Raw genomic sequence first — 54,617 nt, 5'->3', positions numbered from 1 at the left:
TATCACCACGCCGCCGCGCGGATCGGCGTGCCGCCCGAGCGGCTCGCCCTCGTCGCAGCACATGGCTGGGACGTGCAGGGCGCGCGCAGCGCCGGGTTGATCACCGGTTATGTCGCACGCAAAAGCAAGCCGCGCAGCGCGGTCATGGCCGAGGCGGATGTCGAAGCGGCGTCGCTGCCCGAGGTCGTGGAGGGGCTTCTGAACGCCTGAGGCTCAGAGGTTTCGCAGAATCTCGCGGAGTCCGTCCTCGGTGACAAGGCGCGCGGCGGCCTTCGCCGAGACCCAGCGCCTGTCGCGGCGCTTCACCTCGGGATAGATATCAAGCACCTTCTTGGCCTTCACCTCGAACACCCGCGTGATGCAGATGTCCTCATCCCCGTGCTTGGACTGCTTGACCGCGACGAAGGTGCCGATGGGCTTGCGCTTGACCTTGCCCTCGCGGACACCGGCCTCTTCCCAAGCCTCGACCAGTGCGGCTTCGCTGTCGTGCTTGCCCTCCATGGGCCAGCCCTTGGGCAGGATCCAGCGCCCTTCGGAGGAGGTCACGAGAAGCACTTCGCGGCCCTTTTCGCCCTTGCGATGGCACAGGGCGGCGAGTTGGCGGTGGATCGGGGTGGTGTAGTTGCCGGACATGTCGTCCGGTAGGTCCTTAGGGCTCATCTGAGGCTGCCTCGATAATCGTACCGTTCTTGTTCTTGTGATCATTAACATAACATCACGAACAGGTAATGCAATCTGACCAATCCATATCCTACGGCCTAGGGCAAATTGTGGCGCGATAGCCGCGACGTCGGAATCAGGTCCCGCGCGGCTTGGCGCGCAGGGTCGGCGCCGCCTCGGTCGGGTCTTCGGGCCAAGGGTGGCGCGGATAGCGGCCGCGCATATCACGGCGCACATCCGCATAGGAGCTGGCCCAGAAGCCGGGCAGGTCGTCGGTGACCTGCACCGGCCGCCCGGCGGGCGAAAGGAGTGTCATCTTGAGAGGCGTGCCGCCGACGGTCGGGTGCCGCGTGACGCCGAACACCTCCTGCAGCCTGAGCGAAACCGCGGGCTGCGCGTTGTCATAATCGATCGGAACCTGCCGCCCCAGCGGCGTAGTGAAGCCCGGCGGCGCCTCGCGGTCGAGCGTCTGGGTCTGGTTCCAGTCGAGCATCGCGCGCCACGGCCCGAGCAGGTCGAAACCCTTCCAGTCGCCCGCGCTCCTCACGCCGCCGAAGAACGGCAGCAGCCAGTCCTCCAGCGTCTCCATGAGGGTGTCGTCCGACAGGTCCGGCAGATCTGCGCCGCCCGCGCGCACCAGCAGGACCCGGGTGCGAAACCGCTCGGCGGCGGGCGAGGGGCGCAGGCCGAGCTGGCGCACGCCGATCAGCATGGCGCGGGCAACCTGATCCTCGGGGGCGTCGCGCCAGATCCGGTCCGACAGGGCGATGGCGCCGAGACGCTCCTGCAATCGCGCCACGACACGGTTCTCGCGCTTGGACCAGTCGCAGAGCGTCACCTCGGCGATGCGGTCGGGAAAGATCTCGCGCAGCTCCGCCTCCTCGATCCGCGCCGCCATGCGGAGCCGCGCCTCGGGTACGTCGTCGGAGAGATCCGTCGCCACGATCAGCCGGGCGCCCGCAAGCGGATCGGTCGCTGCCATCACCGCGCCGCGCCCGCCCGACAGCAGCCAGCGCGGATCGTCGCCCGGCCGGCGCAGCCCGATCCGGTCGGGATAGGCGAGTGCGGCCATCGCGCCGGGCGACATTTCGGGACCCGTGGCGCGGCCCCGCGACAGGCGCCTCGCCTCGTCGCGGATACGGGCGAGCGTGCCCATGTCCGGGCCACCGTGTAGGTCGCGCCGTCCGGCGATGGCGGCGAGGCGGACGGAGAGGTCGGCCCCCGCGCCGCGCATCGGGTCGCGCTCGCCCATGAGAGCGGCGAGAGGGGCCGCCTGCGCGCCCGCCAGTTCCAGCATGTGGCCCAGCCGGGGATGCAGCGGCAGCCCGGCAAGGCGGCGTCCATGCGCGGTGATCGATCCCGCGGCGTCGAGGGCGCCCAGATCGCGCAGGAGCGCCTGCGCCTCGGTGAGGGCGGGCCCGGGCGGCGGGGTCAGGAAGGGCAGGGCCTCCGAGCCCCATTGCGCCAGTTCGAGCGCCAGCGGCGCGAGGTCGGCGCTGGCGATCTCGGGCAGGGGAAAGGCTGCGAGCGCGCCCTCCTCGCCACGGGTCCAGAGGCGATAGGCGACGCCGGGGGCGACCCGGCCGGCGCGGCCTGCGCGCTGATCGGCCTCGGCCCGCGTCGCCTTTTCCGTTACCAACCGCGACATGCCCGATCCGGGGTCGAAACGGGCCCGGCGGGCGCGGCCCGCATCGACGACGACGCGGATGTCGGGGATCGTCAGCGAAGTCTCGGCGATGGAGGTCGCCAGCACCACCCGTCTGCCCCTCCCCGGCTCTAGCGCCGCGGCCTGTTGGGCGGGCGGCAGCGCACCATAAAGCGGCAGCACCTCGCAACCCGAGAGGCGCGACGTCAACAGCCCCTGCACCCGCCGGATCTCGCCCTCGCCGGGCAGGAACACCAAGATCGAACCTTCAGCCTCGGCGGCGGCCCGGACCACGAGGTCGGCGGTCTCCGTCTCGAGCCGTGCGCGCGGCCCGAGCGGACGGTCGAGCCAGCGCGTCTCGACCGGAAAGCTGCGGCCTTCGGAGACGACGACTGGCGCGCCCATCAGATCGGCCACGGGCTGCGCGTCGAGCGTGGCCGACATCGCCACGAGCACCAGATCCTCGCGCAGCGCGGCCCGGATTTCGAGGCACAGAGCGAGGCCGAAATCGGCGTTGAGAGAGCGTTCGTGGAATTCGTCGAAGATCACCGCGCCGATGCCCGAAAGCTCGGGGTCCGATTGCACCATCCGCGTCAGGATGCCTTCGGTCACGACCTCGATCCGGGTGCCCTTGGAAACCTTGGCCTCGCCACGGATGCGAAATCCGACCGTCTCGCCGACCCGTTCGCCCAGCGTCGCGGCCATCCGCATGGCTGCCGCACGGGCGGCGAGGCGGCGCGGCTCGAGCATGATGATGCGCCCCGTGATCCGTGGCAGCATCGCCAACGGCACCCGCGTCGTCTTGCCCGCGCCGGGCGGGGCCATCAGCACCGCCTGTCCTTCGCGCTCGATCGCGGCGAGCAGGTCGGGCAGGGCATCGTCGATCGGCAGTCGGGTCATGGCGCGCCTCGGATCGGCCGGGTCTGGGACGCTGCCCCCGCCGCCCGTCGGCGGCTCCCCCGGAGTATTTCAGGTGCAAAGTCGCATGCGAAAAGGCCCGGCGCCTCGCGAGAGGGCCGGGCCTTTCTGATCGCGATCCGAAAGGATCAGGCGTTGGCGGCAGCGGCCTTCGCGAGCTCTTTCTTGACCTTCAGAGCGGCGTCCGACAGGTCCTCGGCCTTTGCTTTGGTCAGGAAGGCGTCGAGCCCGCCACGGTGATCGACCGAGCGCAGCGCATGCGAGGAGATGCGGAACTTGAAGCTGCGGCCCAGCGTGTCCGACAGCATCGTCACATCTTGCAGGTTGGGCAGGAACCGGCGACGGGTCCTGTTCTTGGCGTGGCTGACATTGTTGCCAGTCATCGGGCCTTTTCCGGTCAGTTCGCAACGGCGCGACATGGTCTCATCCTTCGTGTCTCGGGGCCTGGCAGAAATCCGCGCCCGGGGGCAGGGATACGGCGTCGGCAACGGGGCCGGGCCATGAATTCGGTCAGGGGGCCTTACGGGGATTCCATGGCCCCGTCAAGCGCTCCGCAGCGCCCGCGCGAGCGGATCGAGCACCGTGCGTGCTGCCGCCGAGGGGGCCGCGCGCCCCGCCTCGACCTCGGCACGCATCTCCCCGAGCCGGGCCGCGAGAGCGGCGTCCGAGGCCAAGAGAGCCTCGACGCCCGTGCGCAGCTCGTCCTCGAACCACTGGCCAGCCTGCGCCGACCGCATCCGCGCTGTCACGCCGCTGTCGCGCCGCCATGCAGCCAGTCGCTCCACCTCGGCCCAGGCCTCACCCAGCCCGGCGCCGGTGAGGGCCGAGATCGTCCGTGCCGCCGGAATGCCCTCGGGGTCGGTGTCGCGCCCGCGCATCAGCCGCAGCGCGCCCGCGTAATCGGCCCGCGTGCGCATCGCCTGCGCCGCGAGATCGCCATCGGCCTTGTTGACCAGCACCAGATCCGCGATCTCCATGATGCCGCGCTTCACGCCCTGTAGTTCGTCGCCGCCGGCGGGGGCGAGCAGCAGGAGGAACACGTCCGTCATGCGGGAGACCAGCGTTTCGGACTGGCCCACACCGACCGTCTCGACGATCACCACATCGAAGCCCGCCGCTTCGCAGAGCAGCATCGCCTCGCGGGTGCGCCTCGCCACGCCACCCAGCTGCGTGGCGGCGGGGGAGGGGCGGATGAAAGCGCAACTCTCGCGGCTCAGCTGCTCCATCCGGGTCTTGTCGCCCAAGATCGAGCCGCCCGAGCGCGCCGAGGACGGATCGACCGCCAGCACCGCCACGCGTTTCCCGGCGTCGACCAGCCGCAGGCCCAATGCCTCGATCACGCTCGACTTGCCGACGCCCGGCGTACCGGACAGCCCGACGCGCAACGCCGCGCGCGATGGGTCCGCCAGACGGTCGAGCAGCGCCTCGGCGGCGGCGCGGTGATCGGTGCGGGTGCTCTCCACAAGCGTGATCGCCCGCGCCAGCGCCCGCCGATCGCCAGCGACCAGACGCGCGGCCAGATCCTCGATCTCGATGCTCATGCCCCGTTGTCGCGGGACGGCCGCGCTCTGTCCAGCCTCAGCGGCAGATTGCCTCGGCCTGCTCGGCAAAGGCCTTGTAGCGGCGCCAGAACGCCGCGGTGCCGTCGCCCTGCCGGGTATCCTGCGCCTTTTGCGGGTCCTTGAAGAACTTCGCCGCCCGCCGTTGCTCGCTCCCCGAGAGGGTCGCGTCGGCCGCACCTTGCACGCAAGAGCACAGCGAGGCATTGGCCGCCGGCCTGCCGCTTGCCTCGCAGGCGCGGCTGATCGCCCCGGAGGGCCGCCCGCTGCCGCAAGCCGCCAGCGCCGAAAGCGCGATGATGGAAATGATGATGCGCATGCCCGTTTCCCCGTCCGACCGGCCCGGGTTGACCCGGATCGCGGTGCTGCTCTGCCGGGGCACAAGATGACGCAAGCCGGAGCGCTGTGCAATTCGACCGCGCGGCACTGCATCGGGGTTTGCCTCACGATGGCGTGAGCGGATGCGCGCGGCTCGCCCGCGCGGCCCCATTGACCGAAACACCGAACCCCTGCATATGCGGGCCATGACCGAGCTTTCGCACATCCGCAACTTCTCCATCGTGGCGCATATCGACCACGGTAAATCGACGCTTGCCGACCGGCTGATCCAGTCGACCGGGACGGTGCAGGACCGCGAGATGAAGGCCCAGCTGCTCGACAGCATGGACATCGAGCGCGAGCGCGGCATCACCATCAAGGCGCAGACCGTCCGCATCGACTACAAGGCGCTCAATGGCGAGACCTATGTTCTCAACCTGATCGACACGCCCGGTCACGTCGATTTCGCCTATGAAGTCTCCCGCTCGATGCGCGCGGTCGAGGGCTCGCTTCTCGTGGTCGATTCGACCCAAGGGGTCGAGGCGCAGACGCTCGCCAACGTTTACCACGCGCTCGACGCGGATCACGAGATCGTCCCGGTCCTGAACAAGATCGACCTGCCGGCCTCGGAGCCCGACCGGATCAAGGAACAGATCGAGGACGTGATCGGCATCGACGCCTCCGAGGCGATGCTGGTCTCTGCCAAGACCGGCGAGGGCATCCGCGAGACGCTCGAAGCCATCGTCCACCGCCTGCCCGCGCCCAAGGGCGACCGCGACGCGCCGCTCAAGGCGATGCTGGTCGATTCGTGGTACGACCTCTACCTGGGCGTCGTGGTCCTCGTGCGGATCATGGACGGCGTGCTCAAGAAGAACGACCGCATCACCTTCATGCAGAACGGCACCATCCATCAGGTCGACCGGATCGGCGTGTTCAAGCCGGGCATGCTGCCGGTCGAGGAGTTGGGGCCGGGCGAGATCGGCTTTCTCACCGCCTCGATCAAGCAGGTGCGTGACACCAAGGTCGGTGATACCATCACCCATGAGAAGAAGGGCGCGACGACGCCGCTGCCAGGCTTTGCGCCTTCGGTGCCGGTGGTGTTCTGCGGGCTGTTCCCCGTCGATTCGGCCGAGTTCGAGGATCTGCGCAACGCCATCGAGAAGCTGGCGCTGAACGACGCCTCCTTCTCCTACGAGATGGAGACCTCGGCAGCCCTCGGCTTCGGCTTCCGCTGCGGTTTCCTCGGGCTCTTGCACCTCGAAGTCATCCGCGACCGGATCGACCGGGAATACGACATCGACCTGATCACCACCGCGCCTTCGGTGGTCTATCACGTCCACATGCGCGACGGCACGATGCAGGAGCTGCACAACCCCGCCGACATGCCTGACCTCACCCATGTCGATCATATCGAGGAGCCGCGGATCAAGGCGACGATCATGGTCCCCGACGACTACCTCGGTGACGTGCTCAAGCTGTGTCAGGACCGGCGCGGCATCCAGCAGGAGCTGACCTATGCGGGCTCGCGCCCCCTCGTGGTCTATGACCTGCCGCTCAACGAGGTGGTGTTCGACTTCTACGACCGGCTGAAATCGGTGACCAAGGGCTATGCCAGCTTCGACTACCAGATCACCGGCTACCGGCAGGACAACCTCGTGAAGATGTCGATCCTCGTCAACGACGAGCCGGTCGACGCGCTGTCGATGATGGTGCATCGCGACCGGGCCGAGATGCGGGGCCGGGCGATGGTGGAAAAGCTCAAGGAGCTGATCCCCCGCCACATGTTCAAGATCCCGATCCAGGCCGCGATCGGCGGCAAGGTCATCGCCCGCGAGACGCTTTCGGCGATGCGCAAGGACGTGACGGCCAAGTGCTATGGCGGCGACGCGACCCGCAAGCGCAAGCTTCTGGACAAGCAGAAGGCGGGCAAGAAGAAGATGCGCCAGTTCGGCAAGGTGGACATTCCGCAGGAAGCGTTCATCTCTGCGTTGAAGATGGATAGCTGATCGACAGATTCTAAGAATCTGTCGAGATTTCTGCTTGGCAGTAGCCGTTATTTGTGGCCGAAATACTTAAATGCTGACTAAGAGTATGGTGACCCGCTAATCCTTCGGTCGCTAACTTTTATTGTGCGATGGCCGCTATTTCCTGCAACTTCGTCAAGTAAATCAATTAGGTCGCCTTGAGTTCTTTCGAGCGACAGAAATTGCGATGAGGAAAATGCGTCTATAATTTGAGGTGGCTTCCCGAGAAAAAAGATCTTATCCCTTGAGCGTATTTGGGTAATTTCGTTGATCCTATCGACCATCCATTTGGCAGCCGTGAGTGATGCTAAATTTTGATTAGTGCGCATGATCGAAGGTGTGCATACATATACACATAGATTGGGTGTGAGAGGGATTAATGCGCGACCACGTATTTGGCTTGATGCAAGGCTATATGTAAGCCAATCTAGGCTCCCATCTCCAAAAACGAACTTTTTTATAGGGGAATGGATCAAAACAAAGTACTGATTGGGTGAAGGCGATTTCTCGCAGATTTCCTTCGCTATTCTATAGTTGTTTAGCATGTTTCCTTTGCCGGTCTCTTCATCAGCCGGTAGGCCAAACTTACTACCATATTTTTCGTACCGAGCGCGATTTGCTGGGCTACGAATTAGCAGGGAGTAAACCAGGAGGAGTAGTTGTCTACGGGTGCTTTCATCTAGGTGATAGTACTTGCAGACATCGCGCAGGTCCCTATTATTTTTGAGGAAGAGATGTAATAGCGCCAAAAACTCTCTCGGCGTCTGCCCGAGTGGTTTAAAATTCCTAATCCTATAAATTACTTTGTGAACTTCGTTGTCAATGTCGAAGTAGTCTTCGAAGTTTGTTTCCCATACGCTACCTCTGAAAAGCGTATGTCCATGTATTTTAAAGCCAATCCTTCTATTTTCTGCTCGTTTTTTTAGAATTTTACCACTTGGTTCGATCCAAGAAACGTTGCCTTCTCGGTCAGCCCAGTAGGTTTGTAGGGCAACGGGCCACCAATGGTGATTCTTGGATCTCTTTTTTGACGGCATTTGCTATCTCTATGCTCAGGTCGACCTTAGGATCGCACTTGCCTGCCTACCAAATCCAATGGTTGATCGTCTATAAGTTGTTAATGAGAGGGTCTTCACCCCCGCCCACTCGTCTCCTGCAACGCATCGATCCGCTCGCTGGCCTTAGCTTTGGTCAGCCCGTCGTCGAACTCTTCCCCGGCCTCCTCGCACAGCGTCTTGAGATAGCTCGCCTGCGCGCCGGTCATCGGCTCGTCGCCGGTCACCCAATCCTCCGGGTCCTTCTCGGCATTGCCCTGAGGCTGGCTCTTGGGACTGTCGGTCATGGCACGATCTCCTGTTCTGGAGTTCGTATAATGTTCCACGCACCAATGCGTTCCCCGCGCCGATGATCACACCGGCGCGAGGCGCCTCTCAGCCTTCGAGAAAGCCCCTGACTGCCGCCTCGACCTCGCGCGGCTTTTCCGCGTGCAGCCAATGCCCGGCGCCATCGATCTGCTCGAAGCTCGGGTCGGCGAACAGCGCCCGGATCGCGTCGTGGTGGTCTTCCGTCACGTAGGACGAGTTCGTCCCCGACATGAACAAGGCGGGGCCAATGAACCGCCCCTCGACCTTCGGGAAACCGAGGATCGTCTCCATGTCGCGCTCCAGCACGTCGAGGTTCAGCTTCCAGCGCTTTTCCGACAGATCGAGCGATTGCAGGAAGAACGCCGCCGTCGCGGCCTCCAGATCGCCCATCATCTCGGCGGCGTCGGACCGGCTGGCGATGGCCTCCAGATCGAGCTGCTTCATCTTGCGGATGTTGTCGATCTGGTCGTGGCCGTATTCGACAGGGGCGATATCGGCCACGACGAGGCGGCGGACGAGGTCGGGGCGGGTGAGGGCGAGGACCATGGACGCCTTGCCGCCCATGGAGTGACCCAGCACGTCCGAGGCCCCGTGATGCTCCAGCACCTCGGCCAGATCCTCGGCCATGCCGAAGTAATCATGGCTCTCGGTCCAGTGGCTGTCGCCGTGGTTGCGCATGTCGACCGAGATCACCTGCCGGTCGGTGCCGAGGCGGCGCGCGATGACGCCCCAGTTGCGGGCCGAGCCGAACAGGCCGTGGACGATCAGGAGGGGCGGGCGGTCGGAGGGCTCTCCGGTGAGGATGGTATTGAGCATGAGAGAGGTTGTAGCGCATGCGCCCGATGACGCCAGCCCCCACACCGCCCATTGAGTGCCGGGGCCGGGGGCGCTAACAAAAGGGATGGACCGTACCACGATAACCGGCTGGACGCGCGAGATTTCCCGGCTTCTGTCTGACAGGGCAGGGGTCGAGGGGCGCAGCCTTGGCGACCGGCTCGACCGCGCCGCCCCGGCGCTGCCGCCGGAGATCCTGTCACGCGCGCGCTTTCTCGCCGCCGCCGAGGCCGTGGCGCGGATGCCCGGACGGGCCGAGGCGATCGACATGGAGCGGGTCGAGACGGCCTATGTCACCGTGCAGAGCTGGCTCATGGCCGAGGAGCCGAACGAGCTGCGCCACGCGCTGCGCCGGGCCTTGTGGATCAGGCGAGCGCGCTCGGCCGCCACGATCCTCATCGCCGCGCTGATCGCGGGCGTGCTGTGGCGCGAGGTCCTGTGACCCCGCGCCCGCGTCTTCAGAGGTTCGGGTAGAGCGGGAACCGCTCGCACAGCGCCTCGACTTCACCGCGCACCTTGGCCTCGACATCCGCATTGCCCTCGGCGCCGTTCGCCGCCAGCCCGTCGACCACCTCGACGATCCAGTCGGCGATCTGCCGGAACTCGTCCTCGCCAAAGCCGCGGGTGGTGCCCGCGGGCGAGCCCAAGCGGATGCCCGAGGTCACGGCGGGCTTTTCGGGGTCGAAGGGGATGCCGTTCTTGTTGCAGGTGATGTTGGCGCGGCCCAGCGCGTCCTCGGTCGCGTTGCCTTTCACGTTCTTGGGCCGCAGATCGACGAGCATCAGGTGACTGTCGGTGCCGCCCGTCACGATGTCGAGCCCGCCCTTCATCAGCTGATCGGCGAGCGCCTGGGCGTTCTTGACCACCTGCTCCTGGTAGGTCTTGAACTCGGGGCGCAGCGCCTCGCAGAAGGCCACGGCCTTGCCGGCGATGACATGCATGAGCGGGCCGCCCTGAATGCCCGGGAAGATCGCCGAGTTGACCTTCTTGGCGATGGCCTCGTCATTGGTGAGGATCATGCCGCCGCGCGGACCGCGCAGTGTCTTGTGCGTGGTGGTGGTGGCGACATGCGCATGCGGGAAGGGCGAGGGGTAGAGCCCCGCCGCGACGAGACCCGCGAAGTGGGCCATGTCGACAAGCAGCCACGCCCCGACGCTGTCGGCGATCTCGCGCATGCGGGCGAAATCGATGATCCGCGGAATGGCCGAGCCGCCTGCGATCAGCATCTTGGGCTGATGCTCGGTGGCGAGCGACTGGATCTGGTCGTAGTCGATCTGCTGGTCCTGCTGGCGCACGCCGTACTGGATCGCGTTGAACCACTTGCCCGACTGGTTCGGCTTGGCGCCGTGGGTCAGGTGCCCGCCCGCGTCGAGGCTCATCCCGAGGATGGTGTCGCCCGGCTGCAAGAGCGCCTGAAACACGCCTTGGTTCGCCTGGGAGCCGGAGTTGGGCTGCACATTGGCGAATTCGCAGTCGAACAGCTGCTTGGCACGGTCGATGGCAAGGTTCTCGGCCACGTCGGCAAACTCGCAACCGCCATAGTAGCGACGGCCCGGGTAACCTTCGGCGTATTTGTTGGTGAGCACCGAGCCCTGCGCCTCAAGCACGGCGGCCGAGACGATGTTCTCGCTCGCGATCAGCTCGATCTCGTGGCACTGACGGCCAAGCTCATCGGTGATCGCGCGGGCGATCTCGGGGTCGCGGGTGGCGAGCGTTTCGGTGAAAAAGCCGTCGTCGCGGGTGGAAGCGGTCATCTCGGACACCTCGTGAGGGGTTGCGTCGCGGCACTCTTAACCCAGCGACAAGGAGGCCAAAAGCCCCGAAACCGTCGCAGCGGGGGCCGTTCGCGGCGCGGCGGCGCGCGGCTTGCCTTTCGGGGGCGGCTGTCGGACAACCAATCGGCAGCATCGGGGGGAGACAGGGACTTGGGCATCGACCGCATCGCCTTTCTGGCCAGCGAGACCGCTGTGGCGCAGGAGACCCGCGAACGTCTCGCCGCGCGCTACGGGGACAGCCCGCTCGACGAGGCCGACATCGTCGTGGCGCTCGGCGGCGACGGCTTCATGCTGCAGACGCTGCACGCGACCGAAGGGCTCGATCTGCCGGTCTACGGGATGAACCGCGGCACTGTCGGTTTCCTGATGAACGCGTTCTCAGAAGACGACCTGCCCGAGCGGCTCGCCGCCGCCGAGGAGGCGATCATCAACCCTCTCGCCATGACCGCCGAGACCGCCTCGGGCGAAGTGCATCGGGGCCTCGGGATCAACGAGGTGAGCCTTTTGCGTGCAGGGCCGCAGGCTGCGAAGCTCAAGGTGATCGTCGACGGGCGGGTGCGACTCGAGGAGCTGGTCTGCGACGGCGCGATGCTGGCCACGCCGGCTGGATCGACGGCCTACAACTACTCCGCCTACGGGCCGATCCTGCCGATCGGGGCCGACGTGCTGGCGCTCACCGCGATCGCGCCGTTCCGGCCCCGGCGCTGGCGCGGGGCGCTGCTGCCCACCGCCGCCACGGTCCGCTTCGAGGTGCTGGAGGCCGAGAAGCGCCCGGTGATGGCCGATGCCGACAGCCGCCTCGTGCGCGACGTGATCGCGGTCGAGATACGCTCCGAGCCACGGGTGCGGCACCGGATCCTGTTCGATCCGGGCCACGGGCTCGAAGAACGCCTGATCCGCGAGCAATTCGCCTGAACCGGTCTCAGCCCGCCGCGGCTTTCGAGGCGCCATAGCCCAGCGGCGCCATCGCGGCGCGCAACTCGTCGAGGATCGCCGGATCGTCGATCGTGGCGGGCATGGCGAACTCCTCGCCATCGGCGATCTTGGCCATGGTGGCGCGCAGGATCTTGCCCGAACGCGTCTTGGGCAGCCGCTCGACCACCACCGCCAGCTTGAAAGCCGCCACCGGGCCGACGCGTTCGCGCACGAGGTCCACCGCCTCACGCAGGATCTCCTCGGCCGGGCGGGCGCAGTTGCGGTTGAGGCACAAAAAGCCCATTGGCAGTTGACCCTTGAGCGGATCGGCCACGCCGATCACCGCGCATTCGGCCACGTCGGGATGATCGGCCAGCACTTCCTCCATGCCCCCGGTCGAAAGACGATGCCCCGCCACGTTGATCACGTCGTCGGTTCGCGCGAGGATCGACACGTAGCCATCCTCGTCGACCAGCCCCGCATCGCCGGTGGCGTAATAGCCGGGATAGGTCGAGAGGTAGCTGCGCCGATAGCGCGCCTCGTCGCCCCAGATGCCCGACAGCGTGCCGGGCGGCAGCGGCAGCCGGATCGCCACGGCCCCCAACTCGCCGCGCGGCTTGTCCCGGCCGCCCTCGTCGAGGATATGCACGTCGTAGCCCGGCATCGGCACGGTCGAGGAGCCGTCCTTGACCGGCAGAGCCTCGATCCCCACCGGATTGCCGGTGATGGTGTAGCCGGTTTCGGTCTGCCACCAGTGGTCATAGACCGGAACCCCCGCCACTTCGCGGGCCCAGGCCACCGTGTCGGGGTCGGCCCTTTCGCCCGCGAGGTAGATCGCGCGCAGGCCCGAGAGGTCGTGCGCCCTGGCCATCCGGCCTTCGGGATCCTCGCGCTTGATCGCGCGCAGCGCGGTGGGGGCGGTAAAGAAGGTGCGCACCTTGTTGCGCGCGATGACCCGCCAGAAGGCCCCCGCATCCGGCGTGCCCACGGGTTTGCCCTCATAGACGATGGTGGTGTTGCCATGCAGCAGGGGCGCGTAGCAGATATAGCTGTGGCCCACGACCCAGCCGACGTCGGAGGCGGCCCAGAACACCTCGCCGGGGGCGGTGTCGTAGATGTTCTTCATGGTCCAGTGCAGCGCTACGAGGTGCCCGCCGGTGGGGCGCACCACGCCCTTGGGCTTACCGGTCGTGCCGGAGGTGTAGAGGATGTAGGCCGGGTGGTCCGCCTCGACCGGCACGCAGTCGGCGGGCTCGGCCTCCTCCTGAAAATCGTGCCATTCGATGTCGCGGCCATGCTCGATCTCGGCCATGGCCTGCGGACGTTGCAGGATCACGCAGAACTCGGGCGCGTGTTCGGCTTCGCGCAGTGCCTGATCGAGCAGCGGCTTGTAGGGGACGACGCGGTGCGGCTCGATCCCGCAGGAGGCGGCAAGGATCGCCTTGGGGCGGCAATCGTCGATCCGTACCGCCAGCTCGCGCGCGGCGAACCCGCCGAAGACGACGCAATGGATCGCCCCGATCCGCGCGCAGGCTAGCATTGCCTCGAGCGCCTCGGGGATCATCGGCATATAGATGACGACGCGGTCGCCCTTTCCCACACCGCTCGCCTTGAGCGCGCCCGCAAGCCGCGCGACGCGGCCCAGAAGATCGCCATAGGTGATCTCGGTACGGCTTTCCGTCACCGGGCTGTCATGGATGATGGCGATGTCATGCGCGCGCCCCTCGGCTACGTGCCGGTCCACTGCGTTGTGACAGCCATTGACCAACCCGTCGGAATACCACGCGTACAGGGGGGCGTTCTCGTCCGAAAGCGCCCGGCTCGGCGGGCGGTGCCACTCGATGGCCTGGGCCGCCTGCAACCAGAACCCCTCCGGGTCGGCGCGCCAGCTCTCGTAGACTTCCGCGTATGTCATGTCCGTCCTCCCTCGAGGCGGAATCCTACGCCCGCCCAAGGGGTTCGGGCAAGCGTCACGAGCGTCGCGCCCGCCTGGATCGGATGCGGCGGGCCGGAGAAGTCGCGTATTCGGAGAGTGAGTTGCGGGGGAGGGCGCGCCTCCCCTCGCAGGTTCAGCCGTAATGGGCGACGGGTGTGCCCGCGATGGCCGACATGTTGAGAAGGCCGCGCGCCGTGATCGAAGGCGTCACGATATGCGCGCGGTTGCCCAAGCCCATCAGCAGCGGTCCGACCTCGAGGCCCGCGCCCTTCATCTTGAGGATGTTTCGCACGCCCGACGCCGCGTCGGTGTTGGCAAAGACAAGGCAGTTGGCTGCGCCGTCGAGCCGCGCGCCGGGAAAGATCCTCTCGCGCAGGGCCGGGTCGAGGGCCGCGTCGACATGCATCTCGCCCTCATAGGCGAAGTCGCGGCTCTCGGCGTCGAGGATCTCGAGCGCGGCGCGCATCCGGCGGCCCGAGGAGATGTCGAGATTGCCGAACTGCGAATGCGAACACAGCGCGATCTGCGGCACGATGCCAAAGCGGCGGATATGGCGCGCGCAGCCAAGGACCGTCTCGGCGATCTGCTCGGGCGTGGGCTCGGCATGAACCTGCGTGTCGGCCACGAAGAGCGGCCCATCCTCGAGGATCATCAGCGACAGCGCGCCCACGGGACGCAGGTCGGGCGTGCCCAGCACCTGCGTGACGTAGTTGAGATGCCACAGATATTGACCGAAGGTGCCGCAGATCAGGCTGTCAGCCTCACCGCGCTGTACCATCACCGCGCCGATGGCGGTGGTGTTGGTGCGCATCACGGCGCGCGCGATGTCGGGACTGACGCCGCGACGGGCCATGATCTCGTGATAGCTGCCCCAGTAGTCGCGATAGCGCGGGTCGTTCTCGGGGTTCACGATCTCGAAGTCGATGCCGGGGCGGATGGTAAGGCCCGCGCGCTCGCAGCGCGTCTCGATCACGTCCGGGCGGCCGATCAGGATCGGCGTGTCGGTGGTCTCCTCGATGATCGCATGCGCGGCGCGCAGCACCCGCTCGTCCTCGCCCTCGGCAAAGACGATGCGCCGCTCGGCGGAGCGCGCCGCGTCGAAGACAGGCCGCATCAGGAGCGCCGATTTGAACACCGAACTGTCGAGCCGGGCCTTGTAGGCCGCCATGTCGTCGATCGGTCGCGCCGCGACGCCGGTCTCCATGGCGGCGCGGGCCACGGCCGAGGCGACGACGCCCATCAGCCGTGGATCGAAGGGCTTTGGGATCAGGTAGTCGGGCCCGAATGTCAGCTGCTCGCCGCTATAGGCGGCGGCGGCCTCGGCGGAGGTCGTCGCACGCGCCAGCGCCGCGATGCCCTCGATGCAGGCGATCTTCATCTCGTCGTTGATCGTCGTGGCGCCGACGTCGAGCGCGCCGCGGAAGATGAACGGGAAACACAGCACGTTGTTGACCTGGTTCGGAAAGTCCGACCGGCCGGTGGCGATGATGGCGCCCGGTTTCACCTCGCGGGCGAGGTTGGGCATGATTTCGGGCGTCGGGTTGGCAAGCGCGAAGATGATCGGGCGCTCCGCCATCTTCCCGACCATCTCGGGCTTGAGCACGCCGGGGCCCGACAGGCCGAGGAACAGGTCGGCGCCGTCGATCACATCTCCAAGGCCCCGCGCACCGCCGGGCTGCGCATAGGCGGCCTTCTGCGGCGTCATGTCCTCGGTCCGGCCCTCATGGACGAGGCCCGCGAGGTCGCACAGGAACACGTTCTCTCGGCGGACGCCGAGCTTGAGCAGCATGTCGAGACAGGCGATGCCGGCAGCACCCCCGCCGGTCGAGACGACCTTGATCTCATCAAAGCTCTTGCCTGCCACGCGCAGCGCGTTGGTGGCGGCGGCCCCCACGACGATCGCGGTGCCGTGCTGGTCGTCGTGAAAGACGGGGATGTTCATCCGCTCGCGGCAGATCTTCTCGACGATGAAGCAGTCGGGGGCCTTGATGTCCTCGAGATTGATCGCGCCGAAGGTCGGCTCCAGCGCGCAGACGATCTCAGCGAGCTTTTCTGGATCGCTCTGGTCGAGTTCGATGTCGAAGCAATCGATATCGGCGAATTTCTTGAAGAGCACCGCCTTGCCTTCCATCACCGGCTTGGAGGCCAGCGCGCCGATATTGCCCAGCCCCAGCACGGCGGTGCCGTTGGTGACGACGGCGACGAGATTGCCGCGAGAGGTGTAGTCGCGCGCCGTGTCGGGGTTTGATTTGATTTCCAGACAGGCTTCGGCGACGCCGGGGGAGTAGGCGCGGGACAGATCCCGTCCATTCGCCAGCGGTTTCGTGGCGCGGATCTCGAGCTTTCCGGGCTTGGGCAGCCGGTGATAATCGAGCGCGGCCTGCCGCAGGCTGTCAGAGCCCCCGCGGGCGGTGTCGTCGGTGCTGTCGGCCATCGCGTCGTCTCTCCCCTGATCGGAATGGTTCAGCATTAAACCTTTCCGAAGGGGACGCGAAAGTCCTATCGCTTGTCGATTTGCTCCTGAAGCACGCTTATCCGCTCATCGGCCTGCCGCTCGGTCAGGGAGGCATCGAATTCCTCGCCGGTTTTGTCGCACAGGTCGCGCAGCAGCACCGCCTGCTTGGGGTTCATCGGCGCGTCGGGATCGTCCGGCGTGCGCGCCTCGGTTTCGGGCAGAACGGCCTTGGTGGGTTCGATCATCCTGTCTCCCTCCATATGGGCTACCAAGGGCAAACCCCTGCGCGAGGGGAGGGGTTCCGCGAGGGCGGACTTGCATCATGTGGGGCCGCGCGACACAGTTTCCGGCAAACCCCGATGGAGGCCCACCCATGTCGCTGGTCGATGACGCGCGCGCCGTGCGCGAGAACGCCTACGCCCCCTATTCCAATTTCAAGGTCGGCGCCGCGATCCGTGCGACCTCGGGCGCCGTCCATCTCGGTGTCAATGTCGAGAATGTCGCCTATCCGGAGGGGACCTGCGCCGAGGCGGGCGCCATCGCCGCGATGATCGCCGCTGGCGACAATGATATCGCCGAAGTGGCGGTGATCGCCGACAGCCCGGTGCCGGTCTCGCCTTGCGGCGGCTGCCGTCAGAAGCTCGCCGAGTTCGGCCGCGGCGACGTGAAGGTCACGCTGGCCACCACCGACGGCACCACCAGCGAGACGACGCTGGGCGCGCTGCTGCCCGGCGCCTTCGACCAGCACCAGATGGAACGCGCCTGATGGAGGCTCGCCGCCTCATCGCCGCGTTGCGCCGGGGCGACACGCTGCCGCCCGAGGCCATCGCCGGTTTCGCGCGCGGGCTCGCCGACGGCACCGTCTCCGACGCGCAGGCCGGGGCCTTCGCCATGGCCGTCTGCCTCAAGGGTCTGGGCGAGGCGGGGCGCGTCGCGCTGACCACCGGCATGCGCGACAGCGGCGACCGGCTGCGCTGGAACCTGCCGGGGCCGGTGCTCGACAAGCATTCCACCGGCGGCGTCGGCGATCCCGTGTCGCTGCTGCTGGCGCCCGCGCTCGCGGCGTGCGGCGTCTATGTCCCGATGATCTCTGGGCGGGGTCTGGGCCATACCGGCGGCACGCTCGACAAGCTCGAAGCGGTGCCGGGGCTGTCGACGCAGGTGGACGAGGAGAAGTTGCGCCAGATCACCCGCGACGTGGGCTGCGCCATCGTCGGCACGACGGGCCGCATCGCCCCCGCCGACAAGAGGCTCTATGCGATCCGCGACGTGACCGGCACGGTGGACAGCGTCGATCTGATCACCGCCTCGATCCTGTCCAAGAAGCTCGCCGCCGGGCTCGAGGGGCTCGTGCTCGACGTCAAGGTCGGCTCGGGTGCCTTCATGAAGTCCGAAGGCGAAGCCCGCGCGCTAGCCGAGGCGCTGGTGGCGACGGCGAACGGCGCGGGCTGCCCGACGGCGGCCTTCCTGACCGACATGGACGAGCCACTGGCCCCCGCTTTGGGCAATGCGACCGAGATGACGGTGATCTTGCGGGTGCTCTCCGGCGACCGGCTCGCGGCACCGCGCCTGCACGATCTCACCGTGGCGCTGGGCGGGCGGCTCATGGCGCTGGCCGGCGGGGCCGAGGGGGAAGGCGAAGAGATGATTGCCCATGCCATCGCTTCGGGCCGGGCGCTGGAGACGTTCTCGGCGATGATCCACGCGTTGGGCGGGCCGGGCGACATGGCCGGAAACTGGCGCGCCCATCTGCCGAAAGCCCCCTTGATCCGCGACGTGACCGCCCCCGAGGCCGGGCACCTGGCGGCAATCGACGGCGAGGCGCTGGGCCATGCCGTCGTGGGGCTTGGCGGTGGACGAAGGGTCGAGACCGACCGGATCGACCCGGCGGTGGGGCTGTCCGACATGGCCCGGCTGGGCACAAAGCTCGGCTCTGGCGACCTGCTCGCGCGCATTCACGCGGCGAGCGAAGAAGCCGCCGACCGCGCCGAGGCGGCGCTGCGCGAGGCCATCGTGATCGGCGATGCGCCTCGGATCAATGACCTCGTCCGAGGGAGGGTGGACCCATGACGCGCGTTTTTCTTCTGGTGATGGACAGCGCCGGCATCGGCGGCGCGCCGGATGCCGCCGACTTCTTCAACGGCGACACGCCGGATACCGGCTCCAACACCATCGGCCATATCGCCGAGGCCTGCGCCGCGGATCGGGCCGAAGAGGGCCGCACCGGACCGCTGAAGCTGCCGACGCTCGATGCGATGGGGCTGGGGCGCGCCATTTCGTTGGCCTCGGGCCTCGACGCGCCGGGCCTCGGGGCGGAGCCCTCGGGCGCCTGGGGTGCCGCGACCGAGGTGTCGAACGGCAAGGACACGCCCTCTGGCCATTGGGAACTGGCGGGCGTGCCGGTGCCGTGGGACTGGCACTATTTCCCCAAGGAGGTCCCGGCCTTTCCGACCGAGGTGACGCGCCTCCTGATGCAGGCGGCGGGCACCGACGGGATCCTTGGCAACCGCCATGCCAGCGGCACCGTCGTCATCGACGAGGAAGGCCCCGAGCATATGCAGACCGGCTGGCCGATCTGCTACACATCCGTTGACAGCGTGCTGCAGATCGCCGCGCATGAAGAGCGCTTCGGCCTCGATCGGCTTTTAAAGATGTGCCGCGCCGTTGCGCCGATGCTGCACGACATGAAGGTCGGCCGCGTCATCGCCCGACCTTTCGTCGGCGACGAGGCGACCGGTTTCACCCGCACGCCGCATCGCCGCGATTTCGCCATCGCGGCGCCGGGTCTCACGCTGCTCGACCGCGCGCAGGCGGCGGGCCGCGACGTGCATGCGGTGGGCAAGATCGGCGACATCTTCTCGATGCGAGGCATCACGGATCTGCGCAAGGGGCCGGATGACAAGCTGATGGAGCACCTGTCGGATCTGGTGGACGAGGCCGCCGACGGCGCGCTCGTCTTCGCCAACTTTGTGGAGTTCGACACCAATTTCGGCCACCGCCGCGACGTGTCGGGCTATGCGCGCCATCTCGAATGGTTCGATGCCGAACTTGGCCGCATCCTGCCGCGCCTGCGCGAGGGAGACCTCGTGATCGTCACCGCCGATCACGGCAACGATCCGACCTTTATCGGCACCGACCACACGCGCGAGCGGGTGCCGGTGCTGTGCCACGGCCTTGGCGCGCGCGAGCTTGTCCTGATGGGCTTTGTCGATGTGGGCAAGCTGGCGGCCCAGCATCTCGGCATTCCCGCACCCGACCCGGAGGCGACCCCATGAGCTACCGTTCCCTGCCCAAGGTCGAGTTGCACCTGCATCTCGAAGGCGCGGCACCGCCCGCCTTCGTCAAGGGGCTGGCCCGCGAGAAGCATATCGATATCGACCGTATCTTCGACGAATGCGGCGGCTATGTGCGCGGTGACTTCGACTGGTTCCTCAAGGCCTATGACGCGGCCTGCACCGTGCTGCAAAGCCCGGAGGATTTCCGCCGCCTGACGCTCGCCGTGCTCGAACAGAGTGCTGCGCAAGGTGTGGTCTATACCGAGTTCTTCCTGTCGCCCGATTTCTGCGGCGGCGGCGATCTTGCGGCATGGCGTGATTACCTCGACGCCATGGTCGCGGCCTCGGACGAGGCCGAGCGCGATCTTGGCATCGCCTCGCGAGGCATCGTCACCTGCCTGCGCCATCTGGGCCCCGAGGCCGCCAAGCCGATCGCGCATTGCGCCGTCGAAACCAAGGGCCGTTTCATCACCGGCTTTGGCCTTGCCGGGGCCGAGATGATGCACCGGCCCGGCGACTTCACATGGGCTTACGACGCCGCGCGCGAGGCGGGGCTGCAACTCACCGCTCATGCGGGCGAATGGGGCGGGCCGGACATGGTGCGCGAGACCGTCGATCTTTTGGGCTGCGAACGCATCGGCCATGGCATCAACGCCGTGTCGGACCATGCGCTGTGCGACCATCTGATCGAGCGGGGCGTCACGCTCGAGGTCTGCCCGGTGTCGAACCTCGTTCTGGGCGCGGTGAAGGATTGGAAATCACACCCGATCGAGGAGTTGCGCCATCGCGGGCTTCGCGTCACCGTCTCGACCGACGACCCGCCCTGGTTCGGCACCACGATGACCCATGAATACGAGATGCTGGAGCGGCATTTCGGCTGGGAGGAGGAGCGGCTGCGCCTCTCCAACCGCATTGCCGCCGAGGCGGCCTTCTGCGACGAGGACACCCGCGCGCAGGTCCTGAAGAAACTGGAGGCGGCATGAGCCATACCGACCAACATCTGACCGTCGTCACGCATCCGCTGGTGCAGCACAAGCTGACCCTGATGCGCCGAACCGACACCTCCACCGCGAGCTTCCGGCAGCTTCTGCGCGAGATCAGCCTGCTGCTGGCCTACGAGGTCACGCGCGATCTGCCGATGACCACGACGCGCATCGACACGCCGATGCAGCCGATGGACGCGCCCGCGATCGAGGGCAAGAAGCTGGCGCTGGTGTCGATTCTGCGCGCGGGCAACGGGCTTCTCGACGGCATTCTCGAATTGATCCCTTCGGCGCGCGTCGGCTTCGTCGGTCTTTACCGCGATCCCGAAACGCTGCAGCCGGTGGAATACTACTTCAAGGTGCCGAGCCATCTCGACGAGCGGCTGACCATCGCGGTCGATCCAATGCTGGCCACCGGCAACTCCTCGGTCGCGGCGATCGACATGCTCAAGAAGGCCGGGGCCAAGGACATCATCTTCCTGTGCCTGCTCGCGGCACCCGAAGGCGTGGCGCGGATGAAGGAGGCGCATCCCGACGTGCCCATCGTCACCGCCGCGCTCGACGAGCGGCTCAACGATCACGGCTATATCGTGCCCGGATTGGGGGATGCAGGTGACAGGATGTTCGGCACCAAGTAGCGGCATGCTTTACACAAAAGCGGCCCTGTAGCATTCTGCCGAAAACTCCGGGGGCAGGGGCCAGCATGATCAGGACATTCCTCGCCGTCTCGGCGGCGGCACTCGCCGTCGCGGGACAGGCTGTGGCGCAGGACAGCATCCCGGCGGAGTTCCCGCCCGAAAGCTACAGCGCCAACCAGTATGTCGACAGCGAGGGCTGCGCCTTCATCCGCGCGGGCATCGGCGGCATGACCAACTGGATACCGCGCATGAACCGCGACCGCGAACCCCTGTGCGGCTTTCAGCCCAGCCGCACCGCCGCCGCGGATCTGCCCGTGATCCCCGATCCGGTGCCCGAGGGCCGTGCCGCCGCAGCCACGCCTGCGCCCGCCGCGAAACCCGCGGCCACCCCCACACGCGCCGCCCCGGCGCCCACCGCGCCAGCCCGCGCCGCGCCGGTCTCGGCACGAGTGCGTGCACCGGAACCCGATGTTGCGCGCACGGCACCGCCGGCGCTGACCCGCGCGGCCTTCTGTGACGGGCGCAGCGGTCCGCAGCCGGGCTACGTCAGCAACATGACGGGCGAGACCATCGTATGCGGCGCACCCCGCCGGACCGACCCCGCCGCGCCGTTGCGCGGGGCCTACACGCTGGCCGCCGTTTGCGCCGACATGGCCGCCACGGGGCGGCGTTACGTGCTGCAAGGCAGCGGGGAGCCGGTGAGTTGCGACCCGCAGCGCGCCACGGCGCAGGTGCCCGGCGCGCGCCTCGCCGCGACCCGCCTGCCGGTGGCCCCCTCCGGTCCCGCCACCGGGGCTGCGCCCGGTGCTCCGGTCGCCGCCGGACGGGGGCCGGTCATCGCCTCGGCCGCCGGGCGCTGCGATCTCGGGCCGGACTCGGGCTATGCGCTGATCGGCGTGGGGGACCGTCTGCGCCGTTGCGGTCCGCAGGCGCAGTCGCCCTCGGGCCTAGGCAACGCCGCCCGGATCGAACCGCAGGGCGCGATCGGAGCCATGGCCTTCCTCGCTCCGCGGAACGAGGCGCTGCGACGCGCGGCGGCAGCCGTGCCGCTGCCTGATCCCATTGCGCCGCCGCCGGGCTATGTCAGCACGTGGGATGACGGGCGGCTCAACCGCAGCCGCGGCGTTCGCATTGTCGAGCGCGCAGGCGCGGGGCAGGTCCGCGCGCCGGTCCTCGCGGCTCCCGTCACGGTCCCGACGGCGCTGGTGGGCCGTGTGTCGAGCAGCTCCGCCCCCGCGTCCAAGCCTGTCGCGACGACCACGGGGCGCTTCGTGCAGGTCGGAAGCTATGCCGAGGCCGCCAATGCCGACCGCGCCGCGGCGCGGCTGCGGGCGATGGGTCTGCAGGTCGCGCGCGGCCAGAGCGGTGGCCTGCAGATCGTCGCGACCGGCCCCTTTGCCGAAGGCGCGCCGCTGGCCCGGGCGCTGGGTGCGGTGCGGGCGGCAGGCTACCGCGACGCCTTCGCGCGCAATTGAGACAGGGATAGTTCCGCGCGCAGCCAAGGCCGCGAAGCCTTTCGGTGAAAATTGGTTGAGGGTTCTGAAGCCTTCGATCGGGGGGTCAGCCCCGGCAGATGCCCTGCAGGCTGACCCAGTCGCCATCCGACACCACCGGTCCCGCGCTCGCCGCGGGTTCGGCGGCGACCAGAACCGCCGACACCGCGCCGTCGGGATCGGTGGCGCGCGCCCAAGGCCCGATCGGCACGCCAGCGGCCGCGAACTCCTCGAGGAGCAGCGAATCATCGGCGCGCGGCGCGGGGGTCTCAACGAGATGGACCGCCTGCGCTTGCAGCGTTTCGGTCGGGATGTCGCCGGTGGTCAGCAGCTTGAGCACGGTGCCGAACCCCGCCTCGCGCAGCAGGTCGTCGAGCGGATCATGCTCCTCGCGGCTTGCGACCGTGGCCAGGACATGCCCTGCGATCTCCGCCGGCTCCTCGGCATCCTCGACCAGTTCCTGCGGTAGCACGATGATGCCGCCCGGTAGGTAGAGCGGACCGGCGAGCCCCTCGGGAACCACCACGATCTGTCCACCGCCCTGACCCAGAAGCCGGTCGCGCATCCGCCCCAGTGCCTCGCTGCCCAGAGGGTCGCGGCAGGTCGGGCCGGTGATCTTCTGCACCATGCCCAGAAGCGTCGCACCCAGTTCGGATCGCTTGCCCGGCGGCACCACGCTCAGGGTCTGCTGCATCAACGCGCCGGGTAGCCAGAACACGGCCAGCCCCAGCCCGAGCACGACGCTGCCGGCGATCACGCCCTGCCGAAGGCGGCCCGGCCGCGGCTCGCGCGCGGCGACGGCGCGACGCACTTTTTCCAGCGCGCCGATCATCGTGTCGTCCTCGATCTCGAGCGTCTCGCTCGCCTCGGCGTCAGGCGCATAGATCGCAGGGCGTTCGGAGGGGTTCATCCGGTGCAGCGCGGGCAGGGACCAATGCGTCACCGGCAGGCCGGTCTCGTCCGAGAGCACCAAGGTTGCCTCGCCGAAGGAAATCGTCACCGGACGCGGCTCCGCCCCCGGTTCAGAGAACCAGACGCCTTCCGTCTCCAGCCGAGCGAATTCCTTGAGTGCGGTCATCGTTCCCTTCGCGGCCCGAATATCCCGGCCAGCCGTTTCGGTCAACATAGCCCCCGGGTCGGGCGAGGAACAGGGGCTGCGAGAGGCTGTGGCCCGCCCGACGCACCATAATGGGGGAGGCTACAGGACTGAGGTTCCCGGCCGGAAGAACAGGCGCGATCGGGCAAGGGCCCGCGACGGGGAAAGGGTGTCGCAGGCCCCATTTAGGCGTCAGGCAGCGCGCGCGGCGCGGCCGTCGCCATAGCGGTCGTAGAAGGCCGCCCCCGACTGCGCCATCTCGCGCAGAAGGGCCGGACAGGCGAAACGGTCGCCATGCGCGGCGGCGAGCGCGTCGCAGCGCTCTGCGGCAAAGCCCGCGCCGATCATGTCGAGCCACGAGAACGGCCCGCCCGACCACGGCGCGAAGCCCCAGCCGAGAATTGCCGCCACGTCGCCCTCGCGGATGTCGGTCAACACCCCGTCCTCGAAGGCGCGCACCGCTTCGAGCACCTGCGCGAACAACAGCCGCTGCTGCACTTCGACGAGATCGGGTTGCTCGTCCGAAACCGCGTAGCGCTCCGACAGCCCGTCCCAAAGGCCGCTGCGCTGGCCCTTTTCGTCATAGGCGTAGAAGCCCGATTTCGACTTGCGGCCCATCCGGCCCTGATCGGCCATCCAGAACAGCACCTCGTCCACCGCCTCGTCAGGATAGGCATCGCCCATCGCGGCCTTGGTGGCCTTGGCGATCTTCACGCCTAGATCGATCGAGGTCTCGTCCACGAGTTGCAGCGGACCCAGCGGCATGCCGACAAGACGCGCCGCGTTTTCGATCAGTGCGGGCTCGACCCCTTCGGCCACCATGCGGATGCCCTCGTTGATGTAGGGGATGATGCAGCGGTTGGCGTAGAAGAAGCGTGCGTCGTTGACGACGATCGGCGTCTTGCGGATCTGGCGCGTGAAGTCGAGCGCCTTGGCCACGGCGACATCGCCGGTCCTTTCGCCCTTGATGATCTCGACCAGCATCATCTTGTCGACCGGCGAGAAGAAGTGGATGCCGATGAAGCGGTCGGGGGCGTCCGACGCCTTGGCCAGCTCGGTGATCGGCAGGGTCGAGGTGTTGGTGGCGAAGATGCAGTCGGGGCCGACATGGGCCAGCACGTTCCGTGTGACCTCGGCCTTGACGCCGACATCCTCGAACACGGCCTCGACGATCAGATCGCAGCCCGAGAGCGCGGCGTAATCGGTGGTGGCGGTGATGCGCGACAGCACCTCTTCCTTTTTCTCGGTCGTCACCTTGCGGCGCGAGATGCCCTTGTCGAGCAGCCCTTCACAATGGGCCTTGCCGCGATCGGCGGCGTCCTGGGCGGCGTCGATCAGCACCACATCGATGCCTGCATTGGCCGAGACATAGGCGATGCCCGCGCCCATCATGCCCGCGCCGATCACGCCGACCTTGCGCACCGTCTGGTCCGGCGCTTCGGGGCGGTTCGCACCCTTTTCCAGCGCCTCCTTGTTGAGAAAGAGCGAGCGGATCATCGCGGTGGAGGAGGGGTCCATCAGCACCTTGGTGAACCAGCGCGCCTCGATCCTGAGCGCGGCGTCAAAGGGCACGAGCGCGCCTTCGTAGACCGCCGAAAGGAGCGCCTTGGCCGCCGGATAGACGCCTTGGGTTTTGCCATGCACCATTGCGGAGGCACCGACGAAGGTCATGAAGCCCGCCGGGTGATAGGGCGCGCCGCCGGGCATCTTGTAGCCCTTGGCGTCCCACGGCTTCATGAGATCCGCATCCTTGGCCTGCAGCACCCATGCCTTCGCGGCGGCGAGCGGGTCCTCGACCACCTCGTCGATCACGCCAAGCGCCTTTGCCTTTTTGGGGTCGTTCATCTTGCCTTCGAGCAACAAGGGCGACGCGCCCATCGCGCCGAGCTTGCGCACGAGGCGCGTGGTGCCACCGGCGCCGGGAAAGATGCCGACCATGATCTCGGGCAGGCCGATCTTGGCCTTGGGATTGTCGGCGGCAAAGATCCGGTGGCAGGCCAGCGGGATCTCCAGACCGATGCCCAGCGCGGTGCCGGGCAGGGCGGCGGCGATCGGCTTGCCCCCCTTGTTGGTCTTGGGATCCATCCCAGCGCGCTCGATCTTGCGCAGCACGCCATGCATGCGCATCACGCCTTCGAACACGGCGCGAGCGGGCTCGTCGCCGCCCGATTGCTTCATCCCGGCGATCACGCCGAGATCCATGCCGCCGGCGAAATCCTTCTTTCCGGAGGTGATGACGATGCCTTTCACGGCCTCGTCGGCCAGCGCCTCGTCGATCAGCGCGTCGATCTCCTCGAAGCCCTGCATCGACATGACATTCATGGAACGTTTCGGCACGTCCCAAGTGATGACGGCAACGCCGTCGGCGTCGCGCGCAAGCGTGAAATCGGTCATGACGACCTCCCTATCGCAGGAACTTTGGGGGAAAGACGACGCGGCTGCCGCGTCAGTCGGTCGGGCTGGGCGGTGCGCCGAATTCGATCATCTCGATCAAGGGGCGCGGCGTGTCGAAACGACAGTAGTAGATCACGTCGAGATCGAGCTGCTCGCCGGCTTCGTTTTCGAACCTGCGCTCGATCCAGACCCGGAACTTGCCGGCACGCTGCAGCTCCAGCGTATGGATGCGCACATATTCCTCGCGCATGCCGCGGTTGCCAAGGTCGCCTCGCCAGTTCTGCAGCCATTCGCGGTAGGTGTCGCGGGAGGCCACCGCGAGGCCATCCGGCCCCTGCACCCCCAGCGGATAGTCGCAATCGTCGAGCATCTCCTCGATCCGTCCTTCTCGGAACAGCTGGCTGTGACGTTCGATGAATTGCGACATGATCGGGACCATGCTGGCGGTCCTCGCGGGAATAGGGTGGCGGGGTATCGAATAGACTAATTCGCTCAAGGGGCATGTCCATGAGAATACCGGATTTTCGCCTCGAAATCGCGCTGTGGTCTGGCATCTCAGACCCGCTCGATGATCGTGGCCGCGCCCATGCCGGAGGCGACGCAGAGCGTGGCGAGGCCGGTCGACTGGCCCGTGCGCTCCAGCTCGTCGAGCAGGATGCCGATGATGATCGCGCCGGTGGCACCGAGCGGATGGCCCATGGCGATGGCGCCGCCATTGGGGTTGAGCTTGGCGGGGTCGATGTCGAAGGCCTCCTGGAAGCGCAGCGCCACGGCGGAGAAGGCCTCGTTCACCTCGAACAGGTCGATGTCCGAGATCGACATGCCGCTGTCGGCGAGGATCTTTTCGGTGACCGGCACCGGGCCGGTGAGCATGATCGTCGGATCGGTGCCGATCTTGGCGGTGGCGCGGATACGCGCGCGCGGCTTGAGGCCATGCGCCCGCCCGAACTCGGCATCGCCGATCAGCAGGCCGGCCGCGCCGTCGACGATGCCTGACGAGTTGCCCGCGTGGTGCACGTGGTTGATCCGCTCCAGATGCGGGTATTTCATCAGCGCGACCTTGTCGAAGCCGGGCATCACCTCGCCCATCGCCTTGAACGACGGCTCGAGCGCGCCCAAGGCCTGCATGTCGGTCTGCGGGCGCATGTATTCGTCACGGTCGAGAAGGGTGAGGCCGTTGATGTCCCTGACCGGGACCACCGAGCGGGCAAAGCGCCCATCGTCCCACGCCGCTTTGGCGCGGCGCTGGCTCTCGACGGCGAAGGCGTCGACCTTGTCGCGCGAAATCCCATATTCGGTCGCGATGATGTCGGCCGAGATGCCCTGCGGCACGAAGTAGGTCTTCATCGCGATGGACGGGTCGACCGCGATCGCGGCACCGTCCGAGCCCATGGGCACGCGGCTCATCGCCTCGACGCCGCCCGCGATATAGGCCCGGCCCGCGCCCGCGCGCACCTGGTTGGCGGCGAGGTTAACGGCCTCCATGCCGGAGGCGCAGAACCGGTTGATCGACAGGCCCGGAATACGCTCGTCGAGCGACGAGGCCAGCACGGCGGAGCGGGCGAGGCAGCCGCCCTGTTCGGCGACCTGCGTGGCGTTGCCCCAGATCACGTCCTCGATGACGTGCCCTTCGATGCCGTTGCGCTCGGCAAGGGCGTCGAGCACGCCCGCCGAGAGCCTGAGGCTGGTGACTTCGTGCAGCGCGCCGTCCTTGCGGCCCTTGCCGCGCGGGGTGCGGATCGCGTCGTAGATGAAGGCGTCGGTCATGTCGTCTCCTTGTCGGCCCGGTCGGCGGGCACTTACTGGTCCACCCGGTCGGCGGGCATCTATCGGTCCGCCCGGTCGGGGGGCGAGCCAGGCATCAGGTCATAGGGGTGTTTCCAGCCGGGCAGGGCCGCGATGCGGTCGAGCCAGCGGTCGATATAAGGGTGCGCGGCGCGGTCGAAGCCGAAAGGCTCGGGGTAGTAGAGGTAGCCGCAGCAGGAGAAATCGGCGTTGGTCGGGCCGTCGCCCACCAGCCAGTCGCGCCCGGCGAGCGCACGGTCGAGCGTGGCATAGGTCGGCGCGAGACGGCCCTGCAGCCATTGGATCACCTGTTCGGGACGCTTCTCGGGCGGCAAAAAGTTCATGAGGAATCGCAGCGCGCCCGCCTGACCCGAGAGCTTGTGGTTGTCCCACAGCACCCAGCGCAGCACCTCGCGCTTTTCCTCGGGGGTCGCGCCGCCATAAAGCCCGGTCCGCTCGCTGATCCAATCCTGGATCGCGCCGGACTGGCTCAGCCTCAGGCCGTCGGCCTCGAGCACCGGCACCTCGCCCATCTCGTTGAGCGCGCGGAACGCGTCGGAGCGCGCGGCACCGGCAAAGAAATCCACCTTCACCGGCTCCCAGTCGAGCCCGGCGAGCGTCATCGGCAGGGCCGCCTTGTAGGCGTTGCCGCTCTCGCCAAAGCAGTGCAGTCGGATCATGTTCTCTCCCTTGATCGGCGCGCCGGGCCAGCGCCGGACGCGTGGCTCGATGCGTGATGATGACGAGATCGCGTCGCGGTTAACGACTCGTAAACCTTTGCGACCGGTTCGCGAGCTTGCGGTACAAGCTGGCGAGCCGATGACCACGATTGGTGAAACCGGGTCCACGCGTCGACCGATACGACCGCCGTCTGGACCGGGTGGAACGCCGACCCGTTCATCATTCTAAAAATACGCAGATCCACCATCTGCCTTTCCCTGCAGGTCCCTACCGCTTGCGCGCTTCCAGCTCCGCATTGAACAGCCTCAGCCTGTGGTTGAAAGTGTCCTCGGAGATGACGCTGTCGAAATTCTCGAACAGGAAGGACAGGGCCTCGCCCTCGTCGAGCCCGGCCTCGCGCGCGAAACGCCTGAGGCGGCGATAGCCGTCCTCGCTCATTGCGACGGGAAAGCGGCGGGTCAGTTTCAGGCGCTTGGGCATGTCGTCCTCCGGTTCGGTCCGGAGCGAGCCTCGCCCCGGACCACGCCGTCGTCCATCAGAAAGCGTCGGCTTCCAGCGCCATCACCGGGGCCGCGCCGCTTTCGATCCGGGCGAGATGCATCTTCGTCGCCGGAAGCTGGCGCGCCATGTAGTAGCGCCCCGTCGCGATCTTGGTCTCGTAGAAGTCGCGATCGCCGGTGCCCGACGCCAGTCCCGCCTGCGCCGCTTTGGCCATGCGTGCCCAGGTCCAGCCGAGGCAGACATGCCCCATCAGATGCATGAAATCGGTGCTGCCCGAAAGCGCGGCGTCGGGGTCCTTCATGCCGCTCTGCATGAAGAACATCGCCGCCTGCTGCATGTCCATCGACGCGGATTTCAAAGGCTCGATGAAATCGCGCGCGAAATCGGCATCCTCGGCGTTCTCCTTGCAGAAGACCTTGATCTCCTCGATCAGCGTCATCATCGGCTTGCCGCCCTGCGCCGCGAGCTTGCGGCCCACCAGGTCGAGCGCCTGCACGCCATTGGCACCTTCGTAGATCATCGCAATTCGGGCATCTCGCACGAATTGCGACATGCCCCATTCCTCGATGTAGCCATGCCCGCCGAAGATTTGCTGGGCCTGCACGCACATCTCGAAGCCCTTGTCGGTCAGGAAGCCCTTGATGATCGGGGTCAGCAGCGAGATCATCGCCTCCGCCTGCGCGTCGCCCATTTTGTGGCTGCGATCGATCATCGAGGCGCCCCAATAGGTGAAGGCGCGCGCAGCCTCGTTGAAGCTCTTTTGATCCATCAGGCTGCGGCGGATGTCGGGATGCACGATCAGCGGGTCGGCCGGGCCGGCCGGGTTCTTGGCACCCGTGACGGCGCGGCCTTGTAGCCGGTCCTTGGCATAGGCCAGAGCGTTCTGATAAGCGGCCTCGGATTGCGCCCAGCCCTGCAGGCCGACGCCGAGACGGGCCTCGTTCATCATGGTGAACATGGCGCGCATGCCCTTGTGCGCCTCGCCCAGAAGATAACCCTCGGCCTCGTCGTAATTCATGACGCAGGTGGCGTTGCCGTGGATGCCCATCTTGTCTTCGAGCGCGCCGCAGGCGACGCCGTTGCGCGCGCCAAGAGAGCCGTCCTCGTTCACGAGCATCTTGGGCACCACGAAGAGCGACACCCCTTTGATGCCCTCGGGGCCGCCGGGGATTTTGGCCAGCACGAGGTGGACGATGTTCTCGGCCATGTCGTGTTCGCCGGCCGAGATGAAGATCTTCTGGCCCGAGATCCGGTAGGTTCCGTCCTCCTGCGGCACCGCCTTGGTGCGCATCAGGCCGAGATCCGTGCCGCAATGCGGTTCGGTCAGGTTCATCGTGCCGGTCCATTCGCATGAGCCGAGCTTCGGCAGCCAGCACGCCTTCTGCGCGTCGGTGCCGTGGATCTTGATCGCGGTGTAAGCGCCGTGGGTCAGGCCCTGATACATGTTCAGCGCCATGTTGGCAGAGACCATCGGCTCGTTCGCGGCGGTATGCATGAGATAGGGCAGGCCCTGTCCGCCGAATTCCTCGGCGACGTCGATGGCGGTCCAGCCGCCATCGCGGATCTGGTCGAAGGCCGCCTTGAAGCCCTCGGGCGTGCGCACCACCCCGTTGTCGAGGCGGCAGCCTTCATGATCGCCCGAGAGGTTCAGAGGCGCCAGCACGGCAGAGGAGAGCTTGCCCGCCTCCTCGAGGATCGCCGCCGTGAAATCGGCGTCGAGATCCGCATATCCGGGGGTGTCCTGTTCGGAGACCCGCAGAAATTCGTGCAGGACGAACTGGATGTCGCGGATCGGTGCGGTGTAGCTTGGCATTCCTGTCTCTCCTCCGGCGGGCCGCGCGGCCCGGTCTGGTCCGATGAACGCGGACCGGGCTCCTCCTCCCGGACCGCGCAATGTCATCCCGACCAGATCGAGGAGAGGGCGGTCAGGCCGCCGTCGCCCGTGCGCGCAACTGGCTCAGCCGGTCCGCGCCCCAGTTCATCTGCGTCTCGAGCTCCCGGATCGCCTCGTCGAGGGCGGCGCGCTGCTCTTGCATCTCCCGCAGATGCCGTTCGGCCACTTCAAGGGTGCGCGCGAGCTGCACCTCCTGCTGGTCGTCGGTCTCGTAGAGATCGAGAAGCTGGCGGATCTCTTCGAGGCTGAAGCCGAAGCGCTTGCCGCGCAGGATCAGCTTGAGCCGGGCCCGGTCGCGCCGGGTGAAGAGCCGCTTCGTGCCTTCACGAATGGGAAACAGAAGCTCCTTTGCCTCGTAGAAGCGCAATGTGCGGGGCGTCACGTCGAAGCTGTCGCACATCTGGCGGATGGTCATGGTCTGGTCGGTCATTTTTTTCTTAACCCTTGGTGTCCGGTCAGACGATCCACCTGCGGGTTCCGAAAAGACCTTACAAGCAAAGGTGACGCGAACGTAAACATGACGCCACGTCAGCAATGCGATGACGAAAGGTCAAGAAAAATTCACCTCTTACGGAGAAACTTTGTTCTCCCGGTAAAATTCTCGATTACCCGTTGAAGTTGAGTGTTTTCCGGGACTTCACTTCAGGGACGAATAAGATTCGTCCCGCAGCTTGCGCAGTTCGGAGATGGTCTCGTCGAGCTCGCGACGCTGTGCCTCCAGCGTCTCGAGCTGCTTGTCCGCCATCCCGACCCATGTCTCCATCTGGGCGCGGGTGCCTTCGGCCTCGTAGATGATAAGGAACTGGCGAATATCCTCGAGGCTGAAGCCGAAGCGGCGGCCCCGCAGGATCAGGATCATGCGGGCGATCTCGCGGCGTCCGTAGAACCGGGCGCGGCCCTGCTTCTCGGGAGCCAGCAGCTCGATGTATTCGTAATAGCGCAAGGTCCGAGGCGTCACCTCGAATCGTTCACACATTTCTTTGAAAGTCAGGGGGGTATCGGACATCTTCGGCGCTCCTTCGAGCAGACATTAGGAGTCTCGTGCCGTGACGACAACACGGCTATGGGCTGCTTTCTTCAAAGATAACGCTTGCCGACGCCTGTGGGATCGCCAAGTTGATCGCATGACATCCGATCACAACCTCGATCTCGATCGCGCCCAGCAATTCATCGATGCCCTGCCGCATGCGCAGGCGCTTGGAATGCGGATCGCGGTGCTTGGCGGCGGTCATGCCGCCATCACCATGCCTTGGGCCGCGGAGCTGGTCGGCGATCCCGAGACCGGTGTGATCCATGGCGGCGCGGTATCGGCTCTGATGGACACTTGCGCGGGCGCGGCCGTGATGTCGCATCCCTCCGCACCGCTGAGCACCGCGACACTCGATCTGCGGATCGACTACATGCGCCCCGCGACGCCCGGACAGGTGATCACCGCCAAGGCCGAATGCTGGCACGTCACGAGGTCGGTCGCCTTCGTGCGCGCCGTGGCCTGCGACGAGGATGACAGCCGCCCCGTGGCGACGGCGACGGGCGCCTTCACGGTCGAAAAGCTGGGAGCGCCGAAATGAGCCGTCCGCGTCCCGAACCCGTCCAGGTCATCAAGACCCGCCGCGACGCCGCGCTGGAGCGGCTCGTCGGCGGCGTGCCCTACATCGCCTTTCTCGGCATCCGTTTTGAGCGGCATGGCGATGAGCTGACCGCCGTGCTCCCCTATGCGGACCGGCTGATCGGCAACCCGATGCTGCCGGCGCTGCATGGCGGCGCCACGGCGGCGTTTCTGGAGACCACCGCCATCGTCGAACTGGCGTGGTCGCGAATGTGGGGGCTGATCGAGGCGGGCACACCCGAGGCGCAGGCCGAGGCCGAGGCGCGTCCGAACTGGCCGCGCACCATCGACTTCACGGTCGATTACCTGCGATCCGGCCTGCCGCGTGACGCCTATGCGCGGGCCCGGATCAACCGTTCGGGGCGGCGCTATGCGAGTGTGCATGTCGAGGCATGGCAGGACAACCGCGCGCGTCTCTTCGCGCAGGCGACGGGGCATTTCCTGATGCCGGGGCTCGATGGCTGAAACCGCCGCGCCGCTGACCCACCGGCGCGTCCTCAAGATCGCGCTGCCCATCGTGCTCTCGAACGCCACCGTGCCGATTCTGGGCGCGGTCGACACCGGTGTCGTCGGACAACTCGGGGCCGCAGCCCCGATCGGTGCGGTCGGCATCGGCGCGGTGATCATTTCCGGCGTCTACTGGATCTTCGGCTTTTTGCGCATGGGCACCACCGGCCTCGCCGCGCAGGCGCTGGGCAGGGGTGACCGGGCCGAGGTCTCGGCGCTGCTCAGCCGCGCGCTGATGATCGCCTTTGCCGCCGGGGCCGCGCTGATCGCGCTGCAATGGCCGATCTTCGCCGCCGCCTTCACGCTCGCGCCCGCGAGCGCCGAGGTCGAGACGCTGGCGCGCGACTATCTCGCGATCCGCGTCTGGTCCGCCCCCGCCGCCATTGCGATCTATGGGCTGACCGGCTGGCTCATCGCGCAGGAGCGCACCGGCGCGGTGCTGGTGCTGCAGCTGTGGATGAACGGCGTCAACATCGCGCTCGACTTGTGGTTCGTGCTGGGTCTGGGCTGGGGCGTGCCGGGCGTCGCCGTCGCCACCTTCCTCGCCGAATGGTCGGGCCTCGCGCTCGGGCTGTGGCTGTGCCGGGATGCCTTTGCCACGCCGGCCTGGCGCGACCGGGCGCGGATCTTCGACGCGGCGCGGCTCAGGCATATGGCGGCGGTGAACACCGACATCCTGATCCGCTCGGTGCTGCTGCAATCCATCGTCATCAGCTTCCTGTTCTGGGGCGCGGGGTTCGGCGACGTGCCCCTCGCCGCGAACCAAGTGCTGCTGCAATTTCTCAACATCACCGCCTTCGCGCTCGACGGTTTCGCCTTCGCGGCCGAGGCGTTGGTGGGGCAGGCGATGGGCGCGCGGGCGGCGCTTCGGCTCAGGCGGGCGGCGATCCTGCCGTCGATCCATGGCGGCGTGGTGAGCCTCGCTCTGGCGTTGGGCTTCTGGATCTTCGGGCCCGCGATCATCGACGCCATGACCACCGCGCCCGAGGTGCGGGAAGCGGCGCGCGACTACCTGCCATGGATGGTGGCGACGCCGTTGTTCGGGCTGATCCCATGGATGCTCGACGGGATCTTCATCGGCGCCACCCGCTCGCGTGACATGCGCAACATGATGGCGCTTTCGGCGGCGATCTACTTCGCCGCCGCGATCCCGCTCACCGCCGCCTTCGGCAATCACGGGCTGTGGATGGCGATGCTGGTGAGCTATGTGGCGCGCGGCGCGACGCTGGCCGCGCGCTACCCTGCGCTGGAACGGGCCGCCGCCTAAAGCCAGTCGGAGCGGCCGGTGCCCACGGCGTCGGCCACGTTGGCAAAGCCGTCGCGCGCCAGCAGAGCGTTGAGCCCCCGCGCGATCTCTCCCGCGAGCGACACGCCGCCATAAACCAGCGCGGTGTAGAGCTGCACGGCGCTCGCCCCGGCGCGGATCTTGGCATAGGCCTGCTCGGCCGAGCCCACGCCGCCGACGCCGATCAGCGGCAGATCGGTGAGAGAGGACAGACGTGCCAGCACCCGCGTCGATCTCTCGAACAACGGCTGGCCCGAGAGGCCGCCCATGTTGTCACGCTGGCTGTCGGTGAGCCCGTCGCGCGACAGCGTGGTGTTGGTGGCGACGATCGCCGAGACGCGCGCCTCCTCGGCCACCCGCGCCACATCCTCGATCTCGGCCTCCGACAGGTCCGGCGCTATCTTGAGGAAAACGGGGAGCGGGCGGGGCAGGGCGGCATTGGCGGCCATCACGCCCGCCAGTAGCGCCGAGAGCGCCGCACGGCCCTGCAGATCGCGCAGTTTCTCGGTGTTGGGCGAGGACACGTTGACGGTGGCGAAGTCGAGATGTGCGGCGCAGCGGGTCAGCACGGCGGCGAAATCTGCCGCGCGGTCCTCGCTGTCCTTGTTGGCCCCGAGATTGAGGCCGATGATCCCCGCGGGCCGCCGTGCAAGTCGCCCGGCGATCGTCTCCATGCCTTCATTGTTGAAGCCGAAACGGTTGATCGCGGCGCGGTCCTGCGTCAGCCGCCACAGGCGCGGGCGCGGGTTGCCCTCCTGCGGGCGCGGCGTGGCGGCGCCGACCTCGACAAAGCCGAAACCGGTCTGCGCCAGCGCGTCCAGCGCCACCGCGTTCTTGTCGAAGCCCGCCGCCAGCCCGACCGGGTTGGGCAAGTCGAGACCGGCCACGCGGGTGGCGAGCCGCGCGCTCGTCACCGGGCCGCCCTTGGGGCCGAGGCCCGCCTTCAGCGCTTTGAGCGCCAGACCGTGCCCGGTTTCGGGGTCGATGCGGTGCAGCGCCGCGAGACCCAGCTTTTCCAGAGCGCTCATGCCATGTCCCCGGGGAATTCGTGGCGTCCGCCCGCCAGCGGCAGCTTCCTCGACCAGACCACCTCTTGGCGCTTCAGCGCCCGGTAGAGATGCGGGAAAAGCTGACCGCCGCGCGACGGCTCCCAGTGCAGATCATCGCCCAGTGCCTCGGTGTCGATGGCCGCCAGCACCAGCCCGTCCTCGCCCGCGAAATGCTTCGCGGCCGTCTCGGGGGCCTGTTCGGCGGTCGAAAAATGAATGAAGCCATCGGCGAGATCGACCGGTGCGCCGAGCGTTTCGCCGGCGAGGTCCAGATCGGCCCATTCGGGCGCGCGGAATATCTTGTAGATCAGCATGACCGTCTCATGGCCGCGCCCCGCCGCCACGTCAAGCGGGCCCGTCATGCGTGTGTCATGCCGCTAGGGCAGGACAACGCCAGCTTTGACAGACGCCGCGGCCTTGGCGCAGGCTCGGGCCATAACGAAACCGACAGGGACGCAACAATGAAACTTGGACTCTTCGGCACCACGGCCGCCATCGCGCTTGCCGCCGGTGCCGCACAGGCGGAATACAGCCTGACGATCCTGCACACCAACGACTTCCACGACCGCTACGAGCCGATCTCGGCTTACGACTCGACCTGCTCGGCCGAGGACAACGAGGCCGGCGACTGCTTTGGCGGTGTCGCGCGTCTCGTCACGGCGGTGCAGGAGGCGCGCGGGCGGGCGGGGGACAACCTGCTGCTTGTCGATGGCGGCGACCAGTTTCAGGGCACGCTGTTCTATACCTACTACAAGGGCGAGATGACGGCCGAGTTCATGAACCAGCTCGGCTATGACGCGATGACCGTGGGCAACCACGAGTTCGATGATGGCCCCGAGGTGCTGCGCGCCTTCATCGACAATGTCGATTTCCCGGTGCTGATGTCGAACGCCGACGTCTCGGGTGAGGAAAAGCTCGCCGACGCGATCCAGAAGAGCACCGTGATCGAGCGCGGCGGCGAGAAGATCGGCCTCATCGGCCTCACCCCGCAGGACACAGACGAATTGGCGAGCCCCGGCCCCGACGTGATCTTCACCGACCCGGTCGAGGCGGTGCAGGCCGAGGTGGACCGGCTGACCGAGGAAGGCGTCAACAAAATCGTGGTGCTGAGCCATTCGGGCTTCGAGACCGACAAGCGCGTGGCCGAGGCGACCACTGGCGTCGACGTGATCGTCGGCGGGCATTCCAACACTCTTTTGTCGAACGAACAGGAGGGCGCGGTCGACGTCTATCCGGTGATGGTCGGCGACACCGCCATCGTGCAGGCCTATGCCTATGGCAAGTTTCTGGGCGAGCTGAACGTGACCTTCGACGATGAGGGCGTGATCACCGAAGCCTCGGGCGAGCCGGTGCTGATCGACGGTGAGGTGGTCGAGGATCAGGTGGCGGTGGACCGCGTGGCGGAGCTCGCCAAGCCGCTCGACGAGATTCGCAATCGCGTCGTCGCCGCCTCCGCCGCGCCGATCGAGGGCAACCGCGACATCTGCCGCGCGCAGGAATGCGAGATGGGCAACCTCGTGGCCGACGCCATGCTCGACCGCGTGGCCGATCAAGGCATCCAGGTCGCCATCGCCAACTCGGGCGGCCTGCGCGCCAGCATCGACGAGGGCGAGGTGACGATGGGCGAGGTGCTGACCGTGCTGCCCTTCCAGAACACGCTTTCGACCTTCCAGATATCGGGCGCGACGCTGCTGGATGCGCTGGAGAACGGGGTAAGCCAGATCGAGGAGGGCGGCGGCCGCTTCCCGCAGGTCGCCGGCATGACCTTTGCCGTCGATGCCGCGGCCGAGCCAGGCAGCCGCGTCTCGGACGTGGTGATCGACGGTGAGCCGCTCGATCCGGAGGCCACCTATGGCGCCGTGTCGAACAACTACGTGCGCAACGGCGGCGACGGCTACTCGATGTTCGTCGAGGCCGAAAACGCCTATGATTTCGGCCCCGACCTCGCCGACGTGACGGCCGAGTACATGGCGGCGCAGGGCGATTACAAACCCTACACCGACGGTCGCATCACGATGAAGTAAGACCCGTTCGGGTCGGAAAAGGCGCGCGCCGGGACACCGGCGCGCGCCTTTTTCATCAGCTTTCGGACAGGTAGTCTTCGGACACGTAGCCGGTGATGCCGAGCGCATCGGCGAGGGAGACCCGGCACCAGAGCTGGCCCATTTCGGTGACGCAGTCGCGGCGTTGGAGCCGTGTGCCGTCGGGCAGGCCGAGGATCACGCTATAGCCCAAACCCGGTCCCGCGCGCAGCTTCAAAAGCTCGTCCGGGCCAGTGCCCCGCACGACGGTCGAGCCGCCGGAGGCAGCGCAGGCGGAGACGAGCGTGAGCGCGAACAGGGCGGCGGGCAGGCGGCGGGTCATAGAACGTCCTCAACTGAAACTCGTGACCGTTCTGGCAGGCCCGCGCCGGACTGTGAAGCCGGGCCGGGCCGGGTCAGGCGCCGATCCGCCGCGACGTAGGCGCGCGCCATGCTATGTAGGGCGTCGAAAACCACAGGAGCCCCCCCATGTGCGGACGCATGGCCATCACGCTGCCCCATGAGGCGATGGCGCAGGTCTTCGAGGCGCAGCCGTCGAACGACCTGCCCGAAGTGCCCAACTACAACGTCTGCCCGACGGTGCAGGTGCACACGGTCACCGCGCAGGAGGGGGCGCGCCGCTTGCGCCCGATGCGCTGGGGCTTCATTCCGCATTGGTACAAGACGCCGACCGATGGCCCGCTCCTCATCAACGCCCGCGCCGAGACGGTGGCCGAAAAGCCCGCCTTCCGGGCCGCGGTGCGCGAGCGGCGCTGCCTGATCCCGGCGAGCGGGTTCTTCGAGTGGACCGTGGACGAGGCGGGCCGCAAGCTGCCGTGGTTCATCCACCGCGGGGACGGCGATCCGCTGGCTTTCGCGGGGCTGTGGCAGGAGTGGGAGCGGGATGGCAAGGGCTTCACGACCTGCGCTGTGGTCACCACCGGGGCGGCGGGGGCGATGCGCGACATCCACAGCCGGATGCCGGTGATCCTCGAGGCCGCCGACTGGCCGCTCTGGCTTGGCGAGGCGGGGCATGGGGCGGCGGTGCTGATGAAGCCCAACCCGGAGGCTCTGGCCTTTCACAGGGTCGATCCGAAGGTGAACTCGAACCGCGCGAGCGGGCCGGAGCTGATCGAACCGATCAAGGCGGATTGACGTCCGAGCCGTCTTGAAGCCGCCCGCGCGAGCCGCTATCAAAGCCGTCGAAGCGGGCGTGATGTAGTGGTAGCCTGTCAGCCTTCCAAGCTGAACGTGCGGGTTCGATTCCCGCCGCCCGCTCCAGCCTCTCTCCAAGTCGCGAAGATGCAAGGGGGCAGCCGCGCCGCCCCCCGATGGTCAGGCGGGCAGGGTGTGGATCTGTGCCTCGGCCCGGTCCGACATGTCCTGCTGCCAGCGCCCCTCGAAATCCTCGGGCACCAGCAGGTTCTGCCGCCCGAGATTCGCCACGTCGCGCTCGCCGCACAGCGCCATGGTGAGGTCGAGCTCCTTGCGGATGATCTCGAGCGCCGCCGTCACGCCCTTTTCGCCCATGGCACCCAGACCGTAGAGCCAGGCCCGGCCGATCATCGTGGCGTCCGCCCCCATCGCCAGCGCCTTGAGCACGTCCTGTCCCGAGCGGATGCCGCTGTCGAGCCAGATCTCCGTCTCGCCCTTCACCTCGCGCACGATCGACGGCAGGATGCGGATCGAGCTGAGCGCCCCGTCGAGCTGCCGCCCGCCATGATTCGACACGACGATCGCGTCGGCGCCGACCTCCACGGCCTTGCGCGCGTCATCGGCATCGAGAATGCCCTTCAGGATCAGCTTGCCGTCCCACTTGGCCGCGATCTTGCGGACCTTCTCCCAGTCGAGCTTGAGGTCGAACTGCTGGGCAGTCCATTTCATCAAGGAGCGCGTGTCCTCCACGTCGGAGGCGTGGCCGACGATATTGCCGAAGAAGCGCCGCTTGGTGCGCAGCATTTCCAGGCCCCAGCTCCACTTGGTCGAGAGGTCGAGCATGGTGGCGGGGGTAAGTTTGGGCGGGGCGGACAGACCGTTCTTGAGATCCTTGTGCCGCTGGCCCAGGAGCTGCAGATCGAGCGTCAGCACCAGCGCCGGGCAGCCGGCGCGCTTGGCACGCTCGATGATCCGGTCCACGAAATCCTCGTCGCGCATCACGTAGAGCTGGAACCAGAACGGGGCCGAGGTGTGCTCGGCCACGTCCTCGATCGAGCAGATCGACATCGTGGAGAGGGTGAAGGGCACGCCGAACTTCTCGGCTGCGCGCGCGGCCTTGATCTCGCCATCGGCGTTCTGCATGCCGGTCATGCCCACCGGGGCAAGCGCCACGGGCATCGCGACCTTTTCGCCCAGCATATGGCCCACGGTGGAGCGGTCGGACATGTCCACCGCCACCTTCTGGCGCAGGCGGATCTTCTCGAAGTCGGTGGTATTCTCGCGGAAGGTCTGCTCGGTCCAGCTACCGGATTCGGCATAGTCGAAGAACATCTTCGGCGCCCGGCGTTTGTGCAGGCGTTTCAGATCCTCGATGCAGGTAATGACTGGCATGGTTCCCTCCCCCCGATTGGTCAAGATCATTTACCAGCGGTTGCAAGGTGCCGCAACGAGAACGGCACCCCGAAGGGTGCCGTCGAGATCGCGTATTCCGGAAATGAAGGCAGCCTCAGGCCGAATGGGCCCCGTCGGCGAGGGCCTTCACGAAGGCAAGGATCTCGGGCACCGGCCGGCCTTCGGCAATCTGGCTAACGATGGCCGAGCCGACCACCGTGCCGTCGGCGATACCGGCGATGCTCTTCGCGGTCTCGGGCGTCCTGACGCCGAAACCCACGATGATCGGCAGGTCGGTCTTCGACTTGATCCGCGCCACCTCGGGGGCCACGGCGTCCGCCTGCGCCTCGGCGGCGCCGGTGATGCCGGTGATCGAGACGTAATAGACGAAACCGGAGGTGTTTTGCAGCACGCGTGGCAGCCGGGCGTCATCCGTGGTCGGCGTCGCGAGGCGGATGAAGTTCAGCCCCGCCGCCTGCGCGGGCAGGCACAGCTCGGCGTCTTCCTCGGGCGGCAGGTCAACGACGATCAGGCCGTCGATCCCGGCCTTTCTGGCCTGTTCGAGGAATGTCGGCACGCCGCGCGAATGGATCGGGTTGTAGTAGCCCATCAGCACGATCGGGGTCGTGGTGTCGGTCTCGCGCAGATGCGCCGCGATCTCGAGCGTGCGGTCGAGCGTCATGCCCTGCGCCAATGCCCGCTGTCCGGCGAGCTGGATCGTCGCGCCATCGGCCATCGGATCGGTGAAGGGCAGGCCCAGCTCGATGATGTCGACGCCCGCCCCGGGCAGGCCGCGCACGATTCCCTTGGAGGTTTCGAAATCCGGGTCGCCGGCCATGACATAAGCCACGAAAGCCTTGCGCCCCTCGGATTTCAGCCGCGCGAAAGTGTCGTCGATGCGTGTCATGCCCGTCCCCTCTGGCCCGATCCCCTCGCGGTTTGGGCCAAAGGGGGGCGGAAATCAATGGGGGCTCAGCTTTGGGGCTGGTCCGGCATGGGGGCTTCGACGCCGACCATCCAGCGCGTGCCGTAGCGGTCGGTCAGCGTGCCGAAGCCCTCGGACCAGAAGGTCTTGGCGAACTCCATATGGATCTGACCATGCTCGGCCAGCGCGTCGAACACGGCGCGGGCGCGCGCCACGTCTGGCAGATCGATGGTGATCGAACATCCCGACATCTCCGGCGTGCCGCCCATGATGTCGTCGCTGGCATAGATCCAGCCGTCGCCGATCTTCAGCGCCGCGTGCATGACCGCCTGCGGGCTGGCCTCGGGAAGGGAGTCGCGCATTTCCTGCGGCGCCTCCGAAAATGTCATCACGTTGGCAGGGGGCGCATCGAAGATCCTCGCATACTCGGCCATCGCCTCGACGCAGTTGCCGTGGAAGGTGATATAGGGAATCGGGATCATCGGCGGCTCCTCCAGCTTGCGGGTGGAGCATGGCATGCTGGCCCCGTCGTCACCAAGCCTTGGCTTGCGCGGAGGGCCGTGCGGGGATAGGACCGCCGCGATGTGCTGCTAGGAGGCGTGACATGGGCTTTCGCATGGGGATCGTGGGGCTGCCGAACGTCGGCAAGTCCACCCTGTTCAACGCGCTGACGCGCACCGCGGCGGCTCAGGCCGCCAACTTTCCGTTCTGCACGATCGAGCCGAATGTCGGCGACGTCGCGGTGCCGGACCCGCGCCTCGACAAACTGGCCGAGATCGCCAAGTCCAAGCAGGTGATCCCGACCCGGATGACCTTCGTGGACATCGCGGGGCTGGTGAAGGGCGCAAGCAAGGGCGAAGGCTTGGGCAACCAGTTCCTCGCCAACATCCGCGAGACCGACGCCATCGCCCACGTGTTGCGCTGCTTCGAGGATGGCGACGTGGTCCATGTCGATGGCCGGGTCGATCCGGTGGCCGACGCGCAGGTGATCGAGACCGAGCTGATGCTCGCCGATCTCGAGTCGGTCGAGAAGCGGCTTCAGGGCCTGCAGCGCAAGGTGCGCGGCGGCGACAAGGAGGCCGCCGATCAGGAGCGCCTTTTGAAGGCCGCGCAAGTGGCACTGTCCGATGGCAAACCCGCCCGCACCGTCGAGATCGCCGATGACGATCGCAAGGCGTGGAAGATGCTGCAGCTTCTGACCGCCAAGCCGGTGCTCTATGTCTGCAACGTCGAGGAAGGCTCGGCCGCGAGCGGCAACAGCCAGTCCGCCAAGGTGGCCGAGATGGCCGCGGCCGAGGGCAACGCCCATGTCGTGATCTCCGCCCGGATCGAGGAAGAAATCAGCCAGCTCGACGCCGAAGAGCAGGCCATGTTCCTTGAGGAGATGGGGCTCGAGGAGGCGGGTCTCGACCGGCTCATCCGCGCGGGCTACGATCTTCTGCATCTCGAGACCTACTTCACCGTTGGCCCCAAGGAGGCCCGCGCCTGGACGATCCGGCAGGGCACGCTGGCGCCGCAGGCTGCGGGCGTGATCCATGGCGATTTCGAGCGCGGCTTCATCCGCGCCGAGACCATCGCCTATGACGACTTCGTCGCCTTGGGCGGCGAGGGTCCGGCCAAGGAGGCGGGCAAGATGCGCGCCGAGGGCAAGTCCTACCTCGTCAAGGATGGCGACGTGATGCATTTCCTGTTCAACACCTGAACCGAACCACGCTCCCGTTCTTTGAACCACTTGAGGCGCGCCGCATTCCCCTGCGGCGCGCTTTCGCTTTGCCGCCTTCAGCCAGCGCGCAACTCTTCCAGATGCGCCTGCGCCGATTTCAGATCGGCGCGGAACTTCGCGGTCTCGTCGTCGCGCAGCGCCGGATCGGGCAGCCGCAGCAGGTAGGACGGGTGGACGGTCAGGAACACCGGCACGCCTTCGGCGGTCGCCTCGATCGTGCCGCGCCGCGACAGGATACCCTTGCGTGACCCGGTCAGGCTTTCGGCGGCGGTGCCGCCCATCGACAGGATCAGCTTCGGGCGCACCAGCTCGATCTCTGACTGCAGCCAGAAGCGGCAGGCCTTGATCTCGCCGGTGTTCGGGTTCTGGTGAATGCGCCGTTTGCCCTTGGGCGTGAACTTGAAATGCTTCACCGCGTTGGTGACGAAGGCTTGGGCGCGGTCGATCCCGGCCTCGCGCGCGATGCGGTCGAACATCTTGCCCGCGGGGCCGACGAAGGGCCGGCCCGCCAGATCCTCCTGATCGCCGGGCTGTTCGCCCACCACCATCAGATCGGCGTCACGCGGGCCGATCCCCGGCACCGCCTGCGTCGCGTTCTCATAGAGCGGGCAGCGGGTGCAGGCGTTCTCTTCCGCATGGAGCTGATCGAGATCATCGACCATCGCGCGGACAACGCCGGGCGCGGCGAGCCGTTCCGTGATCTTCGCGGCGCGCGGAGGCGGCAGCGTGGGGGCGGCGGCCTGCATCGCCTTGGCCCGGGCATGGGCGGTTGCGATCATCTCGGGGATGTGGCGCGCCTCGGGCAGGTTCTTCCAGTACTTTTTGGGCATCTCCGAGGTCATCGCGCCGATCTTGAGCCGCGCAGGATTGAAGATGTTGCGAAAATAGGTACCCCAGAGCTCCTCCGTCGCGTCATCGGGAATATCGGGCTTGGGTTCGCCGTCATGAAAGCTCAAGCGTCCCTCCTCGAAGGCGGCCGTGAGGTCGGGCGTCGCGATCATCCAATCCATGTCGGCAAAGCGGCGCGCAAAGAACGGCGCGGTGGGCTCCAATGTGAAATGCGTCGGCTCGAACCACGCCGCAAAGCGTCGGCGGGCTGCGTCGCGCGCTCCGATCTCGCGAAATCGCACGAAGGCGGTCATCTTGTGCCGGTCGCGATGCACCGCCTTTTCCATGGAGCGCAGCTTGGCCAGGGCGGTGTCGCCGCGATCCTCCATCAACCCCTTCTCGGAGCGCAGCCGCCACAGCAGCGCGTAGAGCCGGACAAAGCGTTCGGGGTCGCGGTGCCAGACCACCGAGCCCGCCAGCGACACGAACTCGCGCGGGACCTTGAGCGTGGCGCGCGTGGGCGCGATCTCCTCGGGGGCCTGGGCAAAAAGGTCGTCATCGGCCATGCCCCGGCTCCACGTCACTTCCTCGGGCGGCACCCGGCGCGCGATCAGGCCGCGGGCGGCGTCGCGCCAAGCCTTGTCGGTTTCGATGCGGGGCAGGGCGACGTGGGGCATGGACGCGAAACGTCAGAACAGCGACAGCTGTTCCGGCGCGGGGGCGAATCGCGCAGCGAGATCCGGCGCGTCGAGCAGCGCGCCGGGGGTCCAGTCGACAAGGCTGACAAAGGGCCGCGCGTTCTTCATGTTGGCCCCCATCCGCGCCAGATCGTCCCAGCGCAGCCTTCGGTGCCGCCGCGCGGCGATGATCCGGCCCACCGTCTTGGCACCGAACCCCGGCACCCTGAGCAGCGTCTCGCGATCCGCCCGCATCGGGTCGACCGGAAAGGCATGGCGGTTGCGCAGCGCCCAGGCAAGCTTGGGGTCGATGGTGAGATCGAGGTTGCCGCCCGTCCCGGCGGTGATCTCGCCCACGTCGAAGCCATAGAAGCGCATCAGCCAATCGGCCTGATAGAGCCGATGCTCGCGCATCAGCGGCGGTTTGATCAGGGGCAGCTTGGCTGTGGCGTCGGGGATGGGGGAAAAGGCGGAGTAATAAACCCGCTTCAGCCCATAGGAGGAATAGAGCCGCGTCGATTGGCCCAGAATGGTCGCGTCGTTCGAGCCGTCGGCGCCGATGATCATCTGCGTCGATTGGCCGGCCGGCGCAAAGCGCGGCGGACGCTTGCCGGTGTGGCTGGTCTCTTTCGCCGCCTCCTTCCTGAGCCGCACGCCCGCCATCGCACGGCGGATCGTGTCGGGCTTCTTCTCGGGGGCGTATTGCGTCACGCTCGCATCGGTCGGCATCTCCACGTTGATCGACACCCGGTCGGCATAGAGCCCGGCCTGTTCGATCAACTCCTGGCTCGCCTCGGGGATGGTCTTGAGATGGATATAGCCGCGAAAGTTCTCCTCCTCGCGCAGCTTGCGAGCGATGCGGACCATGTCCTCCATGGTCTTGTCGGGGCTTTGGATGATGCCCGAGGACAAAAACAGCCCCTCGATGTAGTTGCGCCGGTAGAATTCCAGCGTCAGCTTCACGACCTCATCGACCGAGAACCGCGCCCGCTCGACATTGGACGATACCCGGTTCACGCAATAGGCACAGTCGAAGATACAGAAATTCGTCATCAGTACCTTGAGCAGGCTAATGCAGCGTCCGTCGGGCGCATAGGCATGGCAGATACCCGAGCCTTCGGTCGAGCCGAGACCCCTGCCGTCCTTCGAGTTGCGCTTCGACGTCCCCGACGACGCGCAGGAGGCGTCGTATCGCGCGGCGTCCGAGAGGATGGCGAGCTTGCGCTCCAAACTGTGTGCTGTCATTCCGTTCAACTAATGTTCCGCGCCCGCGATGCAACCGTTCGGCCCTGCGACAGTCTGTCCGGCCCTGCTGGTCTGGTTCGGAGGGACTGCGGGGATGGGAGCAATCCAGAGCGCAGGCAGCGAACAAGCCCGCCACCGAACGCGGCCTGCCTCTTGCCATTCCCTCGTTCCAGCGCTCCTAAGCATGCCGACACAGCAAGCCGGGATGAGGAGGCCAAAGAGCCACTGGGCTGTTGCGATGAGACATAAAGATCCTCGACAGCTTTTCTGCATCGGAACGGTTTTCGCCCTTGTTTCCCCCTCAGCGCTTGCATAGACACACCGGCGGAGACGTGGCCGAGTGGTCGAAGGCACACCCCTGCTAAGGGTGCAGGCGGGAAACCGTCTCGAGGGTTCGAATCCCTTCGTCTCCGCCACTTTTTGCCCCCTGCGCGCGACGCAAGGCCAGCAAAATAAGGCATTTGATTGCATAGTGTGATCATTGCCCGAAAAATTTGCTCCACTTTTTGCTCCACATTCTCCTGCATCCGCACCGGTATTTCGTTGGTAGCGAGGTCTTCCCGTGCATCCCGATGGGCCAAGAAGCGTGCACCCCGCCTGACCTACGGGCCCGGACAGATCAGCAGAGCGCCGTGGACGATCAACAGCACGACAATCGCGACGCGCACGAGGTTTCGCCGCAGCCAGACATGGGCGCGGGTGCAGTATTTCATCGGCTTCTCCTGTGAAGTTGGTGGCGCGCCGGCAGCTTCGTAGCAGCGAAGGAGTGTTGATCATCACCGGCGCGCCGAATGCCGGGGGATCCAGTCCCGACGCCGGGACCATGCGGCCCCTCAAGGAACGGCGCCCACGCGGGCGCCGTCGGATCATTTGTGGTCGAGCATCCGCAAGCTCAGTTTCACCGCTTCAGCGAAGTCGATGGCCGTCCGAACGGCACGAGACAGCTCCTCGAGCAGCGGGAGGGCAGCTTGGAGCGCCTCTGCCTCCGGCGTGAGACGCCGGTGGGTGTCGAACGCCTCGGCGCAGCCGATCAGGCGCTCCTGCGGGATGTCGACCTTCTCCTCGAAGGTCCCGGCCTTGATCCCGTCGTGGATCTCGGAGATCGCTGTAGCGAGGACTTGCGCGAGGGTCTCGTCGACGCCGCTCTCCTTTTCGAGGAGCTCGAGGGCCTCCCTCACCGCATCCTGCGCACCGGGGCTGAGATGCGGAATCACCCGGCTCCTCAGGTGCTGACCCATTCCTGATCGCCGCTCGAGGACACCGCGGACGAGGCCGACCTGCTGCTCCAAGAGGCTCAACGGCAAAAACCCGGTCATCCCTGCACCGCCTTTCCGGCGGGAACGACGCGTCGTCGTGTGCGCCGCTCCACGACGACCTCCCCGCCTCGCATGGCACCGGTCCGCCGGCGCTGCCGGGACCAATAGCTGGCGGCGATATCGCGTTCCGCGTGGATGCGGCCCCGCACGGCATGCATCGCGCTGAGCGGGGCGCCGCTGAGGCGTCCGAGGACGGCGGAGCCGGCGGCCCGGCAGATTGAGAAACCGCTGTGGGTCAGCGGCACCAGCAGGCGGCGCGCGCCGACGAAGCGGGTCGGTTCATTGAGCCCAGCAGAACGGTAGTCCTCCCGGCGACGTGCATGCACTTCGTAGCCGACATTGGAGCGCCGGCGCGAGGTGGTGCCATAGGCGAGCAGAGCGCAACGCTGACCGCCTTGAACCTCGATGTCGAGAACGAGGCAGGGCCGCGCCTTGGGGCGCCCAATGTGGCCCTCCTCGGCGAGAGGAAAGCGGAAGGCGACGATGTCGCCAGGTGCAATGTGGTCCTGCCACGCCGGGGTCATCGCGAAGGTGGTCTGGATGTTGTCGAGCATTTTCGGTGTCCTTAATTGGTGGATGTCCGACGCTCACGATCTTCCCTCTTTCCTATCGGCCGGGACCTTTCGTCGTGCGCGTCACGAGACGCGCGCACGGCGGAAAGGGTTGGCCTTGGGGTTTTCCTTCGCTCCGATCCGAATCGGATGAACTATGCAATTTGCAGTTGAACCGAAGGGCGAGAGATGTATGACTTGATCAAAAGTTTGGGATACTGCATTGAGTTTAACCGAAAAAATAGAGAAGACTCCGCACAGAGAGGTTGCTGGTTCAGATGCCTATGCTGCATTTGAATTTCAGCTGATGTTTGGCGTTGAGCTTCTATTTGAAAGCTATGATAAACTTAGCGATTTTGCAGTTCTGTTTGAGTTTCATGGTGATATCGTATTGCTGACTGGGTCCGAAAGCCCTACGGAGATTGAATTCTTTCAACTGAAGCATTCAACCAAGGGCAATTGGTCACTAGCCTCGCTCTCTCATAACCCGAAAAAATCTAAAACTAGCGAAAAGTCTCAATCAATTATTCAAAAGTTGCATGGAAACGTCGCTGCGTTCTCTGGTTACGCTAAAGGCGGCCAAGTAGTTTCAAATGCATATTGTTCAGAATTTGGGCAAGCTGAGAATTCACTTTTCAGCGCAATGTCTGATGTTAAGAAAACGAAACTCCTAGACCATATCCAATCTGCATATCCAGATGCAAATCTAGATTGCCTTGATATATTAGGGTTCCGGCGAACTGAGCTTGACAAAACCGCATGCCACGAACTGGTGAAAGGTAGAGTTCATAGCTTTTTACAAGCTAAAATTTGCGGAGATGCATTTCAGCTAGAAGCGTGCACAAACGCGATCGTCGGACAGTGTCGTCTCAGGAACAAGAAGCTCGCAACAGATGTTCCGAGTGTCATCGGCCAGATCGTAACACAGAAGGGAATATCTAAGAACGATATCGACGATTGGCTGACTGACATTGCCTCGAACACAAACGCCCCCGAATGGAGCTTTATTCAGCCTTTTATTGGGCTGCATTGGGGCTTTATTCACGCGAACGATGTTAGACTTGCCTATGAAGGTTTCAGGGTTGAAGCACTGGACAGCGGAAACGATGCTCAGAACGTGTTGGTAATGAAGATACGGCAGGCTCTCGAGGTAAATGAAGTAACTGAACCAATTGGCGAATTTATTGATAAATTGGTTGCGTCTGCAGAACTGGTAGGCAATGCGGAGAAGTTTGGTTACTCGGCTGCCCAACTGAAAGCGATGGTCATATATGAAATTTTCAAAACTCAACAGGCAGGAACAGTTCAAAAAACTGATACGCAGTCTTCGGAAGAAAACTAATGAAAAAACTGAACTTCAGAAGGTTATGGATCGTCTCGGATCGAGAGAAGAGCGCAAGGGTTGAAAGTCTCGATAGCCCAGAGGTCGTGGTCACAAGCTACGGGGTAAATCGCACCGGAAAGTCGAGTTTTATAAAGTCTTTATATGCTGCGCTCGGTGCGGACCCAAAGAAAAATAACAGTGAGTGGGAGAAGCTTCAGGCCAAAATTCTCCTCGAGTTTAGTGTCGATGGCATTTCTTACTTTTCTCTAAGGGTTGGGAACAATATTGCATTTTTCGATGGGCTTGGAGAGATGATCTCCGCTCATTACGGCATAACTAAAGCTGCTGCCTTTTGGGCAGACATATTTGATGCAGATATCCAATTTCCTGGAATGCGCAGCGGCCTTGTTTCTCCCATGCCATCAGCGTGGTTCATGCCCTTCTATATTGACCAAGATACTGGTCTAAATGATACTTGGGCGTCTTTCGACGGACTGAATGCTTATAGCTCTCCCAAGGATACATTAATTGATTTCCACTCCGGAGCGCTTCCAAAAGAATACTACTTAGCCCGGGCAGAGAAGGACGCTGCGACCAGCAAGTTATCAGTTCAGCAGGCCGAACGTAAGCATCTTGAGTTCGCCCAGAAAAAACTGGACGCCTTAACGCTTGATAGCGATTTGTCCTTTGAGCCAAGAAATTTTGAGAATGAGATTGCTATATACCTCGAAAAGCAGGATCGCTTCAATGATTTGAGGGAAAAGGTTCGAATGGAAGTTCGAGAGCTGCAAGCTGTCCGCAGCCGTCTTTTGCAAGAGAGCAAGCTGGCGGCAGCAACTTTGAAGGAATTAGACGCCGATGTGACATATTTAAAGAAAATTGACACTTCTGAGATTGTCTGCCCAACCTGCAACACCGTGCATGAGACAAGCTTTGCTAATACTTTGCGTTTGGCAGGGGACGCAGAAACATGCCGCACTTACTTAGCCGCGACTCAAGAAGAGTTAGAAAAGGTTTCAAAGAAAATCGAAGCTAAGTCTAAGGAAATGCGGATGCACAAGGAAGCTGCTGTAGAGATTGATTCAATACTAGGTGAAAAGCGAGGAAAATTGACGCTTCGCAATATGTTGGAGCATGAGAGTCGTCGGATAGCGGGTGCTAGCCTTGATAAAGAAAAAGAAAAAATCGATGTCCTTGTGGGGGGGATAGAAGAGGATATTAGGGCGGCGGCAAAGAAAATGCGGGATAATAACAGTGCGAAGCGAAAAGCAAAAATTCTTGAATTCTATCAGGGGAAACTTAGAGCTTTTTGCGATAAATTGAACTTACCTTCGCCACCCGAGAAGACTTTTTTGAAGCTGAGGCCTGTTATTGACACTACCGGAAGCGATCTTCCTCGTTTAATTTTAGCTTATCACTACGCGGTATTGCATACGGTTGCGGAATTCTCGACTTCGGTTTTTGCTCCGATAGTTTTTGACACTGCACAACACCAAGATCAAGATGAGACGAACATCAATGCAATGATTGAATTTGCCTTTGAGCAGCGTCCGGCTGATACGCAGTTTGTGTTCGGGACGGTCGGCCTACATAACTATCAATACTCAGGCGCGACTGTAATATCGCAAGAGAAGGGGCGACTGCTCTCTAAGGCTTCATACGAGCAAGCGCGCCTGGATATCTCGCCGTTTGTAGAGCAATTAATGGCGAGCAGGTAGGTTTAGTCGATCGCCACCATCGGTCGACAGCGCCCAGGTGGGATTGATCTAATCTCTCTGCCCGACCTGTCAGGCATGCTCGTCCACGTGACGGCTTCTTTTCCTCTTCAGTGCTTAGGTCAAGCTCATAAGGATCCGCGACGAAGCCATTAGCTTAGGGTTTCAGGGGGATTTAGTGGAACAGCTAGCTTGTCTCGAAACGCCAACGCCGCGCATCCCGCAAGATGCGCGGCGTTGGCGTGTCTGACCGTCGGAGATGCCGAAGGGGTGCAGGGGGCGTGGCGAACGGGCCTCTGCGAGCAGGGGGATGCAAGGGGGAGTGCGGAACGATGACCCTTGCTCCGGCGGAAGGCCCCGAGAGGGTCAGGGAGAGCGGCGCGTCTCCCTGACGGCGCGGCAGCGGCGCCGGGGTCCAGGGGTCTCCCCTGGCGAACGACAGCCTGTGCACAAAGGCGCGCGCAGCGCGACGACTGCGCAGGCTGGTTAGTGAGTAGAGGGTAGAGGGTAGAGGGTAGAGGGCCAGTCACACCCCGCAACGCACCGGTGAAGGAACCGCGATTTCCGGATCGCCTGGGTCAGCAACATCTCCCCGTCTCCAGTCCTTCCGGAGATGCCCCCGTGATCCACCAGTCCCGCCCAGAATTCGCCGTCGTCTGCCGTTTCCAGGGTTTGTTCCCCGCCGACCTTGCCGGCTACGAGAAGCACCGCACCCGTAGAGGAGGCGATCTTGGCCATGTCAATTCTTCGCGCTCCCACCTGAACCGCAATGTAATCGGCGAGCCGGATTGGGCAGCGCGGACAACCGCCCTGATCGAGGACATGAAGGCGGAGAACTTTGCCGATGAGATCGAAACGCTCACGCGGCGGCGGCGGAAGAAGCAGATCAGGGAGCGCATGGCCGAAGGCCCACGCGATCCCTGGCGGGCAACCCGCCACGGACCCATGCGAGAGGTGATCCTGACGGCCAACCGCGACTGGTTCGACGCCCTCCCCACCGTTGCCGCCCGCGAGGCCCGCGCAATGGCGTTCCAGGACGCGGCCCGGGACTGGCTGCTGGAGAATTTCGGCGAGGATGTCGTGCATGCGCGGGCCGACCTCGACGAGCAGGCATTTCACATCCACGCGGTCATCGTGCCGAAGGTTCAGGTGGAGCTGAACGGAACGAAGCGCTGGATGCTCCAGCCGTCCAAGCACGGTCTGATCAAGAATTACGAGGCGGCGCAGGACAGTGTTGGCGCGCATTTCGCGCCGCTGGGCCTCGTGCGTGGAGAGCGGCGGGCCGAAGCCGTGCGCAAGGCGCGGCAATCCGGGGAGGAGCCGCCAGCCTACCGGCAGCATGTGCGGACGGCGGACTGGCGCAAGGCCGAGGACACCAGGATCGTCGAGACCATCGCGGATCTCGACCGGCGTGCAGAGGCCATGGTCATCGAGGAAGGGACAATCGAGCAGAAGCGAGAGGCGGTCACGGACCGGGAGAACGCCATTGACGCGCGCGAGGACGCCGCCGTGGCCAAGGAGCAGGAAGCCGATGCGGTGCTGGCTGTCGGCCAGGGATTGGCGGCAGGCGCCTTCGACATCGAGGACAGGGACGGGACGCCCGCGCTCTTCGAGACACCGGATGCAAAGTCTGGACTCCTGTCGAAGCTGAGGGCGCGGATAGCGCCCTCCACCTCCGGCCGTGCCCGCGCGCTGCATGTGTTCTCGAAGACGTTGGCGCGCTTGCGCCAACAGGCCCGTGACGAGGCGAAGACAGCCGTCGCTCGCGACACGGCCGAAATCCAATCCGCGGACGAGACCATCTTCGAAATCGCATCTCGCCTTCCCTACGCCGAGCGTAGGTCCATCGGAAAGATCCGGGTCTCTCTCAGCGCGCGCATTATGGCCCTGACCGGTCGCGACATGGGCCGCAAAACCCCTGCGAAGGGCGAGGATGACGAGAGTCCATGACCGAAATTTGCGTATTTCTTTCTTGTGAATTCAGGGGCTTGAGGTGCGGCACCGAGAAAACTTCATGAAAACGCTACTGCTCAAAAAAATCGGTCGGACTATTCTTCTGTCCGCGGCGGCAGAGACCTCGGCGGACATGACCAGAAACAGTCCCAAGAGGAAGACACCAACCATGAAGACCCTGCTCGACACCACCCGCTTCCACGCCCCCGCCGATGGCCGCGCAAGCGGCGGCGACCGTCCCAAGCTGACCGCGAAACAGCGTGCGATCGCCGCGCTGGAAAAGGCCATCGACAAGGACGCCAAGGCCGAGGAACGCCTCGAGGCGGCCCGCCGCAAGGCCATCGGCGAGCACTTCACCGCCTGGATCGAAGAGGCCGATGCCTCGCTCATCGCCGAAGTCTTCGCCGGCCTCGAAGTGGCGGCCACGAAGGCCAACCGTAAGCGCATCGCCTCGCACCCGCTTCGCCCCGGGAAAGTCGATGCCATCGTCGAGAAGCGGCTCGCCGAGATCGAACGCATCAAGGCCGAAGAAGCCGCGGAGCGTGAGCGCGAACGCCAGACGGACGATGGCGCCTCCGACGCCGCCTGATCATCGCATGATCCTCCCGCCCTCCGCGATCGGAGGGCGGCAAACCGCACAGCCCTGACCTCCCCATCGAGACGATCCAATGCACGCCACCCTCGCCACCCTCCCATCGCAAGGCCTCGGTTCCGCCGGTCTTGCCTGGCGTGGTCAGGCATCGGGGGCGGCGAAGACCCATCAGCAGGAGATCGCGCGCCTCACTGAAGCCCGCGACAAGCTGGCGACCCTCTTGGCGGGTGGGGAAATGTGGGCGCTTTCGCTCTTCACCCGCCTCGAGGCCGAGCTGGCCCAGTTGACGGCCCGCGAGGATGTCCTCGCCCGCGCCCGTCAGATCGCCGAAACGGCGGCGCGCAAGGCAGCTTGAACATTGGCTTTGCCCCCTTGAGGCACTAATTGGCGCCCGGGGCGAATGAATGGTGAGAGCCCATTCTTACCGATGCTGCGGCACGCATGAAAGGCTGCGGCGGCGAAAGGTGCCACATTTATGAGCGTTCAATTGGGCTAGGCTCACTGCCGGACCTGTTCCAAAACGCAGAACCGAGCCTGTCGGAACGACTACAGCATTTCGCGGTGGTGTTCCGCAATAGTGCGCGTATAGAAATCAGATGTGAAAGGTCCTGACATGCCGAGACGACCGCATCGCGCGATTTTATATGCTCTCGTAGGGCTCCTCATTGCCGGGGTGTTATTTGCCCTTTTGAGCACGCGCACTGGTAATCTCGGTCTTTTGGGGATTGTGATGACGCTGGGCGTGGAGGCAATCTTCTTCATTCTCGCAGTCTATGTCGCCGAGCCGACGGTCACGGAAGATTCTTCGCAGGCGCACACCCCAGTTGATGCATCGCCAGCGCGGCCCCGACGTGTGCTCTCTCGCGCTTGGGCTGTTTCCCTTCTGTCCCTCGCGATCTTGGTATTTACTTTCGTGGTCTCGATCTTCTTCGATTCCTTCAACCTACTGCTGGCCGACCTGATCGCCTTGGGAGAGCTGCGGATCATCACGCAACGTGCCGACCTGACCCTGCAGCTTACGGTGGGAGGCTACTTTGCGTTTCTCTTCTGGTTTCCGGCGATTTTCGTGACAGGCTTTCAGGTCGGCCGACGGTCCGTCGCCCTCTCCTATTGGGACTGCCTTGCCTCAGCGTTCATGTCGCTCGGCGTTCTGGTCTTTTTGATCTTCGTCGTCGAGGTCTGGTCTGGCACGCTTTCGATCGAGCTGCTCTTTACCATGATGTTCAACGCGGGGAGCGAACAACAGGTCAGGCTCGTCCCGGAACGGGCGGTCTTCGTCGGCCTGCTGATCCTCGTGGCGGTGGCTGTAGTCTCGATCGTCGCGGCACTCGTATGGATAGCCGCCAAACTCGGTCGTCGGTCGGATCGTGAGAGCGGGTGCCGCTCGCTCTTCCCTGCCGATATAGTCGGGCCGTCACCTCAGAACCCTGAGACGGCGCGATGTCGGCCCACGACCTGAGATTGAAATACAGCATAGCCCTTCTGACCTGCTCCCCGCCGGTCCCTCGGTCATAACGAGAGTTTGCGAGTTTGAGATTGGTAGTTGGACTGGTCGTTTCGGGCAAGCGCGCCTGGCGTGGAGCCTTCAAATTGCTCAAGCGCCCGGCGCG

General features: G+C 65.5%; 52 protein-coding genes and 2 tRNA genes (1 of these 54 running past the window's edge). 24 read left to right on the top strand and 30 right to left on the bottom strand.

What is annotated here, in order from left to right:
- Window positions 1–210 carry the 3' portion of a haloacid dehalogenase type II gene (locus ACJASC_RS12890; RefSeq protein ID WP_415146401.1) on the top strand. The gene continues 462 nt to the left of window position 1, outside the view, so 210 of the gene's 672 nt are visible here — the last part of the coding sequence; its start codon lies beyond the left edge, outside the window; the stop codon is at window positions 208–210.
- 3 nt (window positions 211–213) lie between these two features.
- Here ACJASC_RS12890 and ACJASC_RS12885 read toward each other — a convergent pair whose 3' ends face one another.
- The 5 genes from ACJASC_RS12885 to ACJASC_RS12865 form a co-directional block, all read right to left on the bottom strand.
- Entirely contained in the window at window positions 214–660 is a 447-nt protein-coding gene (locus tag ACJASC_RS12885) for an NUDIX hydrolase (protein WP_045319584.1), read from the bottom strand.
- 136 nt (window positions 661–796) lie between these two features.
- Window positions 797–3,205 carry an ATP-dependent helicase HrpB gene (gene hrpB / locus ACJASC_RS12880; protein ID WP_415146400.1) on the bottom strand — a complete coding sequence of 803 codons (2,409 nt, stop codon included), beginning with the start codon at window positions 3,203–3,205 and terminating at the stop codon, window positions 797–799.
- A gap of 146 nt (window positions 3,206–3,351) precedes the next feature.
- The gene (rpmB, locus tag ACJASC_RS12875) at window positions 3,352–3,642 is read right to left on the bottom strand and encodes a 50S ribosomal protein L28 (protein WP_021692450.1); all 291 of its coding nucleotides are present in this window, start codon (window positions 3,640–3,642) and stop codon (window positions 3,352–3,354) included.
- A gap of 123 nt (window positions 3,643–3,765) precedes the next feature.
- A complete protein-coding gene (gene meaB, locus ACJASC_RS12870; protein ID WP_415146399.1) occupies window positions 3,766–4,764 on the bottom strand; it encodes a methylmalonyl Co-A mutase-associated GTPase MeaB in 999 nt (332 codons plus the stop codon).
- Between the two features lie 37 nt (window positions 4,765–4,801).
- Window positions 4,802–5,101: an arginine transporter gene (locus ACJASC_RS12865; RefSeq protein WP_415146398.1), complete on the bottom strand. Its 300-nt coding sequence runs from the start codon at window positions 5,099–5,101 to the stop codon at window positions 4,802–4,804.
- Between the two features lie 205 nt (window positions 5,102–5,306).
- Between ACJASC_RS12865 and lepA the strand changes: the two genes are divergently transcribed.
- The gene (gene lepA / locus ACJASC_RS12860; protein ID WP_415146397.1) at window positions 5,307–7,106 is read left to right on the top strand and encodes a translation elongation factor 4; all 1,800 of its coding nucleotides are present in this window, start codon (window positions 5,307–5,309) and stop codon (window positions 7,104–7,106) included.
- A gap of 1,150 nt (window positions 7,107–8,256) precedes the next feature.
- On the opposite strand, the gene ACJASC_RS12855 is transcribed toward lepA, so the two are convergent.
- Both ACJASC_RS12855 and ACJASC_RS12850 read right to left on the bottom strand, forming a co-directional pair.
- A complete protein-coding gene (locus ACJASC_RS12855; protein WP_415146396.1) occupies window positions 8,257–8,466 on the bottom strand; it encodes a DUF3072 domain-containing protein in 210 nt (69 codons plus the stop codon).
- 88 nt (window positions 8,467–8,554) lie between these two features.
- Window positions 8,555–9,304, bottom strand: coding sequence for an alpha/beta fold hydrolase (locus tag ACJASC_RS12850; RefSeq protein ID WP_415146395.1), 750 nt, complete (start codon window positions 9,302–9,304; stop codon window positions 8,555–8,557).
- An 85-nt stretch (window positions 9,305–9,389) separates the two neighbouring features.
- Between ACJASC_RS12850 and ACJASC_RS12845 the strand changes: the two genes are divergently transcribed.
- Entirely contained in the window at window positions 9,390–9,764 is a 375-nt protein-coding gene (locus tag ACJASC_RS12845; protein WP_415146394.1) for a hypothetical protein, read from the top strand.
- A gap of 16 nt (window positions 9,765–9,780) precedes the next feature.
- Here ACJASC_RS12845 and glyA read toward each other — a convergent pair whose 3' ends face one another.
- Window positions 9,781–11,076 (bottom strand): serine hydroxymethyltransferase, encoded by a 1,296-nt coding sequence (gene glyA / locus ACJASC_RS12840; RefSeq protein WP_415146393.1) that lies wholly within the window; start codon window positions 11,074–11,076, stop codon window positions 9,781–9,783.
- A 171-nt stretch (window positions 11,077–11,247) separates the two neighbouring features.
- Here glyA and ACJASC_RS12835 point away from each other — a divergent pair, with 171 nt between their 5' ends.
- A complete protein-coding gene (locus tag ACJASC_RS12835) occupies window positions 11,248–12,012 on the top strand; it encodes an NAD kinase (protein WP_415146392.1) in 765 nt (254 codons plus the stop codon).
- Window positions 12,013–12,019: 7 nt separating this feature from the next.
- Here ACJASC_RS12835 and ACJASC_RS12830 read toward each other — a convergent pair whose 3' ends face one another.
- From ACJASC_RS12830 to ACJASC_RS12820, 3 genes are all read right to left on the bottom strand, one after another.
- Window positions 12,020–13,927, bottom strand: a complete 1,908-nt coding sequence (locus ACJASC_RS12830) for an AMP-binding protein (RefSeq protein ID WP_415146391.1) — start codon at window positions 13,925–13,927, stop codon at window positions 12,020–12,022.
- Between the two features lie 154 nt (window positions 13,928–14,081).
- Complete coding sequence (locus tag ACJASC_RS12825) at window positions 14,082–16,382, bottom strand: NADP-dependent malic enzyme (protein WP_415146390.1); 2,301 nt, start codon at window positions 16,380–16,382, stop codon at window positions 14,082–14,084.
- 65 nt (window positions 16,383–16,447) lie between these two features.
- The gene (locus ACJASC_RS12820) at window positions 16,448–16,648 is read right to left on the bottom strand and encodes a hypothetical protein (RefSeq protein WP_021692465.1); all 201 of its coding nucleotides are present in this window, start codon (window positions 16,646–16,648) and stop codon (window positions 16,448–16,450) included.
- A 128-nt stretch (window positions 16,649–16,776) separates the two neighbouring features.
- Between ACJASC_RS12820 and ACJASC_RS12815 the strand changes: the two genes are divergently transcribed.
- From ACJASC_RS12815 to ACJASC_RS12790, 6 genes are all read left to right on the top strand, one after another.
- A complete protein-coding gene (locus ACJASC_RS12815; protein WP_415146389.1) occupies window positions 16,777–17,169 on the top strand; it encodes a cytidine deaminase in 393 nt (130 codons plus the stop codon).
- Window positions 17,169–18,473 carry a thymidine phosphorylase gene (locus ACJASC_RS12810; RefSeq protein WP_415146388.1) on the top strand — a complete coding sequence of 435 codons (1,305 nt, stop codon included), beginning with the start codon at window positions 17,169–17,171 and terminating at the stop codon, window positions 18,471–18,473. The genes ACJASC_RS12815 and ACJASC_RS12810 overlap by 1 nt, the downstream gene beginning before the upstream one ends.
- On the top strand, window positions 18,470–19,678 hold the full coding sequence (locus tag ACJASC_RS12805; protein WP_415146387.1) for a phosphopentomutase: 1,209 nt from the start codon (window positions 18,470–18,472) through the stop codon (window positions 19,676–19,678). Before ACJASC_RS12810 ends, ACJASC_RS12805 begins: the two co-directional genes overlap by 4 nt.
- Window positions 19,675–20,661 (top strand): adenosine deaminase, encoded by a 987-nt coding sequence (locus tag ACJASC_RS12800; protein ID WP_415146386.1) that lies wholly within the window; start codon window positions 19,675–19,677, stop codon window positions 20,659–20,661. The genes ACJASC_RS12805 and ACJASC_RS12800 overlap by 4 nt, the downstream gene beginning before the upstream one ends.
- Window positions 20,658–21,299 carry a uracil phosphoribosyltransferase gene (gene upp / locus ACJASC_RS12795; protein WP_021692470.1) on the top strand — a complete coding sequence of 214 codons (642 nt, stop codon included), beginning with the start codon at window positions 20,658–20,660 and terminating at the stop codon, window positions 21,297–21,299. The genes ACJASC_RS12800 and upp overlap by 4 nt, the downstream gene beginning before the upstream one ends.
- Window positions 21,300–21,364: 65 nt before the next feature.
- A complete protein-coding gene (locus ACJASC_RS12790; RefSeq protein ID WP_415146385.1) occupies window positions 21,365–22,774 on the top strand; it encodes an SPOR domain-containing protein in 1,410 nt (469 codons plus the stop codon).
- Between the two features lie 85 nt (window positions 22,775–22,859).
- On the opposite strand, the gene ACJASC_RS12785 is transcribed toward ACJASC_RS12790, so the two are convergent.
- The 9 genes from ACJASC_RS12785 to ACJASC_RS12745 form a co-directional block, all read right to left on the bottom strand.
- The gene (locus tag ACJASC_RS12785; RefSeq protein WP_415146384.1) at window positions 22,860–23,870 is read right to left on the bottom strand and encodes a hypothetical protein; all 1,011 of its coding nucleotides are present in this window, start codon (window positions 23,868–23,870) and stop codon (window positions 22,860–22,862) included.
- 210 nt (window positions 23,871–24,080) lie between these two features.
- A complete protein-coding gene (locus ACJASC_RS12780; protein ID WP_415146383.1) occupies window positions 24,081–26,282 on the bottom strand; it encodes a 3-hydroxyacyl-CoA dehydrogenase NAD-binding domain-containing protein in 2,202 nt (733 codons plus the stop codon).
- A 52-nt stretch (window positions 26,283–26,334) separates the two neighbouring features.
- On the bottom strand, window positions 26,335–26,721 hold the full coding sequence (locus ACJASC_RS12775; protein ID WP_415146382.1) for a hypothetical protein: 387 nt from the start codon (window positions 26,719–26,721) through the stop codon (window positions 26,335–26,337).
- Window positions 26,722–26,837: 116 nt separating this feature from the next.
- On the bottom strand, window positions 26,838–28,049 hold the full coding sequence (locus ACJASC_RS12770) for an acetyl-CoA C-acetyltransferase (RefSeq protein WP_415146381.1): 1,212 nt from the start codon (window positions 28,047–28,049) through the stop codon (window positions 26,838–26,840).
- Window positions 28,050–28,108: 59 nt separating this feature from the next.
- Complete coding sequence (locus ACJASC_RS12765; RefSeq protein WP_415146380.1) at window positions 28,109–28,747, bottom strand: glutathione S-transferase family protein; 639 nt, start codon at window positions 28,745–28,747, stop codon at window positions 28,109–28,111.
- A gap of 268 nt (window positions 28,748–29,015) precedes the next feature.
- Window positions 29,016–29,228, bottom strand: coding sequence for a hypothetical protein (locus ACJASC_RS12760; protein WP_021692478.1), 213 nt, complete (start codon window positions 29,226–29,228; stop codon window positions 29,016–29,018).
- Window positions 29,229–29,283: 55 nt separating this feature from the next.
- A complete protein-coding gene (locus ACJASC_RS12755; protein WP_415146379.1) occupies window positions 29,284–31,062 on the bottom strand; it encodes an acyl-CoA dehydrogenase C-terminal domain-containing protein in 1,779 nt (592 codons plus the stop codon).
- 112 nt (window positions 31,063–31,174) lie between these two features.
- Window positions 31,175–31,573 carry a MerR family transcriptional regulator gene (locus tag ACJASC_RS12750; RefSeq protein ID WP_021692480.1) on the bottom strand — a complete coding sequence of 133 codons (399 nt, stop codon included), beginning with the start codon at window positions 31,571–31,573 and terminating at the stop codon, window positions 31,175–31,177.
- A gap of 207 nt (window positions 31,574–31,780) precedes the next feature.
- A complete protein-coding gene (locus tag ACJASC_RS12745) occupies window positions 31,781–32,149 on the bottom strand; it encodes a MerR family transcriptional regulator (RefSeq protein ID WP_021692481.1) in 369 nt (122 codons plus the stop codon).
- A gap of 118 nt (window positions 32,150–32,267) precedes the next feature.
- Here ACJASC_RS12745 and ACJASC_RS12740 point away from each other — a divergent pair, with 118 nt between their 5' ends.
- From ACJASC_RS12740 to ACJASC_RS12730, 3 genes are read left to right on the top strand one after another with little or no spacing between them, the layout of a single operon-like run.
- Entirely contained in the window at window positions 32,268–32,711 is a 444-nt protein-coding gene (locus ACJASC_RS12740) for a PaaI family thioesterase (RefSeq protein ID WP_415146378.1), read from the top strand.
- Window positions 32,708–33,214, top strand: a complete 507-nt coding sequence (locus ACJASC_RS12735) for a PaaI family thioesterase (protein ID WP_021692483.1) — start codon at window positions 32,708–32,710, stop codon at window positions 33,212–33,214. The genes ACJASC_RS12740 and ACJASC_RS12735 overlap by 4 nt, the downstream gene beginning before the upstream one ends.
- Complete coding sequence (locus ACJASC_RS12730) at window positions 33,207–34,523, top strand: MATE family efflux transporter (RefSeq protein ID WP_415146377.1); 1,317 nt, start codon at window positions 33,207–33,209, stop codon at window positions 34,521–34,523. Before ACJASC_RS12735 ends, ACJASC_RS12730 begins: the two co-directional genes overlap by 8 nt.
- Here ACJASC_RS12730 and ACJASC_RS12725 read toward each other — a convergent pair.
- Window positions 34,520–35,569 carry a quinone-dependent dihydroorotate dehydrogenase gene (locus tag ACJASC_RS12725; RefSeq protein ID WP_415146376.1) on the bottom strand — a complete coding sequence of 350 codons (1,050 nt, stop codon included), beginning with the start codon at window positions 35,567–35,569 and terminating at the stop codon, window positions 34,520–34,522. The genes ACJASC_RS12730 and ACJASC_RS12725 overlap by 4 nt on opposite strands.
- Window positions 35,566–35,904 carry a DUF952 domain-containing protein gene (locus ACJASC_RS12720; protein ID WP_415146438.1) on the bottom strand — a complete coding sequence of 113 codons (339 nt, stop codon included), beginning with the start codon at window positions 35,902–35,904 and terminating at the stop codon, window positions 35,566–35,568. Before ACJASC_RS12720 ends, ACJASC_RS12725 begins: the two co-directional genes overlap by 4 nt.
- A gap of 147 nt (window positions 35,905–36,051) precedes the next feature.
- Here ACJASC_RS12720 and ACJASC_RS12715 point away from each other — a divergent pair, with 147 nt between their 5' ends.
- Entirely contained in the window at window positions 36,052–37,614 is a 1,563-nt protein-coding gene (locus tag ACJASC_RS12715) for a bifunctional metallophosphatase/5'-nucleotidase (protein WP_415146375.1), read from the top strand.
- 55 nt (window positions 37,615–37,669) lie between these two features.
- On the opposite strand, the gene ACJASC_RS12710 is transcribed toward ACJASC_RS12715, so the two are convergent.
- Complete coding sequence (locus tag ACJASC_RS12710; RefSeq protein ID WP_415146374.1) at window positions 37,670–37,954, bottom strand: SH3 domain-containing protein; 285 nt, start codon at window positions 37,952–37,954, stop codon at window positions 37,670–37,672.
- A gap of 146 nt (window positions 37,955–38,100) precedes the next feature.
- Between ACJASC_RS12710 and ACJASC_RS12705 the strand changes: the two genes are divergently transcribed.
- Together ACJASC_RS12705 and ACJASC_RS12700 are read left to right on the top strand one after the other, a co-directional pair.
- Window positions 38,101–38,766 carry an SOS response-associated peptidase gene (locus ACJASC_RS12705; protein WP_415146373.1) on the top strand — a complete coding sequence of 222 codons (666 nt, stop codon included), beginning with the start codon at window positions 38,101–38,103 and terminating at the stop codon, window positions 38,764–38,766.
- Window positions 38,767–38,818: 52 nt separating this feature from the next.
- Window positions 38,819–38,892, top strand: a tRNA-Gly gene (locus ACJASC_RS12700).
- Between the two features lie 54 nt (window positions 38,893–38,946).
- Here the strand turns inward: ACJASC_RS12700 and ACJASC_RS12695 are convergent.
- From ACJASC_RS12695 to ACJASC_RS12685, 3 genes are all read right to left on the bottom strand, one after another.
- On the bottom strand, window positions 38,947–40,158 hold the full coding sequence (locus ACJASC_RS12695) for an alpha-hydroxy acid oxidase (protein WP_415146372.1): 1,212 nt from the start codon (window positions 40,156–40,158) through the stop codon (window positions 38,947–38,949).
- 115 nt (window positions 40,159–40,273) lie between these two features.
- Window positions 40,274–41,065, bottom strand: a complete 792-nt coding sequence (trpA, locus tag ACJASC_RS12690; RefSeq protein ID WP_415146371.1) for a tryptophan synthase subunit alpha — start codon at window positions 41,063–41,065, stop codon at window positions 40,274–40,276.
- 65 nt (window positions 41,066–41,130) lie between these two features.
- Window positions 41,131–41,565 carry a VOC family protein gene (locus ACJASC_RS12685; RefSeq protein WP_415146370.1) on the bottom strand — a complete coding sequence of 145 codons (435 nt, stop codon included), beginning with the start codon at window positions 41,563–41,565 and terminating at the stop codon, window positions 41,131–41,133.
- A gap of 122 nt (window positions 41,566–41,687) precedes the next feature.
- Here ACJASC_RS12685 and ychF point away from each other — a divergent pair, with 122 nt between their 5' ends.
- Entirely contained in the window at window positions 41,688–42,785 is a 1,098-nt protein-coding gene (gene ychF / locus ACJASC_RS12680; RefSeq protein WP_415146369.1) for a redox-regulated ATPase YchF, read from the top strand.
- A 77-nt stretch (window positions 42,786–42,862) separates the two neighbouring features.
- Here ychF and ACJASC_RS12675 read toward each other — a convergent pair whose 3' ends face one another.
- A complete protein-coding gene (locus ACJASC_RS12675; protein ID WP_415146368.1) occupies window positions 42,863–44,311 on the bottom strand; it encodes a UdgX family uracil-DNA binding protein in 1,449 nt (482 codons plus the stop codon).
- 12 nt (window positions 44,312–44,323) lie between these two features.
- On the bottom strand, window positions 44,324–45,556 hold the full coding sequence (locus ACJASC_RS12670) for a putative DNA modification/repair radical SAM protein (RefSeq protein WP_415146367.1): 1,233 nt from the start codon (window positions 45,554–45,556) through the stop codon (window positions 44,324–44,326).
- 326 nt (window positions 45,557–45,882) lie between these two features.
- On the opposite strand from ACJASC_RS12670, the gene ACJASC_RS12665 reads away from it, so the two are divergent.
- A tRNA-Ser gene (locus ACJASC_RS12665) sits at window positions 45,883–45,972 on the top strand.
- Window positions 45,973–46,422: 450 nt separating this feature from the next.
- On the opposite strand, the gene ACJASC_RS12660 is transcribed toward ACJASC_RS12665, so the two are convergent.
- Window positions 46,423–46,872 (bottom strand): hypothetical protein, encoded by a 450-nt coding sequence (locus ACJASC_RS12660; protein WP_415146366.1) that lies wholly within the window; start codon window positions 46,870–46,872, stop codon window positions 46,423–46,425.
- Entirely contained in the window at window positions 46,869–47,426 is a 558-nt protein-coding gene (locus ACJASC_RS12655) for a hypothetical protein (protein WP_415146365.1), read from the bottom strand. Before ACJASC_RS12655 ends, ACJASC_RS12660 begins: the two co-directional genes overlap by 4 nt.
- A 220-nt stretch (window positions 47,427–47,646) precedes the next feature.
- Between ACJASC_RS12655 and ACJASC_RS12650 the strand changes: the two genes are divergently transcribed.
- From ACJASC_RS12650 to ACJASC_RS12625, 6 genes are all read left to right on the top strand, one after another.
- Window positions 47,647–48,765, top strand: a complete 1,119-nt coding sequence (locus ACJASC_RS12650) for a dsDNA nuclease domain-containing protein (protein ID WP_415146364.1) — start codon at window positions 47,647–47,649, stop codon at window positions 48,763–48,765.
- Entirely contained in the window at window positions 48,765–50,465 is a 1,701-nt protein-coding gene (locus ACJASC_RS12645; RefSeq protein ID WP_415146363.1) for a hypothetical protein, read from the top strand. Before ACJASC_RS12650 ends, ACJASC_RS12645 begins: the two co-directional genes overlap by 1 nt.
- A 618-nt stretch (window positions 50,466–51,083) precedes the next feature.
- Complete coding sequence (locus tag ACJASC_RS12640) at window positions 51,084–52,412, top strand: plasmid recombination protein (protein WP_415146362.1); 1,329 nt, start codon at window positions 51,084–51,086, stop codon at window positions 52,410–52,412.
- A 172-nt stretch (window positions 52,413–52,584) separates the two neighbouring features.
- A complete protein-coding gene (locus tag ACJASC_RS12635) occupies window positions 52,585–53,004 on the top strand; it encodes a hypothetical protein (RefSeq protein WP_415146361.1) in 420 nt (139 codons plus the stop codon).
- Window positions 53,005–53,083: 79 nt separating this feature from the next.
- The gene (locus ACJASC_RS12630) at window positions 53,084–53,362 is read left to right on the top strand and encodes a hypothetical protein (protein WP_415146360.1); all 279 of its coding nucleotides are present in this window, start codon (window positions 53,084–53,086) and stop codon (window positions 53,360–53,362) included.
- Window positions 53,363–53,620: 258 nt separating this feature from the next.
- A complete protein-coding gene (locus ACJASC_RS12625) occupies window positions 53,621–54,466 on the top strand; it encodes a hypothetical protein (protein ID WP_415146359.1) in 846 nt (281 codons plus the stop codon).
- The last annotated feature ends 151 nt before the right edge of the window (window positions 54,467–54,617 follow it).

Origin of the sequence: Limimaricola cinnabarinus (genome assembly GCF_047631075.1) — a bacterium.
Lineage (GTDB): Bacteria > Pseudomonadota > Alphaproteobacteria > Rhodobacterales > Rhodobacteraceae > Limimaricola > Limimaricola cinnabarinus.
Note: the sequence above shows the minus strand (reverse complement) of the source record. Positions and strands in the feature narration are given on the sequence as shown.

What these genes read in the sequence shown, in the direction of transcription:
- ACJASC_RS12800 (WP_415146386.1), top strand. Translation starts at nt 19,675, where the DNA reads ATGAGCTACCGTTCCCTGCCCAAGGTCGAGTTGCACCTGCATCTCGAA.
- ACJASC_RS12810 (WP_415146388.1), top strand. Translation starts at nt 17,169, where the DNA reads ATGGAGGCTCGCCGCCTCATCGCCGCGTTGCGCCGGGGCGACACGCTG.
- meaB (WP_415146399.1), bottom strand. Translation starts at nt 4,764, where the DNA reads ATGAGCATCGAGATCGAGGATCTGGCCGCGCGTCTGGTCGCTGGCGAT.
- ACJASC_RS12850 (WP_415146395.1), bottom strand. Translation starts at nt 9,304, where the DNA reads ATGCTCAATACCATCCTCACCGGAGAGCCCTCCGACCGCCCGCCCCTC.
- rpmB (WP_021692450.1), bottom strand. Translation starts at nt 3,642, where the DNA reads ATGTCGCGCCGTTGCGAACTGACCGGAAAAGGCCCGATGACTGGCAAC.
- ACJASC_RS12710 (WP_415146374.1), bottom strand. Translation starts at nt 37,954, where the DNA reads ATGACCCGCCGCCTGCCCGCCGCCCTGTTCGCGCTCACGCTCGTCTCC.
- ACJASC_RS12625 (WP_415146359.1), top strand. Translation starts at nt 53,621, where the DNA reads ATGCCGAGACGACCGCATCGCGCGATTTTATATGCTCTCGTAGGGCTC.
- ACJASC_RS12785 (WP_415146384.1), bottom strand. Translation starts at nt 23,870, where the DNA reads ATGACCGCACTCAAGGAATTCGCTCGGCTGGAGACGGAAGGCGTCTGG.
- ACJASC_RS12655 (WP_415146365.1), bottom strand. Translation starts at nt 47,426, where the DNA reads ATGCTCGACAACATCCAGACCACCTTCGCGATGACCCCGGCGTGGCAG.
- ACJASC_RS12660 (WP_415146366.1), bottom strand. Translation starts at nt 46,872, where the DNA reads ATGACCGGGTTTTTGCCGTTGAGCCTCTTGGAGCAGCAGGTCGGCCTC.
- ACJASC_RS12855 (WP_415146396.1), bottom strand. Translation starts at nt 8,466, where the DNA reads ATGACCGACAGTCCCAAGAGCCAGCCTCAGGGCAATGCCGAGAAGGAC.
- trpA (WP_415146371.1), bottom strand. Translation starts at nt 41,065, where the DNA reads ATGACACGCATCGACGACACTTTCGCGCGGCTGAAATCCGAGGGGCGC.
- ychF (WP_415146369.1), top strand. Translation starts at nt 41,688, where the DNA reads ATGGGCTTTCGCATGGGGATCGTGGGGCTGCCGAACGTCGGCAAGTCC.
- lepA (WP_415146397.1), top strand. Translation starts at nt 5,307, where the DNA reads ATGACCGAGCTTTCGCACATCCGCAACTTCTCCATCGTGGCGCATATC.
- ACJASC_RS12775 (WP_415146382.1), bottom strand. Translation starts at nt 26,721, where the DNA reads ATGGTCCCGATCATGTCGCAATTCATCGAACGTCACAGCCAGCTGTTC.
- ACJASC_RS12765 (WP_415146380.1), bottom strand. Translation starts at nt 28,747, where the DNA reads ATGATCCGACTGCACTGCTTTGGCGAGAGCGGCAACGCCTACAAGGCG.
- ACJASC_RS12825 (WP_415146390.1), bottom strand. Translation starts at nt 16,382, where the DNA reads ATGGCCGACAGCACCGACGACACCGCCCGCGGGGGCTCTGACAGCCTG.
- ACJASC_RS12730 (WP_415146377.1), top strand. Translation starts at nt 33,207, where the DNA reads ATGGCTGAAACCGCCGCGCCGCTGACCCACCGGCGCGTCCTCAAGATC.
- ACJASC_RS12815 (WP_415146389.1), top strand. Translation starts at nt 16,777, where the DNA reads ATGTCGCTGGTCGATGACGCGCGCGCCGTGCGCGAGAACGCCTACGCC.
- ACJASC_RS12715 (WP_415146375.1), top strand. Translation starts at nt 36,052, where the DNA reads ATGAAACTTGGACTCTTCGGCACCACGGCCGCCATCGCGCTTGCCGCC.
- ACJASC_RS12820 (WP_021692465.1), bottom strand. Translation starts at nt 16,648, where the DNA reads ATGATCGAACCCACCAAGGCCGTTCTGCCCGAAACCGAGGCGCGCACG.
- ACJASC_RS12720 (WP_415146438.1), bottom strand. Translation starts at nt 35,904, where the DNA reads ATGCTGATCTACAAGATATTCCGCGCGCCCGAATGGGCCGATCTGGAC.
- ACJASC_RS12630 (WP_415146360.1), top strand. Translation starts at nt 53,084, where the DNA reads ATGCACGCCACCCTCGCCACCCTCCCATCGCAAGGCCTCGGTTCCGCC.
- ACJASC_RS12750 (WP_021692480.1), bottom strand. Translation starts at nt 31,573, where the DNA reads ATGACCGACCAGACCATGACCATCCGCCAGATGTGCGACAGCTTCGAC.
- ACJASC_RS12790 (WP_415146385.1), top strand. Translation starts at nt 21,365, where the DNA reads ATGATCAGGACATTCCTCGCCGTCTCGGCGGCGGCACTCGCCGTCGCG.
- ACJASC_RS12685 (WP_415146370.1), bottom strand. Translation starts at nt 41,565, where the DNA reads ATGATCCCGATTCCCTATATCACCTTCCACGGCAACTGCGTCGAGGCG.
- hrpB (WP_415146400.1), bottom strand. Translation starts at nt 3,205, where the DNA reads ATGACCCGACTGCCGATCGACGATGCCCTGCCCGACCTGCTCGCCGCG.
- ACJASC_RS12695 (WP_415146372.1), bottom strand. Translation starts at nt 40,158, where the DNA reads ATGCCAGTCATTACCTGCATCGAGGATCTGAAACGCCTGCACAAACGC.
- ACJASC_RS12725 (WP_415146376.1), bottom strand. Translation starts at nt 35,569, where the DNA reads ATGAGCGCTCTGGAAAAGCTGGGTCTCGCGGCGCTGCACCGCATCGAC.
- ACJASC_RS12755 (WP_415146379.1), bottom strand. Translation starts at nt 31,062, where the DNA reads ATGCCAAGCTACACCGCACCGATCCGCGACATCCAGTTCGTCCTGCAC.
- ACJASC_RS12705 (WP_415146373.1), top strand. Translation starts at nt 38,101, where the DNA reads ATGTGCGGACGCATGGCCATCACGCTGCCCCATGAGGCGATGGCGCAG.
- ACJASC_RS12830 (WP_415146391.1), bottom strand. Translation starts at nt 13,927, where the DNA reads ATGACATACGCGGAAGTCTACGAGAGCTGGCGCGCCGACCCGGAGGGG.
- ACJASC_RS12670 (WP_415146367.1), bottom strand. Translation starts at nt 45,556, where the DNA reads ATGACAGCACACAGTTTGGAGCGCAAGCTCGCCATCCTCTCGGACGCC.
- ACJASC_RS12735 (WP_021692483.1), top strand. Translation starts at nt 32,708, where the DNA reads ATGAGCCGTCCGCGTCCCGAACCCGTCCAGGTCATCAAGACCCGCCGC.
- ACJASC_RS12805 (WP_415146387.1), top strand. Translation starts at nt 18,470, where the DNA reads ATGACGCGCGTTTTTCTTCTGGTGATGGACAGCGCCGGCATCGGCGGC.
- ACJASC_RS12845 (WP_415146394.1), top strand. Translation starts at nt 9,390, where the DNA reads ATGGACCGTACCACGATAACCGGCTGGACGCGCGAGATTTCCCGGCTT.
- glyA (WP_415146393.1), bottom strand. Translation starts at nt 11,076, where the DNA reads ATGACCGCTTCCACCCGCGACGACGGCTTTTTCACCGAAACGCTCGCC.
- ACJASC_RS12885 (WP_045319584.1), bottom strand. Translation starts at nt 660, where the DNA reads ATGAGCCCTAAGGACCTACCGGACGACATGTCCGGCAACTACACCACC.
- ACJASC_RS12645 (WP_415146363.1), top strand. Translation starts at nt 48,765, where the DNA reads ATGAAAAAACTGAACTTCAGAAGGTTATGGATCGTCTCGGATCGAGAG.
- ACJASC_RS12780 (WP_415146383.1), bottom strand. Translation starts at nt 26,282, where the DNA reads ATGACCGATTTCACGCTTGCGCGCGACGCCGACGGCGTTGCCGTCATC.
- ACJASC_RS12675 (WP_415146368.1), bottom strand. Translation starts at nt 44,311, where the DNA reads ATGCCCCACGTCGCCCTGCCCCGCATCGAAACCGACAAGGCTTGGCGC.
- ACJASC_RS12770 (WP_415146381.1), bottom strand. Translation starts at nt 28,049, where the DNA reads ATGACCGACGCCTTCATCTACGACGCGATCCGCACCCCGCGCGGCAAG.
- ACJASC_RS12745 (WP_021692481.1), bottom strand. Translation starts at nt 32,149, where the DNA reads ATGTCCGATACCCCCCTGACTTTCAAAGAAATGTGTGAACGATTCGAG.
- ACJASC_RS12865 (WP_415146398.1), bottom strand. Translation starts at nt 5,101, where the DNA reads ATGCGCATCATCATTTCCATCATCGCGCTTTCGGCGCTGGCGGCTTGC.
- ACJASC_RS12635 (WP_415146361.1), top strand. Translation starts at nt 52,585, where the DNA reads ATGAAGACCCTGCTCGACACCACCCGCTTCCACGCCCCCGCCGATGGC.
- upp (WP_021692470.1), top strand. Translation starts at nt 20,658, where the DNA reads ATGAGCCATACCGACCAACATCTGACCGTCGTCACGCATCCGCTGGTG.
- ACJASC_RS12740 (WP_415146378.1), top strand. Translation starts at nt 32,268, where the DNA reads ATGACATCCGATCACAACCTCGATCTCGATCGCGCCCAGCAATTCATC.
- ACJASC_RS12760 (WP_021692478.1), bottom strand. Translation starts at nt 29,228, where the DNA reads ATGCCCAAGCGCCTGAAACTGACCCGCCGCTTTCCCGTCGCAATGAGC.